The sequence below is a fragment of the Nonomuraea sp. LPB2021202275-12-8 genome (genome assembly GCF_037044575.1).
Classification (GTDB): Bacteria; Actinomycetota; Actinomycetes; order Streptosporangiales; family Streptosporangiaceae; genus Nonomuraea.
This window is the reverse complement of sequence record NZ_JBAHWD010000032.1, coordinates 1-56437: the sequence shown is the minus strand read 5'-3', so window position 1 is coordinate 56437 and position 56437 is coordinate 1. Positions and strand designations below refer to the sequence as shown.

64 protein-coding genes, 2 tRNA genes and 1 pseudogene (1 of these 67 cut by a window edge) are annotated in these 56437 nt (G+C 69.7%); 62 read left to right on the top strand and 5 right to left on the bottom strand.

Annotated elements, in window-relative coordinates; translation table 11 throughout:
• From V5E28_RS38225 to V5E28_RS38080, 30 genes are all read left to right on the top strand, one after another.
• Positions 1 to 147, top strand: the 3' end of a protein-coding gene (locus V5E28_RS38225; protein ID WP_336214399.1) for a phage portal protein. The gene continues 1425 nt to the left of window position 1, outside the view; the window shows 147 of its 1572 coding nt (coding positions 1426-1572); its start codon lies beyond the left edge, outside the window; its stop codon occupies positions 145 to 147.
• Between the two features lie 24 nt (positions 148 to 171).
• Positions 172 to 3309 carry a phage minor capsid protein gene (locus V5E28_RS38220; protein ID WP_336214397.1) on the top strand — a complete coding sequence of 1046 codons (3138 nt, stop codon included), beginning with the start codon at positions 172 to 174 and terminating at the stop codon, positions 3307 to 3309.
• 74 nt (positions 3310 to 3383) lie between these two features.
• Positions 3384 to 4211 carry a hypothetical protein gene (locus tag V5E28_RS38215; protein WP_336214395.1) on the top strand — a complete coding sequence of 276 codons (828 nt, stop codon included), beginning with the start codon at positions 3384 to 3386 and terminating at the stop codon, positions 4209 to 4211.
• 39 nt (positions 4212 to 4250) lie between these two features.
• Positions 4251 to 5192, top strand: a complete 942-nt coding sequence (locus V5E28_RS38210) for a P22 phage major capsid protein family protein (RefSeq protein ID WP_336214394.1) — start codon at positions 4251 to 4253, stop codon at positions 5190 to 5192.
• A gap of 79 nt (positions 5193 to 5271) precedes the next feature.
• Positions 5272 to 5655, top strand: a complete 384-nt coding sequence (locus V5E28_RS38205) for a hypothetical protein (protein WP_336214392.1) — start codon at positions 5272 to 5274, stop codon at positions 5653 to 5655.
• The gene (locus V5E28_RS38200; protein WP_336214391.1) at positions 5655 to 6038 is read left to right on the top strand and encodes a hypothetical protein; all 384 of its coding nucleotides are present in this window, start codon (positions 5655 to 5657) and stop codon (positions 6036 to 6038) included. The genes V5E28_RS38205 and V5E28_RS38200 overlap by 1 nt, the downstream gene beginning before the upstream one ends.
• Positions 6025 to 6366, top strand: coding sequence for a hypothetical protein (locus tag V5E28_RS38195; protein WP_336214389.1), 342 nt, complete (start codon positions 6025 to 6027; stop codon positions 6364 to 6366). The genes V5E28_RS38200 and V5E28_RS38195 overlap by 14 nt, the downstream gene beginning before the upstream one ends.
• Position 6367: 1 nt before the next feature.
• On the top strand, positions 6368 to 6766 hold the full coding sequence (locus V5E28_RS38190) for a hypothetical protein (protein ID WP_336214388.1): 399 nt from the start codon (positions 6368 to 6370) through the stop codon (positions 6764 to 6766).
• Positions 6767 to 6779: 13 nt separating this feature from the next.
• A complete protein-coding gene (locus V5E28_RS38185) occupies positions 6780 to 7088 on the top strand; it encodes a hypothetical protein (RefSeq protein WP_336214386.1) in 309 nt (102 codons plus the stop codon).
• Complete coding sequence (locus tag V5E28_RS38180) at positions 7085 to 7450, top strand: HK97 gp10 family phage protein (RefSeq protein ID WP_336214385.1); 366 nt, start codon at positions 7085 to 7087, stop codon at positions 7448 to 7450. The genes V5E28_RS38185 and V5E28_RS38180 overlap by 4 nt, the downstream gene beginning before the upstream one ends.
• A complete protein-coding gene (locus tag V5E28_RS38175; RefSeq protein WP_336214384.1) occupies positions 7447 to 7893 on the top strand; it encodes a minor capsid protein in 447 nt (148 codons plus the stop codon). Before V5E28_RS38180 ends, V5E28_RS38175 begins: the two co-directional genes overlap by 4 nt.
• Positions 7894 to 7963: 70 nt before the next feature.
• Positions 7964 to 8434, top strand: a complete 471-nt coding sequence (locus V5E28_RS38170) for a phage tail tube protein (protein WP_336214383.1) — start codon at positions 7964 to 7966, stop codon at positions 8432 to 8434.
• Positions 8434 to 8832: a DUF7426 family protein gene (locus V5E28_RS38165; RefSeq protein WP_336214381.1), complete on the top strand. Its 399-nt coding sequence runs from the start codon at positions 8434 to 8436 to the stop codon at positions 8830 to 8832. Before V5E28_RS38170 ends, V5E28_RS38165 begins: the two co-directional genes overlap by 1 nt.
• The gene (locus tag V5E28_RS38160) at positions 8721 to 9095 is read left to right on the top strand and encodes a hypothetical protein (protein WP_336214380.1); all 375 of its coding nucleotides are present in this window, start codon (positions 8721 to 8723) and stop codon (positions 9093 to 9095) included. The genes V5E28_RS38165 and V5E28_RS38160 overlap by 112 nt, the downstream gene beginning before the upstream one ends.
• Positions 9096 to 9102: 7 nt before the next feature.
• A complete protein-coding gene (locus V5E28_RS38155) occupies positions 9103 to 11157 on the top strand; it encodes a phage tail protein (RefSeq protein WP_336214379.1) in 2055 nt (684 codons plus the stop codon).
• Positions 11158 to 11209: 52 nt separating this feature from the next.
• The gene (locus tag V5E28_RS38150) at positions 11210 to 13636 is read left to right on the top strand and encodes a hypothetical protein (protein WP_336214377.1); all 2427 of its coding nucleotides are present in this window, start codon (positions 11210 to 11212) and stop codon (positions 13634 to 13636) included.
• Positions 13637 to 13639: 3 nt separating this feature from the next.
• Entirely contained in the window at positions 13640 to 14518 is an 879-nt protein-coding gene (locus V5E28_RS38145; RefSeq protein WP_336214376.1) for a hypothetical protein, read from the top strand.
• Positions 14519 to 14527: 9 nt separating this feature from the next.
• Positions 14528 to 15067 carry a hypothetical protein gene (locus V5E28_RS38140; RefSeq protein WP_336214375.1) on the top strand — a complete coding sequence of 180 codons (540 nt, stop codon included), beginning with the start codon at positions 14528 to 14530 and terminating at the stop codon, positions 15065 to 15067.
• Between the two features lie 9 nt (positions 15068 to 15076).
• A complete protein-coding gene (locus V5E28_RS38135; protein WP_336214374.1) occupies positions 15077 to 15346 on the top strand; it encodes a DUF2829 domain-containing protein in 270 nt (89 codons plus the stop codon).
• Positions 15347 to 16112: 766 nt separating this feature from the next.
• Entirely contained in the window at positions 16113 to 18827 is a 2715-nt protein-coding gene (locus V5E28_RS38130) for a fibronectin type III domain-containing protein (RefSeq protein WP_336214373.1), read from the top strand.
• Positions 18828 to 18846: 19 nt separating this feature from the next.
• A complete protein-coding gene (locus V5E28_RS38125; protein ID WP_336214372.1) occupies positions 18847 to 19335 on the top strand; it encodes a hypothetical protein in 489 nt (162 codons plus the stop codon).
• Positions 19332 to 19505 carry a hypothetical protein gene (locus V5E28_RS38120; RefSeq protein WP_336214371.1) on the top strand — a complete coding sequence of 58 codons (174 nt, stop codon included), beginning with the start codon at positions 19332 to 19334 and terminating at the stop codon, positions 19503 to 19505. Before V5E28_RS38125 ends, V5E28_RS38120 begins: the two co-directional genes overlap by 4 nt.
• A gap of 76 nt (positions 19506 to 19581) precedes the next feature.
• Positions 19582 to 22362, top strand: a complete 2781-nt coding sequence (locus V5E28_RS38115; RefSeq protein WP_336214369.1) for a hypothetical protein — start codon at positions 19582 to 19584, stop codon at positions 22360 to 22362.
• A gap of 66 nt (positions 22363 to 22428) precedes the next feature.
• The gene (locus V5E28_RS38110; RefSeq protein WP_336214367.1) at positions 22429 to 23100 is read left to right on the top strand and encodes a hypothetical protein; all 672 of its coding nucleotides are present in this window, start codon (positions 22429 to 22431) and stop codon (positions 23098 to 23100) included.
• Positions 23097 to 23435: a hypothetical protein gene (locus tag V5E28_RS38105; protein ID WP_336214365.1), complete on the top strand. Its 339-nt coding sequence runs from the start codon at positions 23097 to 23099 to the stop codon at positions 23433 to 23435. The genes V5E28_RS38110 and V5E28_RS38105 overlap by 4 nt, the downstream gene beginning before the upstream one ends.
• A complete protein-coding gene (locus V5E28_RS38100; RefSeq protein ID WP_336214364.1) occupies positions 23432 to 24160 on the top strand; it encodes a peptidoglycan recognition protein family protein in 729 nt (242 codons plus the stop codon). Before V5E28_RS38105 ends, V5E28_RS38100 begins: the two co-directional genes overlap by 4 nt.
• Positions 24161 to 24249: 89 nt before the next feature.
• Positions 24250 to 24495 (top strand): hypothetical protein, encoded by a 246-nt coding sequence (locus V5E28_RS38095; protein WP_336214362.1) that lies wholly within the window; start codon positions 24250 to 24252, stop codon positions 24493 to 24495.
• Positions 24496 to 24516: 21 nt separating this feature from the next.
• Positions 24517 to 24795: a hypothetical protein gene (locus V5E28_RS38090; RefSeq protein ID WP_336214360.1), complete on the top strand. Its 279-nt coding sequence runs from the start codon at positions 24517 to 24519 to the stop codon at positions 24793 to 24795.
• A 722-nt stretch (positions 24796 to 25517) separates the two neighbouring features.
• Positions 25518 to 26318 carry a hypothetical protein gene (locus V5E28_RS38085; protein ID WP_336214359.1) on the top strand — a complete coding sequence of 267 codons (801 nt, stop codon included), beginning with the start codon at positions 25518 to 25520 and terminating at the stop codon, positions 26316 to 26318.
• Between the two features lie 82 nt (positions 26319 to 26400).
• Positions 26401 to 27018, top strand: a complete 618-nt coding sequence (locus tag V5E28_RS38080) for a hypothetical protein (RefSeq protein WP_336214358.1) — start codon at positions 26401 to 26403, stop codon at positions 27016 to 27018.
• A 12-nt stretch (positions 27019 to 27030) separates the two neighbouring features.
• Here V5E28_RS38080 and V5E28_RS38075 read toward each other — a convergent pair whose 3' ends face one another.
• Positions 27031 to 27582: a hypothetical protein gene (locus V5E28_RS38075; protein ID WP_336214356.1), complete on the bottom strand. Its 552-nt coding sequence runs from the start codon at positions 27580 to 27582 to the stop codon at positions 27031 to 27033.
• 384 nt (positions 27583 to 27966) lie between these two features.
• On the opposite strand from V5E28_RS38075, the gene V5E28_RS38070 reads away from it, so the two are divergent.
• From V5E28_RS38070 to V5E28_RS38055, 4 genes are all read left to right on the top strand, one after another.
• Positions 27967 to 28038, top strand: a tRNA-OTHER gene (locus V5E28_RS38070).
• A gap of 161 nt (positions 28039 to 28199) precedes the next feature.
• Complete coding sequence (locus tag V5E28_RS38065; protein WP_336214355.1) at positions 28200 to 29876, top strand: TROVE domain-containing protein; 1677 nt, start codon at positions 28200 to 28202, stop codon at positions 29874 to 29876.
• A gap of 61 nt (positions 29877 to 29937) precedes the next feature.
• A tRNA-Met gene (locus V5E28_RS38060) sits at positions 29938 to 30012 on the top strand.
• A 141-nt stretch (positions 30013 to 30153) separates the two neighbouring features.
• Positions 30154 to 30345, top strand: coding sequence for a hypothetical protein (locus tag V5E28_RS38055; protein ID WP_336214354.1), 192 nt, complete (start codon positions 30154 to 30156; stop codon positions 30343 to 30345).
• A gap of 78 nt (positions 30346 to 30423) precedes the next feature.
• On the opposite strand, the gene V5E28_RS38050 is transcribed toward V5E28_RS38055, so the two are convergent.
• A complete protein-coding gene (locus V5E28_RS38050) occupies positions 30424 to 31059 on the bottom strand; it encodes a TRADD-N-associated membrane domain-containing protein (protein ID WP_336214353.1) in 636 nt (211 codons plus the stop codon).
• 192 nt (positions 31060 to 31251) lie between these two features.
• Positions 31252 to 31899 carry a UTRA domain-containing protein gene (locus V5E28_RS38045; protein ID WP_336214352.1) on the bottom strand — a complete coding sequence of 216 codons (648 nt, stop codon included), beginning with the start codon at positions 31897 to 31899 and terminating at the stop codon, positions 31252 to 31254.
• A 254-nt stretch (positions 31900 to 32153) separates the two neighbouring features.
• On the opposite strand from V5E28_RS38045, the gene V5E28_RS38040 reads away from it, so the two are divergent.
• The 28 genes from V5E28_RS38040 to V5E28_RS37905 all read left to right on the top strand — a co-directional run bounded on the left by V5E28_RS38040 (position 32154) and on the right by V5E28_RS37905 (position 55344).
• Positions 32154 to 32501, top strand: a complete 348-nt coding sequence (locus V5E28_RS38040) for a hypothetical protein (protein WP_336214350.1) — start codon at positions 32154 to 32156, stop codon at positions 32499 to 32501.
• Between the two features lie 17 nt (positions 32502 to 32518).
• On the top strand, positions 32519 to 32959 hold the full coding sequence (locus V5E28_RS38035; protein ID WP_336214349.1) for a hypothetical protein: 441 nt from the start codon (positions 32519 to 32521) through the stop codon (positions 32957 to 32959).
• A 4-nt stretch (positions 32960 to 32963) separates the two neighbouring features.
• Entirely contained in the window at positions 32964 to 33830 is an 867-nt protein-coding gene (locus V5E28_RS38030) for a hypothetical protein (RefSeq protein ID WP_336214348.1), read from the top strand.
• A gap of 5 nt (positions 33831 to 33835) precedes the next feature.
• The gene (locus tag V5E28_RS38025; RefSeq protein WP_336214347.1) at positions 33836 to 36028 is read left to right on the top strand and encodes a hypothetical protein; all 2193 of its coding nucleotides are present in this window, start codon (positions 33836 to 33838) and stop codon (positions 36026 to 36028) included.
• 199 nt (positions 36029 to 36227) lie between these two features.
• Positions 36228 to 37175, top strand: a complete 948-nt coding sequence (locus tag V5E28_RS38020; protein WP_336214345.1) for a hypothetical protein — start codon at positions 36228 to 36230, stop codon at positions 37173 to 37175.
• An 83-nt stretch (positions 37176 to 37258) separates the two neighbouring features.
• Positions 37259 to 37849 (top strand): hypothetical protein, encoded by a 591-nt coding sequence (locus tag V5E28_RS38015; RefSeq protein WP_336214344.1) that lies wholly within the window; start codon positions 37259 to 37261, stop codon positions 37847 to 37849.
• Positions 37850 to 37851: 2 nt separating this feature from the next.
• The gene (locus tag V5E28_RS38010; RefSeq protein ID WP_336214342.1) at positions 37852 to 38082 is read left to right on the top strand and encodes a hypothetical protein; all 231 of its coding nucleotides are present in this window, start codon (positions 37852 to 37854) and stop codon (positions 38080 to 38082) included.
• A gap of 632 nt (positions 38083 to 38714) precedes the next feature.
• Positions 38715 to 39257, top strand: coding sequence for a hypothetical protein (locus V5E28_RS38005; protein WP_336214340.1), 543 nt, complete (start codon positions 38715 to 38717; stop codon positions 39255 to 39257).
• 173 nt (positions 39258 to 39430) lie between these two features.
• Positions 39431 to 40714, top strand: coding sequence for a hypothetical protein (locus V5E28_RS38000; protein WP_336214336.1), 1284 nt, complete (start codon positions 39431 to 39433; stop codon positions 40712 to 40714).
• A gap of 442 nt (positions 40715 to 41156) precedes the next feature.
• Complete coding sequence (locus V5E28_RS37995; RefSeq protein ID WP_336214334.1) at positions 41157 to 42617, top strand: pentapeptide repeat-containing protein; 1461 nt, start codon at positions 41157 to 41159, stop codon at positions 42615 to 42617.
• Between the two features lie 76 nt (positions 42618 to 42693).
• Positions 42694 to 43932, top strand: a complete 1239-nt coding sequence (locus V5E28_RS37990) for a pentapeptide repeat-containing protein (protein WP_336214332.1) — start codon at positions 42694 to 42696, stop codon at positions 43930 to 43932.
• An 82-nt stretch (positions 43933 to 44014) separates the two neighbouring features.
• A complete protein-coding gene (locus tag V5E28_RS37985; RefSeq protein WP_336214330.1) occupies positions 44015 to 44263 on the top strand; it encodes a hypothetical protein in 249 nt (82 codons plus the stop codon).
• 166 nt (positions 44264 to 44429) lie between these two features.
• The gene (locus V5E28_RS37980) at positions 44430 to 44834 is read left to right on the top strand and encodes a hypothetical protein (protein ID WP_336214328.1); all 405 of its coding nucleotides are present in this window, start codon (positions 44430 to 44432) and stop codon (positions 44832 to 44834) included.
• Between the two features lie 75 nt (positions 44835 to 44909).
• Positions 44910 to 45176: a hypothetical protein gene (locus V5E28_RS37975; protein WP_336214326.1), complete on the top strand. Its 267-nt coding sequence runs from the start codon at positions 44910 to 44912 to the stop codon at positions 45174 to 45176.
• 11 nt (positions 45177 to 45187) lie between these two features.
• Positions 45188 to 45646, top strand: coding sequence for a hypothetical protein (locus tag V5E28_RS37970; protein WP_336214325.1), 459 nt, complete (start codon positions 45188 to 45190; stop codon positions 45644 to 45646).
• Positions 45646 to 46350 (top strand): hypothetical protein, encoded by a 705-nt coding sequence (locus V5E28_RS37965; RefSeq protein WP_336214324.1) that lies wholly within the window; start codon positions 45646 to 45648, stop codon positions 46348 to 46350. The genes V5E28_RS37970 and V5E28_RS37965 overlap by 1 nt, the downstream gene beginning before the upstream one ends.
• Entirely contained in the window at positions 46347 to 46577 is a 231-nt protein-coding gene (locus V5E28_RS37960; RefSeq protein WP_336214323.1) for a hypothetical protein, read from the top strand. The genes V5E28_RS37965 and V5E28_RS37960 overlap by 4 nt, the downstream gene beginning before the upstream one ends.
• Positions 46574 to 46915 (top strand): hypothetical protein, encoded by a 342-nt coding sequence (locus V5E28_RS37955; RefSeq protein ID WP_336214321.1) that lies wholly within the window; start codon positions 46574 to 46576, stop codon positions 46913 to 46915. Before V5E28_RS37960 ends, V5E28_RS37955 begins: the two co-directional genes overlap by 4 nt.
• Positions 46916 to 46985: 70 nt before the next feature.
• A complete protein-coding gene (locus tag V5E28_RS37950) occupies positions 46986 to 48143 on the top strand; it encodes an AAA family ATPase (protein WP_336214319.1) in 1158 nt (385 codons plus the stop codon).
• Positions 48143 to 49891, top strand: coding sequence for a vWA domain-containing protein (locus tag V5E28_RS37945; protein ID WP_336214317.1), 1749 nt, complete (start codon positions 48143 to 48145; stop codon positions 49889 to 49891). Before V5E28_RS37950 ends, V5E28_RS37945 begins: the two co-directional genes overlap by 1 nt.
• 2 nt (positions 49892 to 49893) lie before the next feature.
• Positions 49894 to 50667: a hypothetical protein gene (locus V5E28_RS37940; RefSeq protein ID WP_336214316.1), complete on the top strand. Its 774-nt coding sequence runs from the start codon at positions 49894 to 49896 to the stop codon at positions 50665 to 50667.
• A 58-nt stretch (positions 50668 to 50725) separates the two neighbouring features.
• A complete protein-coding gene (locus tag V5E28_RS37935) occupies positions 50726 to 51181 on the top strand; it encodes a hypothetical protein (RefSeq protein ID WP_336214315.1) in 456 nt (151 codons plus the stop codon).
• Between the two features lie 71 nt (positions 51182 to 51252).
• On the top strand, positions 51253 to 51873 hold the full coding sequence (locus V5E28_RS37930) for a vWA domain-containing protein (RefSeq protein ID WP_336214314.1): 621 nt from the start codon (positions 51253 to 51255) through the stop codon (positions 51871 to 51873).
• A 52-nt stretch (positions 51874 to 51925) separates the two neighbouring features.
• Positions 51926 to 52792 (top strand): RNA ligase family protein, encoded by an 867-nt coding sequence (locus tag V5E28_RS37925; protein WP_336214312.1) that lies wholly within the window; start codon positions 51926 to 51928, stop codon positions 52790 to 52792.
• A 91-nt stretch (positions 52793 to 52883) separates the two neighbouring features.
• Positions 52884 to 53129, top strand: a complete 246-nt coding sequence (locus tag V5E28_RS37920) for a hypothetical protein (protein ID WP_336214310.1) — start codon at positions 52884 to 52886, stop codon at positions 53127 to 53129.
• Entirely contained in the window at positions 53126 to 53560 is a 435-nt protein-coding gene (locus V5E28_RS37915) for a PIN domain-containing protein (protein ID WP_336214309.1), read from the top strand. The genes V5E28_RS37920 and V5E28_RS37915 overlap by 4 nt, the downstream gene beginning before the upstream one ends.
• Before the next feature lie 27 nt (positions 53561 to 53587).
• Positions 53588 to 54007 (top strand): hypothetical protein, encoded by a 420-nt coding sequence (locus V5E28_RS37910; RefSeq protein WP_336214308.1) that lies wholly within the window; start codon positions 53588 to 53590, stop codon positions 54005 to 54007.
• A 272-nt stretch (positions 54008 to 54279) separates the two neighbouring features.
• Complete coding sequence (locus V5E28_RS37905) at positions 54280 to 55344, top strand: hypothetical protein (protein ID WP_336214307.1); 1065 nt, start codon at positions 54280 to 54282, stop codon at positions 55342 to 55344.
• Positions 55345 to 55404: 60 nt separating this feature from the next.
• Here the strand turns inward: V5E28_RS37905 and V5E28_RS37900 are convergent, their stop codons facing one another.
• Positions 55405 to 56187 (bottom strand): hypothetical protein, encoded by a 783-nt coding sequence (locus V5E28_RS37900; protein ID WP_336214306.1) that lies wholly within the window; start codon positions 56185 to 56187, stop codon positions 55405 to 55407.
• Between the two features lie 68 nt (positions 56188 to 56255).
• Positions 56256 to 56437 (bottom strand): annotated as a pseudogene (locus V5E28_RS37895) (ParA family protein); the annotation flags it as partial.

The window sequence follows — 56437 nt, the reverse complement described above, 5'->3', positions numbered from 1 at the left end:
GTGCGGATGGTCCACCCCGAGTGGGACGACGAGCAGGTCGAGGCTGAGGTCGAGCGGATCCGGCGCGAGAAGGCGACGGAGTTCGGCGAGGACGCCGACCCGTATGTCGAGGCGTATCTCCCCCGCGACGACGACCTCAGCGGATAGCCCTTCACTTCCTAGGGGGTGGCCGTGGCCTCCCGCACCGTGGCCCCCACCACCGAGGACGCCCAGCACGCACTGAAGGTCGCCGAGGCGATCCAGCAGATGTACCTGGACGCCGAGGACAGCCTGTTCCAGTCGCTGGCCGACCACCTGTGGCGGGCGGCCCGCGGCGCGGCCGTGACCGAGGGCCGCAAGAAGCGGCTGGAGGCCATGCGAGAGCGCCTGGACCGCGGCGACCTCACGGCCAGGCAGCGGCGGGAGCTGGTCACCGACCTGCGCACGCTCGCCGCCGGCGGCGCCGACCCGCGCATGGTTCGCCAGTACCTCGAGCGGCGCTCGGTCGAGGTGAAGGAACTGCGCCGGGAGGCCGGGCGGATCATCCAACGCCTTGAACGACGCGCGTTCCCCACCCTGGTCGAGGCGGTCACTGCCGCGTGGCGGCGCGGCGTCAAGAGCGCCATCGATGACATCAACGACCTGGGCGGCAAGAAGGGCATCCCCGCCGGGCAGGGCGTGGTCGAGATGGCCCGCCAGATGATCACGAACCTGCGCAAGCGGCACATCAGCGCGCTACGCACGATCGACGACCAGTTCCAGGAGGTCAACAAGAACGCGATCGGCCGGGCACTGGCCGGCACGGAGTCGATCGACCAGGTCGTCGAGCGAGAGCTGAAGGACTACGCCAAGCGCGGCGTCACGAGGTTCGTCGACCGCGCCGGCAAGACGTGGGACCTGCCGACGTACGCCGAGATGACCGCGCGCACCTCGGTCATCCGTGCGGCCTCGGACGGGCACACCCGGACGCTGGCCGACAACGGGCACCGGTTCGTGATCGTGTCCCAGGACGCGATCACGTGCCCGCGCTGCGCGCCGTTCGAGGGTGAGATTCTCGCCATCTCCGACGACGGGCCGACCGGCGAGGTCAAGGTCACCCACTTCCTGAGCGACGAGCCCATGACGATCGAGGTCCGCGCCACGATCGAGGGAGCGCGTCGTCTCGGCCTGCAGCACCCCAACTGCGGCCACACCTTCGGCCTGTACACGCCGGGCGTCACCCAGCGTCCGCGGCGGCCGGAGTCCAAGGCGACGTACGAGGACGCCCAGCACCAGCGCCGCCTGGAGCGGGACCTGCGTGCGGCCAAGCGGATCGCCGCTGTGGCGCGCACTCCGACGGAGCAGAAGGACGCGCGGGCCAAGGCCAAGCGGCTGTCGGCGGAGCTCGACGAGCTGGCCGAGTCCAAGGGGCTGCCCCGCAGGCGGCGGCAGGAGCGGGTGCGCGACCTTGCACCAGAAGAGGTGGAGGCGGCTCGGCAGAGCCGCATCAAGGTCAGCCGGGAGACTCGTGGCGCACGGCGCGCGATCGAGCGCGCCTCGCAACGGACCGCGGCCGCGGGCACACGCGACCGGAGGCCGCCGCCGTCGACCGGCAGCGCTCCCATGGGCGGCGGCCCCGATGGCGGCGACGACAGCCCCGGCGGAGGCGGGAGCCCGGCGGGACCGCGCGACGGCGGCCAGGGCCCGACGCCGCTGCAGGAAGCCCGTCGCACGATTGATAGCGCCGAGCAGACCGCCGAGGACGCCGGGAACCGGCGCTCTCGGCCGGCCGGGCAACCAGAGCGCGACGCTGAACCCGAGCGGGAGCCAGAAGGCACGCCGCCTCCGCGGCAGGCAGCGCGAGACGACGCCACGCAGGCCCGCGCCCGGCGTGCGGCTCAGCAGGCCGAGCCGGAGCAGCCGGAGCCGTCCATATGGACGCGCGACCTGCCTGACCCGGCGCAACGGCCTTCCTGGTACGGGCAGGACGAACTGGACGATCGGCAGATCATCACCGAGCCGGACGGCTCCAAGGTGGTGGTCGTGTCGGGCGAGGTGATCGGCCGGGTGCGGCAGAGCCAGGCCCGCCCGGGTCAGTGGCTGGGGCAGCACATCGACCGCTCCCAGGTCAGCAGACGCATGGTGCCCTCGCAGGAGAAGGCCGTGGACGAGCTGATCCGGCAGGCCCAGGAGCGCTGGCGCAAGGCCCACCCGGACGCACCTGCCCCCGAGCCGCCTCGCGTACGGGGCGATGAGCAGGCGCAGCGGCGGGACGAGAAGGAGCGTCTCGACCGGCTGCAGAGCGACGTCAAGGCCGCTGGCCGCGCCCGAGTCGCGGCCGAGGCCCGCGCGAAGGAAGCGCAGGAGGCCGTCGACGTGAGCGGCTCCGGCCGCCGGCCGGAGGACGCCGCCGCCGATCGGCGGCGACTGGTCACGGCGCAGGCGGAGGCCAGGCGGGCGCAGCAGGCAAACGAGGAAGCCCAGGAGCGATTCCGCGAGCACCGCGACGCCACGTTCGCCCGCCGCAGGGACGAGGCCGCCAAGGGGCGCACCCAGCAGCCGGACACTCCGGCGTCCTCTCCGGAGGAGCTGGCCGACCAGATCAGCCAGGCGCAGGAGCGCCTGGCGCGCGCGACGGAGAAGGCCACCGAACGGTACGCCAAGCAAGAGGCCGAGCTGCGCGAGCGGCACGCCCGCGAGCGGGCGAAAGCCGAGGAGGCTGCCGCTCGGGCGACCCAGGAAGACGACGACCCGTTCAGCGGCGGCGGCTCGTGGGCGGCCGACAAGAAGCTGCGCGATCTGGATCGCAAGCTGGCCGACGACGTGCGACGGCTGCGGGCGGGACGCGATCGAGACATCGCCCGGCTGCCGGAGAAGAAGGCGCTGAACGCGGCGCAGGTCGCCAGGGGCCGGGCGTTGACCGCCCGTGCCCAGGAGGCCGAGGCGGCGCCGCCCCCGGAGGCACTCCGAGACCGTGAGGCGGCCGCGGCCACCTATCGGCAGGCGCAGGCGGACATGGTGGCCGCCAACACTGCCCGCCAGGAGGCGGAAGCGGAGGTTGACCGGCTGGAGCGCGAGGTCGCTCAGGCGCAGCGCGCCGCCCAGGACGCCCCGCGTGGCCAGCGCTCTCGGGCGCAGGCGGCGCTCCTGCAGGCCCGCAACGCCGCAGCCGCCGCCCGCGCGAAGGCGCGGGCGCTGGCCGAGCCCGCGCAGAAGACGGGCCAGGCCGCCCGTGCTGCGCGGGAGGCCCTGCTGAAGCTCGACCGATCGACCGTCGCCGATGACGTTGAGGCGCGGCTGGACCGCGCCGACGACCGGAACGACTACGGCTCGAAGTGGGAGCAGATGTAGGCCCCACCACTCATGTTTCGCGGGGGTTCGCCCAGGTGGCGAGCCCCTATCTCATGTCGCCTGAAGGGGCATCTATGCACGATTCGGCTGCGGACCTGCAGACGCCCGGCGCGCTGCTCGGTTACCGCAAGGACGGCAGGCCGATCTACCTCATCGCGGGCGGAGCCCCTGATGACGAGGACGGTACCGCCGAGGAGGAGACCGGGCAGGACCCGGCTGCTCAAAGCGATCCCGCTGGTGAGACCGGCACGGGCAGCGAGACTGCCAAGCCGGACCCCCGCACGATCGACGACCTGCCCGGCTGGGCGCAGAAGGAACTGCGCAGGGCCAGGACGGACGCCGTCAACTACAGGACCAAGCTCGCTGAGGCCCAGCAGACGGCGGATGCGGCGACCAAGGCGCAGGGCCCGCCCGCCGAGGAGCTGATGGCCAGCGCCCAGCAGGAGCTGGCAACGAAGATCGGCAAGGCGCTCGGCCTGGTCGCCGAGGAGGAGAAGCCGCCGGACCCGCAGGAGATCATCAACCGGCTCACCTCCGAGCGCGACACCACCGCGCAGGAGCGCGACGCCGAGAAGGACCTGCACCGCCGGGCGATGGTCGAGCTGGCCGTGCACAAGGCCAGCGGCAAGCTCGGCGCGGACGCCGAGGCCCTCCTCGATTCGCGCAGCTTCCTGCGCGCGATCAACGATTTCGACCCCACCACGGAGGGGTTCCAAACCTCGCTCGACGAGGCGATCACCTCCGCGATTGAAGCGAATCCCAAGTTCAAGGCCATGTCGGCGGCCGGTCCGCCCGCACGGTCTGGCGGCGACTTCACCGGCGGGTCCGGTGGGCGCTCCAGCGATCCGGAGCTCATGTCCATCGACGACTTCCGTAAGGCGCGCAAGAAGAAGAGCGCCTGATCAGTCGTCTTTCCCGTTTCCGTTAAGGAGTAGGCCGCCGTGCCTAATACTTTCCTCACGCCAAGCGTGATTGCCAAGCAGGCGCTCGCGACGCTGTACGAGACCTGCGTCATGGCGCAGCTCGTGCACCGCGACTACGATTCGGAGTTCGCCGCGCGGATCGGCGACACCGTGAATGTCCGCAAGCCCGCCGTGTTCACCGCTCAGGAGTACACGCGGCAGCAGGGCATCACGATCCAGAACGCGTCCGAGGGTTCTATCCCGGTGACGCTGAACCATTTCGCGGACGTTTCCTTCGCGGTGACGACCGAGGAGCTCACTCTCGAAATCGAGGATTTCGGGGCGCAGCTTCTCAATCCGGCGATGGAGGCCATCAGCCAGAAGATCGACCGCGATATTCTGTCGCTGCGCGACGACATTCTCCAGGAGGTCGGCCGGACCGGTCAGTGGCCGTCCAACCCGGCCGGCGCGAACGTCTTCACGCACAACAACCCGCGCACCGGTATCGACGCCCGCCGGGTGCTGAACCAGCGTAACGTGCCCGCCAGCGACCGTTACGCGGTCGTCGGTCCGGAGCTCGAGGCGCTGTGGCTGGGCGACGACCTGTTCAACCGGGCCGACGCTCGCGGCGACACCGATGGTCTCCGGGAGGCGTCTCTGGGTCGCCGGGTTTTCGGTTTCGACCCTTACCAGACGCAGAACATCCACATTCCGACGCAGGTTACCGGCGCGTCCACGACCGAGGTCGGCGTCGCTTTCCACCGCACGGCTTTCGCCCTCGTGACGCGCCCTCTGGTGCTTCCGCAGGGCGCGGCTAACGCCGCCGTCGAGTCGTACAAGGGTTTCGGCCTCCGGGTCGTCATGGACTACGACCTGGACAAGAAGCAGGACGTCGTTTCGATCGACTGCCTTTACGGCACGAAGACGCTCGACCCGAATCGCGCTGTCCTCATCAAGGGTAAGGACGTCGGCGACCCGTGATAGACGCGGGGAAATAAGCCGGAAGCCCGTCAAGAATGGCGGGCTTTTCTGATGCCCGGAGCCTTGAAGGAGGGCCCAAATGGGTTACAAGACCCACAGCATTGACGGGCAGATGGGCGAGGTCTCCCTCGCCCACGTCCGCTCCTACACCAAGCAGGCGGTAATCCCGGCTGGTACTGCCGGCACGTACGCGCTGGCGTACGTGCCGGTCGGCGCGGTCATCACCGCCGTGCGCGTCTATCGGGCGGGCGGCACCACCGCCACCGTGCAGATCGTCAACGGCGCGAGCAACGTGCTCGCCTCGCCGCTGGCCTCGACCACGGACGCGTGGGCGGCCACCACGACGCTCAACAACGCCACGGTGGCCGCCGGGACCGGCATCAACGCCGTGGTGGCCGGCGTGGCGGGTACGCCGACGTCGGTCACGGTGCAGGTCGACTTCATGACGAGCGTGCCTGCCTGATGTGGAGCTACCGCAATTCACGCACCGGGCAGGTGGTCGACCTGCCTGCCCGGTCCGCGCGGCTGGATGCGCTGCCCAACTGGGCGATGATCGGCGCTCCGCTCGACGACATCCCGGACGAGACCGGAGTGGGCCGGATGATTCCGGACACCGCCGGACACGACGGCGCCCCGGACGCAGACGCAGCCGACCAGGTCGTGATGGTTACCGTCGACGACCTCGTGGCCGCCGAGCAGGTCACGCTCCCCCGGCCGCCCGACAACGCTCCCAAGGCCGCGTGGGTCGCCTACGCGATTGCCCGGGGAGCCACGGAATCCGACGCGCGAGCCCTGCGTAAGGACGCGCTGATCGAGGAGTACGGAGGCCCCGATGGCGAGGACTGATCTGACCCCGGTGACCACTTCGCGCACTGGTCTGGCCTGGGCCGGGGCGGCGGCCAACGTGGACGGCCACGCCTTCGGCGACAACGGCAGGCGGCTGGTGCGGCTGAAGAACACCGACGCCGCGGCGCGCACCGTGACCGTCCCGACCGCCGTGCAGGTCGACGGACTGGACGTGGAGGACCTGGAGGTGACCATCCCGGCCACCACCGGGGACGTCACGATCGGGCCCTTCACCTCCGTGTACCGGCAGCCCAACGGCAAGGTCCACCTGGACTACTCCGCCGTGGCGGGCCTGTCGGTGCAGCTGATCGAGTACCCGGCGGCCTGACATGCAGCCCGTGTACGCCACCGCCGACGACTACCAGGAGTACACCTCGCAGGAGCCGCCAGCCGACATCGACCGGCGGCTGGCGCGGGCCTCGGAGCGGGTGGACGAGCTGCTGCGCTCGGCCTGGTATCCGATCGACGAAACCACGCAGCTCCCGACCGAGCCCGGCCACCTGGAGGCCATCGCCCGCGCCACCTGCTCGCAGGCCGCGTGGATGAAGGCGGTGGGCGACGAGTACGGCGTGGCCGCCGCGTTCAGCGACGTCAAGATCGGCTCGGTCAGCCTGAAGCGGGCCGGCGGCGACAACTCCGGGCCCGCCCGGCACGCGCCCGACGCCGTCAGCATCCTCCAGCTCGCCGGACTCCTGCCGGGCTACGTGTTCGACGCCGCGACCTGGTGACGGGAGGCCGCCTGTGCTTCCCGAGTGGCTGCTACAGCACGAGGCCACCATCGAGCCCTACCTGGGCGACGGCGCGTACGGCCCGGTCTGGGGGCCGCCGGTCACGGTGCGATGCCTGGTCGACGACGAACGCCGTCTGGTCCGCGACGAGCAGGGCCTGGAGGTCGTCTCCGACACGACCCTCTACCTGCCACCCGGCACCGTCTGCCCGGCCGGATCCAAGGTGACCACGGGCGGCCGGACCATCACGGTCATCACCGCGTTCAACCGCGACGCAGGGCTGCTCCCCACGCCGAACCATGTGGAGGTGGTGTGCCGATGACGACCACGAGGGTCAGCGGCGCTGACCTCGACCTGAAGATCAACCCCGCCGAGCTCACCGCCCGTCAGCGGCAGGCCGTCATCAAGGGCCTGCGGCACGCGGCCGAGGAAACCCGCACCTACGCGGTGGAGCTCACGCCCAAGGATCGAGGACACCTCCGCGCGAGCGCCGAGGTGTCGGTGGACCCCGCCGCGCTCGAGGCGGCGATCTCCTACAACGTCCCGTACGCCGTCTACGTCCACGAACGCCTAGAACTCCGGCACAAGGTCGGCGAGGCCAAGTTCCTGGAGAAGGCGGTCGCCGTCAAGGCAGAGGACATGCAGGCGATCTTGGCCAAGTACCTGCGCGAGGTGTTCGAGTGACCTGGACCCGCGCGCTGCTGTCCGGGCTCGCCGAGCACCTGGCGGCCTCCGGCGCCGGGGTGTGGCACCCGAACGGCATCTACGCCAGCAACGAGATCGCCATCACGATCGGCGGCCTGCCGGCCGCCCCCGACACCGCGCTCACGCTGGCCGTATACGGCGTCGGCCCCGGCGGCGACGACCCGACCGAACCCGACTCGCAGGTCCTCGTCCAGGCGCGCATCCGCGCCGGGCAGGACCCGCGCATCGTGGACGACCTGGCCGACAGCGTGTTCGGCGCACTCCATGGCCTATCCGACATGGTGCTCGACGGCGGCGTGCTGCTGCTGCAGGCGCTGCGCACCGTGGTCGCGCCGCTCGGCGTCGACGGCTCCGGCCGCTGGGAGCGGGCCGACTCCTACTCCATCCGGGTCCACAGGCCGAGCACGCACCGCCCCGGCTAACCCGCGATCTTCCCCGAACCACCACGCGGTAAGTGCTTTCACTCACCGCGCCTACGCCCAAGGAGGGGCCGTGGCACTGCGATCGCTGCTGGCCAAGGACTGGACCCTGGAGGTCAACACCGGCACCCTTGCCGTGCCGGTGTGGACCACGGTCCGGGGCCTGACCAGCATGGAATTCACCCTGGACGCCGAGACCGAGGACGACTCGGATTTCGATTCGGACGGCTGGGGCAGCGAGGTCGTCACCCAGCGCACCTGGGCGCTGGAGATCGAGGGCCGCCGCAAGCGCGACGACTCTTCGGCGACGTTCATCCCGGACCCGGGCCAGGAGTACCTGCGCCAGGCTGGTCTGGTCGTCGGCCTGACCGCGAACGTGCACGTCCGCTGGTACCGGCGCGACGGCAGCCCCGATGCTTACGAGGGCACGGCCGCCGTCCAGTACGGCGGTGGTGGCGGCGAGGTGACTGACCTCGAGCCGTTCGAGGTCGAGCTGACCGGCCAGGGCAAGCCCATTCAGGTCGAGAACCCGGCGGCCGACTGATGGCTTTCAAGGATCTCGACGACTTCTTCAGCGACGGCCTGGAGCTGCCGGTCGGCGGCAAGACCTATCGCATCCCGGCGCCGAGCGCCGAGACCGGCCTGTTCTGCCAGCGGCTAGCCGAGGCGGGCGTGGCCGCGGCCCAGGGCAAGGACGTGCCCGAGGTGGAGCTGGACGACGTGCGCGAGCTGGAGCTGTACCAGCGGGTGCTCGGCCCCGTCTACGCCGAGCTGATCGCGGATGGCGTGTCCTGGCCCAAGCTCAAGCACGTCGCCATCACGGCGTTCATGTGGGTGGCCGGCAACGAGCAGGCGGCCGAGGCGTACTGGGAGCAGGGCCCGAGCCCGGAAGCTCAGGCCCCGACGAAGACGGGTCGCGCGGCGGCCCGATCGACGAAGTAACGGGGCTTCGCGACTGGTATGAGCCGGGCGATGGCCTGTCGGTCGACTCTCCCGCGGTCACCTGGACGGCACTGCTGGAGCGGTGGGCGCTCATCGAGGCCGACCTGCACGAGTGCTACGGCCTCGACCTTGACGCTCCCGGCCTGCTCACCTCCCGCACCTGGCGCTGGCTGCGGATCCGGATCTTCGGCCTGTTGAAGGCCGAAACCCGCATCGCGCGGGCGCTCGCCCCCGACGACGACAAACCCCGCCATCGGAGGTGAGTGAGCGTTGGCGCTCAAGATCGGCGAGTTGTATGCCTCGCTCTCCTTCAGAGACGAGATGTCCGGGCCGTTCGGCCGGGCGGTGGCCGGCATCAAGGTCCACGCGACCGGCGTCCAGGCGGCGATGATCGCGGCCGGGATGGCGGCCACGCGAATGGGCTCCACCGTCGCCTCGTCCGCTTCCCGGCTGGCGTCGACCTCGATCAAGAGCGGCGCCGCGCTGGCGGGAGTCGGCGCGGCCGGTGTCGCGGCCGGCGGCGTGCTGGCGGCGGCGTTCGTGGGCGGCGCGGTGGCGATCGCGAAGATCGGCATCACGGCGGCGGCGCAGGCGCCCGCGGTGAAGGCCGCCTTCGCCGGGCTGAGCACTTCCGTGAAGGGGGAGCTGGCCTCCGCGGCGACGGTCTTCCAGGGGCCGCTGATCGCCGCTGCCGGGTCGCTGAAGACGATCTTCTCAGGGCAGGTCGCCCCTGCCCTGCAGGGCATGTTCACCCAGCTAGCGCCCCTGATAGGGCAGGCCACGGCCGGGCTGAGCGCCTTCCTGCAGCCGATTCTGCCTGCCGTCCAGGGCATCGTCGGAGCGGCGGCGCCCATGCTGGGCCAGCTCGCGGGCAGTCTTGGCCAGTTCGGTGGGCAGCTCGCGGGGTTTCTTGCCCCGGTTTCGGCTGCTTTGTCCGAAAACTCCGGTTTGCTTGCGACCCTGGTGACGGGGCTTGGCGGTGTTCTCCAGGCCCTGGGCCCCCTGCTCGGCGCGTTGGTCCAGCTCGCAGGCTCGCTGGCCGGGCCGCTCATGGGCGGGCTGACCACGATCGCGTCGACCTTGTCGGCGCAGCTCGCGCCCGTGCTCGTGAAGCTCGGACCACTCATCGGACAACTGCTGACAAACTTCGCAGGCATCGCGTCGGCGCTGCTTCCACTGCTCCCGCCGATCTTGCAACTCGCGGGCACCTTGGCCAGCGCCTTCCTGCCCGTCCTGGTCCAGGTGGCCCAAACGATCACCGCTGCTCTACAGCCGGTGCTAGTTCAGCTACAGCCCGTGATCGGCCAGCTAGCAGGCGTTTTCGGTCAGTTGATCAGCGCCGTGATGCCACTCCTGCCGCCGGTCGCGCAGCTCGTCGGCACCCTGGCGACCGCCCTGCTGCCCGCACTCCTCCCCCTGGTTCCGCTGGTCGGAGAGATCGTCGGCGCACTAGGCGGCGCCCTAGTTCAGGCTATTTCAACTGTTCTGACCGCTTTTACGCCGATCCTGCCCGTTTTCACTCAACTGGGTCAATCGCTCCTGCCTCCGATCCTGGAGCTGATCAAGGCCCTCAACCCCATCCTGCAACTCGCCGCAACGATCTTCGCCAAGGTCGTCGGCGCCGTGACCCCCTTCCTGCCACCCCTGATCCAACTCGGAACGTCCATCCTCCCGCTGGTCATCTCCATCGTCACCGCCCTGGCCAAGCTCCTGACCGGCGATTTCCAAGGCGCGTTCGACACGATCAAGCAGGGCGTGATCAATTTCGGAAACACGATCACCGGAGCCTTCAAGAAGCTCTGGTCACTCGGCTCCGACCTGGTCACAGGCATCAAGGACGGCTTCGTCCGAGCCTGGAACGCCTTCGTCGACACGATCACGAATCTGGCCTCCGGCGTCGTCGACAAGGTCAAGGGGATCTTCGGCATCAGCAGCCCGTCCAAGGTGTTCGCCGAGATCGGCCGGTACAACGTGCTCGGCCTGATCCAGGGCATGACCTCCGAGGAGAAGACGCTGACCGGCACCGCGCAGCGGCTCGCCGGCCTCGCCGTGGACACCGTGCGCAACGCCATGAACGGCAAGTCGGCGAAGACGTCACTGCTGCACTCGGCGCTCGCCAAGGCGAACCGCCTGGCCGGCAAGGCGGCCCCCGCCGCCCACGTCCTCGGCGCGGACCAGATCGCCACGCTCCCCGGCGTGGACTACCCGGGCAAGGCTGGCGCTCAGACGGTCATCAACCAGACCGTCTACTACCCAGTGTCCGAGCCCAGCAGCAAGGCCATGAACCGCGGCCTGCAGTACGCCGCGGCGCTCGGCCTCGCCTGACCTCGTCGCCGCGCGCCACCTCCATTCCGAACCCCACGGGAGGTGGCGCGCGGTGGCGATCAACGTCGGCACGCTGTTCGCCACGATCGGGCTACGCGACACCCTGTCGCGCGACCTGATCCGCGCTGTCGGCAACCTACGCGCCGCCGCCCGCGCGGCCGGGCTCCACACCGACAGCATCTCCTCGGCCGCCGCCCGCATGGCCGACCGAGTCGGCGGATCCTTCGCCGCGCTCGGCGTCGGCGTGACCGCTTCGGTCGTCCGGCTCGGCACGCAGATCACGCTCGCCGCCGGCAAGCTGGCACTGCTCGGCGCCACCGCCGCGGCGGCAGCGCACGGCGTCGTCGTGCTCGGCAGCGCCCTGGCCCCCGCCGTGGGCGCGCTGGCCGCGCTGCCCGGCGCTGCCGCGCTCGGCGCCGCCGCGCTGGCCACCCTGGCAGTCGGCCTGTACGGCGTGCAGGACGCGTTCAAGGCCGCGCTCGGCGACGACCGGGCCAAGTTCGAGGAGTCGCTCGCCCAGCTCGCCCCCGCGGCGCAGGCCGCCGCTCGTGAGCTTCGAGCGCTCAAGCCCACCCTGGACGCGCTGCGCCGCAGCGTGCAGGAGGCCCTGTTCGCCCCGCTGGCCGGCCAGCTCTCCGCCGTCGCGCAGGTCCTGCTCGGCCCCCTGTGGACAGGCATGTCGTCGGTCGCGGCCGAGATCGGCCGCGCTGGCGCGCGTGTGGCAGAGTTCGCCCGCTCCGGGCTCGCCGTCAACGCGGTCATCGTCGTGTTCGAGCGGCTGCGCTCCATCGTCTCCGACCTGCAAGTCGCCGTGGAGCCGCTACTCACGGGCTTCACCAAGCTCGCGATCGTCGGCGCCGACTTCACCGCCTCGCTCGCCCCCGGCATCGCCCAGCTCGCCGTGCGGGTTGGTGAGTTCCTGTCGTCCGCCGCCGACTCCGGCCGCGCCTTCGCCTGGATGCAGGGCGCGGTCGAGGTGTTCCGGCAGCTCGGCCAGATCGCGCTGGACGTGTGGCGGATCATCTCCGGCGTCTTCGACGCGATGCGCGCCGCCGGCGGCGACGCGCTCGGCGTGCTCGGCACGCTCGTGGGCAGCATCGCGGACTTCGTCAGCTCGGGCCAGGGCCAGCAGACCCTGGTGTCGATCTTCGTGGCGCTGCGCACCGCCGCACTCGCCCTGGCCCCCGTGCTCGCCGCCATGGCGGTCGGGGTGGGGCAACTCGCCCCGATCCTCGGGCAGCTCGCGCTGCTCGCCGGGCCGATCTTGACCGGCGCGGTTCAGGCGCTGGTGCCCGCCCTGGCCGCGCTGCAGCCCGGCCTCCTCGCCGTGTTCAACGCGCTCGGCCAAGGGGTGGCCGCCGTAGGGCCCGCGCTCCTGGTCGCCGGTCAGGCGCTCTCGGTCCTGATGGTCGCGGCCTCTCCCCTGCTCCCGGTGATCGGGCAGCTCGCGGCACTGATCGTCGGCAGCCTGGCCGCCGGGATCGCCACCACCCTGCCGTCCATCCACCTGCTCGTCGCGGCCCTCGGCCAGACCCTGATCGCGGCGGCCCCGCTCGTACCGCTGCTCGTCGGCCTGGCCGCCTCCTTGATCAACAACCTCCTCCCCGCGATCCTGCCGCTTCTCCCCCAGGTCGCGCTCCTGATCAGCCACCTGGCGACTGGGCTGCTGCCCGCCCTCCAGCCGCTCATCGCCCTCGCGGCGCAGGCCGCCGAGATCGTCGGCACTTTCCTGGTTGCCGCGTTTTCCCAGCTCACGGCCGCCGTGGTGCCGCTGCTGCCCGATCTGACCACCCTGACGGTGATCGCCGGGACCGCGCTGCTGACCGCGCTGCGTGATCTGGGACCGCACCTGCTGTCGATCATTCGCAGCTTCACCGACCTGCTACCGGTGATCCTTCCCCTGCTGCCGCCCCTGCTGCAGCTCACCATGCAGCTTCTCCCCCCGCTGGTCAGCCTGGTCGACGCCGTGGCGCGGCTGCTGCGTGGTGACCTGACCGGCGCCCTCGGCACCGCCGGGCGCGCGATCGTCGACTTCCTCGGGGTGGTTGGCCAGCTCGGCTGGGCGCTGCTCGAGGGCCTGTGGCACGGCATCCAGGCGGCCGGAGCCTGGTTCCGGGACGTGATCTTCAATTTCTTTCGGACTTTGATGCCGGACTGGGTCCGCCAGGCCCTCGGCATCCACTCCCCCAGCCGGGTCTTCGCGGGTATCGGCGAGCAGACCATGCTCGGCATGCGCGCCGGCATGCTCGCCACCAGCCGCCAGGTGCTCACCGCGGCCGCGGATATCGCCGAGGACCTGGCCAGCTCGTTCCGGCCGGAGCTGACCGCCGACATGCGCGCGACCGGGCAGAGCGTCACCGGCTCCGGCCGCGCTGGGACAACGGTCATCCACGTGACCGCGTACAACCCGCAGGCCGAGGCCACATCCGACACGATCAACCGCGGGCTGGCGCTCGCGGGCATGCTGGGGGTGGTCTGACCCGTGCCGACCTACAACCTGGACGGGATCCCGCTCGACCATCCAGCACGCTGCTGGCACCTCACCCCCGACACCCGCCGCCGCCCCCTGCCCGGGGTGCGAGCGGTCGAGGTGACCGTGCCCGGCCGCGCTGGAGAGCTTCCGATCGTCGGCCTCGACCACGAGACGACCACGGTCCCTCTGGGCCTGGTCGTCACCGGGCGCACGCCCGCCGGCGAGGACGGCGGTTACGAGCAGCTGGAACACAACCTGGAAGCTCTCGCCGCGCTACTCGGCGTGCGGCATCGGCTCATGACGCTGCGGTACGAGGCCGGGACCATCGTGCGCGAGGCGCAAGTGACCATCACCGCTGTGTCCGAGCCAGACGTGCGCATCGGCGCCGCCCGCGCCCGGGTCACCGCCGTGGTGCGCGTGCCCGGCGTGTACTGGCGCGACGAGATCACCAGCACGTGGACAGGCTCAGCCAACACCGCTTCCCAGCCGGTGACCACGCTGGCGGGCTCGACCGGCCCGATCACAGACGCGCTGATCCGCATTACCGGGCCGGCCGTGAATCCCACCGTCGTCGACGTGGCGACCGGCGGCACCGTCATGCGGCCATCCGGGCTGCTCGCGGGCGAGCGGCTGCTCATCGACTGCGCGGCGATGCGCGCCTCCAAGGCCACGATCGACACCTGGGACCTGACGCCCGGCCCGGACGTCACCGACGTCACCGGCACCATCCAGGCCACCGGCCCTGGCTCGGCGTTCAGATGGCTCCACCTCGTCCCCGCCGTGGGCGTGCTCGACCCGTTCTCGCGCGTGGTGCTCGTCACCACCACGGCGACCTCCACCACGGTGGCATCCAAGATCGAGATCCGCGCTCGCCGCTCCTATCTGTAGGGAGATTGAATGCATCAGCATCTGGAGTATCGGTCGCCGGGCCAGTACGGCTTCACCCAGACAGTTCCGACGTGGCTAACCAACGCCGAGGTCCCCGTGCCGCCTGGTGACGTTCCCCTCGCCTATGCGATGACGCTGTACATCCCGCCTGGCCAGGAATGCACCAGCGTAGCGATCGCAATGCGAGGCTTCACTGATTCCGCCGGCACCATCCAAGCCGGGGTCTACCAGAACCTCGCTGGCGTAATGCTGCCCATCGGGATCACCGATCCGACCACCGTGATGTGGGACAGCGCCTGGCATTCCGCCCACTTCCCGGCACCGATCGCAGCGTCCGACGACCTGCGGAAGGTCAAGGTGGTCGTCTCGGTGGCGAACGCGACCGACGCCGTGGTCATGACATTCGCGCCGAACGGCTTCGCAGGCCCCTTCATGCACCTGCTCGCCAGCGATGTCAGCACCCAGGTCACAGAGCTGCCTGCCGTGCTGAACATGTCCGCACCTGCATGGCGGCCGTTCGATCAGTTCCCGATCATCGCTCTAGCCTGAAAGGCACCCATGGACTTCTCCGAGGCGCTTCGCCACTGTAAGGCGGGCAAGAAGATCTCCCGCACGGGATGGAACGGCCAGGGCATGTTCGTCGTCCTACAGCAGGGCTACCCGGACGGCATCCCCATCAACTCCAACACGGCGCTGGCCACCGGCATCGCCGAGGGAACTGTCCGCCGGTTCCGGCCGTACCTGATGCTGCACGCAGCCGACGGCTCGTTCGTGCCGTGGCTGGCCTCGATGAGCGACCTGCTCGAGGACGACTGGACGGTTTCCTGACTTCAGGCCGTTAGCAACTCGCCGAACGGACGGCCAGGATGACCTCTTGCGCGTAGTCCTCGGTTCGGAGGAGCCCGGGCATGCCGCGACGACCATATGTGTCCCAAAGGATAGCTCGCCGTTACTATAGGGCACGGCCTAATGGCTATATAACCATGTAGCCCCCGCGCCATCCAGGCGTAAGGGTGTCCTATCGTTGTCGCTGGAGCTCAAGAGAATTTAAGCGAGACCGCTTGAAGTTGAAAGCGTAGTGAAGTGCATAGAAGGAGGTCCTGGCCCGTTTTTCATCCCGAACCAGGACCCCGCCTTTCACCCGAGGGCTCGGCTAGGCAGCCACCTAGCTGAGCCCTCCACCTTTGAGGAGCCAATCCAACAGGATCAGCAGCAGCTGCAGCATCACCAGCTTCTCCTCGTCGTTCTGCTCCTCATTGATATGCAACGACACTTTGTCCTCCTGGGCCGGATGACCTTGGGGGCGACCCCGGCCTTTCCGATCAACCCCTAGGGTGTGGACCGGAGCGGAAGAGTAAGCGTCCTTGGATATGACGTGAATCGTAATCTATGCACGCGCTGCTCACGAGTCGCGCACGTGTGTTAGCGGATGTGCTTTGCGTGCTTTCTGCCGCCATGTTGCGAGCGGGGCTGAAGTGACCTTCTTTTTTTTGAACCGATTTCACTGCTCTATGCAGTCGGCAAACCGTTGCGGTCTAAGGCCGCCATAACCCAGGTCTGACGAAACCCAGGTCTGACGAACGGCGGAGGTGTTGTGGACCTCCGACTCGTCGCCCACGCCCCCAACGGCGACCGCCTCGGTTCAATTCCGCAGCCACTTAGCCTCGAGGCGGCCTGGCCGCTCAACGACGTCGGCGGACTCCGGCTGGCCTACGCCGCCGGCGCGGTCGGTGCGGAGCTGCTGGAGCAGCCGTGCGAAGTCGCGATCGAGTGGTCGGCGGACGGCGTCACCTGGACGGAGCCGCCGGACGGCAGGTTCCTGCGGATCCTGCGCCGTGGCGACAGCACTGATCAGGCCGAGGTGGTGCGGTACGAGCTGCCCGCCTTCGTCTGGATGCTCAGGAAACTGATCCTCTACTCAGGCAGCGCCCCGCTGGTCGACGGGAAACGCGCCTTCCTGTCCGCGACGCCCGGCGCGATCCTGCGGACCTGGCTCACTGAAGGGCAGACACGTGGCGCGCTTCCGGGCGTGACCTGGGATTTCACGCTCACGCACGACAGTGCCGGAGTCGAGTGGGCGAAGGTCCTCACGATTTACTACGAGCCCGGCCTGGACCTGCTGACCACGCTCATCAACCTGGCCGAACAGGGCGTGATCGACTTCCAGATGCAGGGCCGGGAGCTGCGGGTCTTCAACGCCGACACCCTGCACAACGACCTGGCCGCCGGAGACGCCCCGGTGGACCTGCGCTACGGCCGCGACATCACCCAGGCGCCCGAGGTCGGGACGCTGGAGGATGCGGCCAGCGCGGTGCTCGTCGTCGGTGACGCAGGCTTCCAGCAGTCGTACGTCTCCTCGGCTGGGCACGGGCCCTGGGGCCGGTGGGAGATGTTCATCGGCCAGGGTGGCGTGTCCGACCCGGGCACGGCAACGCTGCTGGCTGACACCGCGATCAAGCGGGCGTCCGGCGAGCGGGTGCAGCGCACCCGCAGCATCGCTCTGGAGACCGCGCGCTGGTTGCCGTTCCGCGACTACGCGCCCGGCGACCTGGTGCTCGCCCCCGGCGAGGCCGCCGCCATGCAGAGCCTGCGCGTCCGCCAGATCACCCTGACCCGCGACCACAAGCGGGCGCTGGCCGGGCACCTGGTGCTCAACGACAGGCTGCTCGAGCGGGACTTGCGGCTGGCCCGGCGCACGGCCGGCATCGTCGGCGGCTCGACCTCCTCGGGCGGCTCCGGAGCCAAGCCCGCGCCGGAGGCCCCGGCGCCGCGCACCCCAACCGCTCCGCCCGGCCTGATCGTGGACTCAGCCGCCTTCATCGATACCAGTGGCTACGCACGCGGGCAGATCACGGCTACGTGGGGCGCGGTCACCCAGGACGTCGTTGGCGTCGCGCTCGACATCTCGGGCTACGAGCTGTACGGCCGGAAGAACGAGGTCGGCCTGCCGTGGCTGCTGCTGGCGGTGACGCCGGCCGACGACACCACGGCGACGTACTCGCCGCTTCCGGTCGGCGAGACGTGGGCCTTCAAGGTCCGCGCCGTCAACAACGGCCGCCGAGGCGGCTTCTCCGCGCCCCCGGTGGTTGAGGCGATCGCCGATGACCCGGACGCGCCGCCCGTGCCCACCACTCCCCTGCTGGCCACCCGACTCGGCGTGGTCCACGTCAGTTGGGACGGCCTCGGTGCCGGGGCCGAGCCGATGCCGACCGACCTGGCCCGGGTCAGGGTCTGGATGCAGGACCCGCTAGCTCCCGGCTGGGAAGAGATCGGCTACCTGGACGCGGCTGGCAGCATCGTCGTGCCCGGCCTGCCGTACGGGGCCGACCGGGACTTCCGTTTCACGGCGGTCGACCACTCCGGCAACGAGTCCGCGGCCTCGCCCAGCGCGACGATCGCCACGGTGCCGCTCGTCGACGGCGACGCGGCCGAAGGCAGCATCACCACCGGGGCCCTGGCCGCCAACGCCGTCACCGCGGCGAAGGTCGCGGCCGGGGCGATCGAGGCGTCGCACATCGCCGCCGAGGCTGTGACCGCTGACAAGCTCCAGGCGGTGCTGGCGCTGGCCACCCGGATCGTCGCCGGTGACCCGGGCGCCGCCCGGGTCGAGCTCAACGAGGACGGGCTGGAAGCGTACGACAGCGGCGGTGCGCAAACCGTCACCGTGTCGGCGGCTTCGGGCGCGGTCTCCATCGTCGGGCAGCTCTCCACTGGCGTGGTCGGCCGCCGGATCATCGTCAACCCGGCGGGCAGCGCCGACCCGGAGATCCGTTGGTACCCGAGCACGGGCACCAACTACGCGCGCATCTTCGTCGACAACGACGGCTCAATCATCCACATCAGCGGGTTGAACAGCGGCGGCGACCGCCGCTCCCAGGTGATCCAGCGCGGCGACGAGTGGCGCATGCACATCTACAACCCGAGCACCGCGCTGGCCAGCGGCGGCTACATGTTCGCCCAGCCCACCCAGCTCGAGGTCGGCTACAACGACCCCACGCCGGCGCTGAACCGGTGGCGGTTCACCTCGACGGTCGCCGAGTACAAGGGCCGCCTCGACTACTTCGGCGGCGACGCAGGCCTGCTGATGTTCTCGCTGAGCATCAACCTCAACTCCGGCCTGTCCACCATCGCGTGGGGGTCGGCCACGATGCTGACGACGCCGTTCTGCGCGATCGGTCTCACCTACAGCGGCACCGGGGTCGTCACCTCCTACATGACCGCCCGGTCGACCAGCGGGTTCAACCTGCGCTGCGACTCCTCCGGAGCAGTCGGATCGGCGACGGCGATGATCTGGGCCTGGCGCAAATGACCATCAACAAGGGGGCACGTTGGCGCAGGAGTGGACGGTCGTCGCGGTCGAGGAGGCCAGCGCCGACGACGGCGCGGTTCCGTACTGGGCGATCGTCTACCAGGTGCCCGAGGACGTGTCGCCGACCGGCGAGTGGCGCTACTACCTGCCCAAGGCCGCCGTCGCCTACCGCGCGGCCGAGTTCGGCATGGACCTGGAGGAGGCGCTGCAGCTCATCGTGCACGAGCCGCTGCTGATCGGCCTGCACGAGGCCGGCACGCTGCAGCCGCTCGCGCCCGCGCTGGTCGACGCGGTCACCGCGCGCAGTCAAGCGCTCGAGCAGATCGACGCCTGCCGGGCCGAGCATGGCGCGGTCGTCACAGCACCGCCCGGAGCCCGGTCGGCCCGAGCTGCCGCTGATCCGCTGCAGGCGATCCGGGAGCAGACCCGGCTGGACCCGATCGCCGCCGCGGCGATCCGCATGGAAATCGACCGGCGCCGTCTGGCGCACGACAGGGAGACGACGTGACCGACCTGCAGGTGGAGCGCGACGACATCATTGAGGCGCTCCGGGCGCGGATCACGGAGCTGGTCTACGAGAATGCGCTGCTGGCCGCCGCCGTCGCCAAGCTGCAGCGGGCCTCGGCCGCTCAGCCCTCCGCACCCTCGCCGGCCGCGATGCCGCCCGGCCTCATGTAGATCGGCAACTCCGCCGCCGTGATGCCTCCGCGTTGCTCTCTTCCACCACCTCAACTCAGCACATCGGGGGCCACCAGTGCAGGTGATCATTCCTGGGGATCGGCAACGTCTGGCGGCTCGGCTGGTCGTCTACGCGCCGAACGGCAACCGGCAGGGCGTCCTGCCCGCGCATCTCGGCTGGGAGGCCGCGTTGCCGCTCAACGACGTGTCCAGCCTCCGGCTGGCCTACAGCGCCTCGGCGACCGGCGCTGAGCTGCTCGACGAGCCGTGCGAGATCGCCATGGAGTACTCCGTGGACGGCGAGCCCTGGCTGGAGCCGGCCAGCGGCCGGTTCCTGCGGGTGAAGCGCTCTGGAGACGGTACTGACCGGACCGGGGCGCGCTCGTACGACTGCCCCGGTTGGGCCTGGCAGCTCCGCAAGATCGTCCTGTATCCGGACCTCAGCCTGGTCGACGGCAAGAGGCCGTTCACCGCAACGACGCCCGGCAACATCCTGGCCACCCTCATCTCCGAGGGCAAGAACCGGGGCACCCTGCCGGGCCTGACGTACAACTTCACCGCCACGCACGACTCGGCCGGCCAGGCGTGGGGCACGACCATGTCGCTCGGGCTGGAGCCGGGCGTGGATCTCCTCGCGCTGCTGATCAATCTGTCGGAGCAGGGCCAGATCGACTGGTGCATGCAGGACCGCGAGCTGATGGTCTACCGCGAGGGCACCCTCCTGGCCACCAACCGCGCGAGCGGGGCCGCCCCGATGGAGCTCCGCCTCGGCCGCGACATCGACTCCGCGCCCGACGACGCCACGCTGGAGGACGCCGCCTCGGCGATCCTCGTCGTCGGCGAGGACGGGCTGCGGGTCGAGGTCACCAACCCGGCCGCCGCCATGCCGTGGGGCCGGTGGGAGACCTACCAGTCGCAGGGCGGGGTGAGCGACACCGGGACCGCGCAGCTGCTGGGGCAGAATGCGCTGGAGCGCGCGTCGCGGGAGCGGGTGCAGCTCACGCGCAGCATCACGCCGTACGTGGCGCGCTGGCTGCCGCTGGCCGACTACGCCAGCGGCGACTACGTGCGTGCCCCCGGCGACCAGGGCGCGATGCAGCCGCTGCGGATCCGCCAGATCACACTGGCCTGCGACGTGTCGGGCCTGATCAGCGGCAACCTGACGCTGAACGATCGGTTCCTGGAGAGGGACATCCGCCTTGCCCGCCAGGCCGCGGGCATCCTGAACGGCGGCATCTCCTCCGGCGGCTCCGGCTCGGATCCGGCGCCGGAGGGCGGCGACCGGCAACCTGCGGCGCCGACCGGCCTGCTCGTCTCCCCCGCCGCCTACCTGGACGAGGAGGGGTACGCGCACGGCCAGATCACCGTGTCGTGGACCTCCGTCACAGCGGACACCAACGGAACCGCGCTGAGCGTGGACGGCTACGAGCTGATCGGCATCGCCCCGCCCACCACGGGCGCGACCCGGGTTCTGGCGCGCACCACCGGCACGACCGTCACATACAGTCCGCTCGAGCCGAAGTCGCGCTGGCAGTTCGGCGTGATCGCGGTCGCAGGGTCGGCACGCAGCCTGCCCGCGGTCTCGGCCGAGATCGTCATCCCGGACGACGAGACGCCGCCGCCGGAGCCGTCTACGCCGGTCGCGGACTCCCGGCTCGGTATCTTCCGCGTCGCCTGGGACGGCCTCACCGCCGGCGGGACGGGCATGCCGCTCGACTTCGCGCGGGTCCTGGTAATAATGCGCGACCCGCTCGACAGCGACGACGAGGGCCAGGCGGTCGAGTGGCTGGAGCGGGCGGGCACCGCCGTGGTGCCGGGCCAGCCGTACAACACCGATCGAGAACTGTGGCTGGTCGCGATCGACCGGTCCGGCAACATCTCGGGCGAGTCGGCGCGGGTGACCGCCCAGACCCAGCCGCTGGTGGACACCGACGTGATCGGCGCGATTATCGACGGGGCCGAGCACATCATCGAGGGTTCGATCCCCGCCGACGCCAAGATCACGGCCGGGACGATCACGGGCGGGCTGATCCAGGCGCTGGCGATCCAGGCCGGACACATCTCGGCGAACGCGATCACCGCCGACAAGATCGAGGCCGGGGCGATCACCGCTGGACACATCGCCGCTGCCGCAATCACTGCTGACAAGATCGAGGCCGGGGCGATCACGGCCGAGAAGATCAGCGCCGACGCCATCAACGGCAAGACGATCACCGGCAGCATCGTGCGGTCCAGCGCGACCGGCCGCCGCTTCGTCCTCGACTCCAGCACGCTCGACCTGCGGTTCTACCCCGGCGGCACGAGCACCAACTTCGCCCGCCTGTACGCGGTCGACGGGCTCTACCCGGGCGAAACGACGACGTTCATCACCAGCGGCACCAACGCCGGCGCCACGGCCCGCGCCGAGCTCCAGGTGGCCGCCGGGCTCGTCCGGCTGGGCATCCGCAACGCGGCGAACTCCAACCGCCGCGGCGGCGGCCTCGACATCGCCGAGGGCTACGCGATGTTCGGCTACAGCATCGCGTCCGCCAGCACGGAGACGTACATCTACACCAACAGCAGCGGCAGGTTCTACCTGCGCGGACGGGTGTGGGACACCAACACCGCCGACCCCTACGACGCCGTGCACGCCGGCAGCGGCACCGTGGCGCCGGACTTCACTGGCGTGACCATCCATTACGGGCCAAGCATGGCCTCCAACATGGGGCCCGTCGCGGTGGTCAGAGACGGCGCCGCGAACCCGAACTTCTACTGGTGCGAGGACCTGTCCAACCAGACCGACTTCAGCATCGGCTGGTCGGCGGGCGGCGGCGTGTGGTCCGGCAAAGCCTTCTACTGGTGGTCGCACCGCCATTAACGATCATCGCTTGGCCGGTAAGTGCTCGCGCTTACCGGCCTTCTTCATGCCCGAGGGGGTGCCTACGTGGCCGAAATCTGGACGCTCTGGGATGCCGAGCTTGGCTACTCGACGACCAGTCTGCTGCAGGGCGGAGGCGAGCAGCCTGAGCAGCGTCCCAGCCACGACGGCGCTGAGCCGATGTGGGGAATCAGCCGGGTGCGGCCGGACGGAGCCCCGCACATCCACATCATCCCGCACTCGACGTTCGAGTGGCGGTGCGCCGAGTACGGCGTCCCCGTCGACGACATGGACACGCTGCTGGACATCGTCCTGCACGAGCCGTGGATTCCGAACCCCCACGACGCCCTGGCCACGCTGCGGCCGGGCGCGGCCGAGGTCCTGCAGGAGACGCATAGCCTGCCGACCTGCTGGACGCCGGGCGTCCCCGACGCCGACCGGCTCGCCGCACACCTGGCCCGGATCGAGTCCGTCAAGACGCACCGCGTCGCCATGGTGCCGGAGAACCGGATGTTCCGACAGGGCGTGGTCGACTTCGTGGGCCTGAACGTGACGGTGCCGGCGGACCCGCTGGAGCCGGTCAAGACGCTGACCCGGCTCGATCCTGCTCGTGTGGCGGCCCGCCGCCAGACCGTGGACTACTACCGAGCCGGTCGCGCGGGGCCGGTCGTGCCCGATTTCGAGATCAAGCCGCCGAACACGTTCATGGGCCGCAAGCCCTGGGGAGCCGCGGCGTGACCGGAATCTTCTGGGTCGACGTCTTCGTGGTGATCGGCATCGTCGGCGCCGGGGTCGCGCTGGTGTGGAAGGCGCTCTCGCTGCTGATCCGCAAGCTGCGCCGCCTCTCCCACTTCCTCGACGACTGGCTCGGCGAGGAGGCCCGGCCGGGCGTGCCGTATCGGCCGGGCTTCCCGGAGCGCGTCGCGGCGATCGAGGCCGAGCTGCGGCCCAACCACGGCACCAGCCTGCGGGACGCGATCACCCGCGTCGAAAACGGCGTGCGCCGGGTCGAGGACGGCCTGGCGACGCATCTGGAGCAGCACCGCACCGAGCAGACCAGAGGGAACCCATGAACCTGATCACCCGGCGGCAGTGGGGCGCGAAGACGCCGGCCGCCACCTACACCCGCATCTCGCACACCGAGGGCGTCAAGATCCACTACACGGGCGGCGAAGTCCCGTCCGGGATCGTCAAGGACCACGAGATCTGCGGCGAGCTCGTCCGGCAGATCCAGGCCATGCACATGCGCGGCGCCCGCGAGCAGCCGTACAACGACATCGGCTACAGCCTGGCCGTCTGTCCGCACCGCCGCGTCTTCATGGGCCGCGGCCCGCACGCTCTTCCGGCCGCCAACGGCGCCGGGCTGAACACCGGCCACTATGCCGTGCTCGCCCTCGTCGGCTCGCAGGGCCACACCCAGCCGACCACCGGCATGCTCGCCGGCATCTGGGACGCCATCGACTACCTGCGGGCCGAGGGCGACGCCGGCCGGGAGATCAAGGGCCACCGCGACGGCTTCTCCACGAGCTGCCCCGGCGAGCCGCTGTACGCCTGGATCAGGCGGGGCGCCCCGCGGCCGGGCACCTCTGAGGACGACCTGCCCGAGCTGCGGCCCGGCGACAAGAACGAGCACGTGGTCGAGCTGCGCAAGCTGCTCAAGGCCGCCAACCGCACGAGCGACTACTTCGACCCGACCGACGCGGACCTGGTCGCGCTGCTCACCGCGTGGAAGGCCGCGCGCAAGCTCGGCGGCGGCCTCGTCTGGACGTCGGCGTGCTGGAAGGCCGCGGGCCTGTAGTGGACGCCCTGCCCGAGGAGCAGCCCGAGACCTACCAGCCCGGCAACCGCGTGCCCGGCTGGATCGACGAGACCAACTGAGGAGTTCCCATGGAGAAGCCCCTGCTCGTGGCCGCTGTAGCCGGTCTGATGCTGGCGTCCGCTGGCGCGGGCGCGGCGGCCACCACGGCGTTCGCCGAGCCCGCGGCCGCGTACGGCGGCTGCGTCAGCAAAACCTCCGGATACGTCCGGATCCTGGAGCGCGGCAACCTGCCGAAGTCCGTGCTCGGCAAGTGCAAGTCGACCGAGGTGAAGATCACCTGGTACAGCCGGTCCGGCGGCGCCCCGAAGGGCTGACCGGCCAGAGAAGGAGAGATCATGTTCCACCAGTGGCTGCTGTCGCTGTGGCGCACCGTCGTGCCGTCCGTCGTCGGCGGCGTGCTCGGCTGGCTCGCCCTGCACGGCATCACCATCGAGGGCCTGACCGCGGCCCAGATCAGCGCGGGCGCCGTCGTGCTCGGCACGGGCGTCTACTACGGGCTGTTCCGCGCCCTCGAGCAGCGCTTCCCCGCGCTGGGCCTGCTGCTCGGCTCGACCAAGGCTCCGACCTACCAAGAGGGCTCGCACCCCGGCGTCCACGCCGGCCGCGAGCTGTAAACCCCAGCACTGCGCCCCGCCGTCCTTCGGGACGGCGGGGCGCTCTTCTGCGTTCTGCTATGTCTTGGCGGCACCCCCGTTCTTGTCGGGGGTGTCGGCGGGGGAGTCAGCTCCCTGGGCTGGCGGAGGGTCTATGCCCTTGTCAGCCTGCGATGTGTTCTTGCTCCAACGGACGTGGAGACCGAGGATTCGTACCCTGATCTCGAACTCGCTGATCTTGCTCTCCAGTGCCTGGGTGTTAAGTGCATGCACTCCGAGGAGGAGAACTCCGATCCCGATTACCGTGATCACGGTTCCTGCGCCAGCCGCCTGGAGCACGCTCCAGAGGCCAGCCATTCGCGGTCTACGCCGTGAACTGGATGACTGCGGCGCTAGACGTCATCCTGTTCCCCTTTCCTAGTGAGATCCAGCAGAACACCTATGTAACCCTCTATCGGGGCAGTGATAGTTCCTCCGTGCGCGCACTCTCGGAAGCGGCGGACGGGGTGTGTAGCGCTCTGAGAGACAACAGCCCGTGCTGCACCCTAAACAGTCCAGTACGGATTCACTTCTCTCGGAGCCGTCCTTCAGGGGGCGGAGACTCAAGAAAACGTCTGCGGCCCTCGACGGGACTGCCCCAGCCTGTTGAGGACTGGGACGCTACAGCAGCTCCCATTGTGCCTTGTTTTACGGGCCTTCCGAACACGGTCGCGTAATTAACATGAGCATGTTAAGACTGTCGCGTGACTGAAACCCTCGAGCTCGGCAGCCGCGTCATCACCGCCCTCGAAGCGGCATGGGCGGCCATCCGCACTCACCACCCCGACGTCCCGCGAGTTGTGGTGATCACTGGGCAGGGGGACCGCGGCTACGAGGTGACCTGGGGCCACTTCGCCGCCGGCACCTGGAACGTCGATGACGGCCACGTCTCCGAACTGTTCGCCAGCGGCGAGATGATCGCCCTCGGGGGCCGCCGGGTGATGGAGACGCTTTTGCACGAGGCCGCCCACGGCCTCGCAGACGTACGGCGCATCAAGGACACCAGCAACAAGCACCGCTACCACAACAAGGAGTTCGTCAAGCTCGCCAAGCATCTGGGCCTGGAGCCGCCCGCCGTGGCGGACAAGGTGATGGGCTGGAGCCGCTGCCGTATCACCGACGCGACCGCCGAGCGTTACCGCGAGACGATCTCCGCTCTGGACGCCGAGCGACTGCCATACCGGAGCAGCGCGTATGTGACCTACCTGCGTAAATGGGGAGACGACGACGAACTTGGCGACGATCCTGGGGCGACGACGATCACGGTGGGTGAAGACGACGACCAGGACGGCGTCGGGGAGACCCCACTGGCGCCGCCAGGGCCCACGCCTGTCGGACGCGACGGTGTCCGCATCACGATCGCGTGCGCGTGCGTCCCGGCGCGCAAGATGCAGTCCAGCCCAGGGAGCTTCGAGCGCGGCCCGGTCACGTGCGGCGCGTGCAACACGGACTTCGTCCAGGCCGAACCGCAGCGTCGGTCCCGCCGGAGGCCGCGAGCGCTGTAACCGGGCGCTTTCGCTGCTCAGGCGGACACCTGGACAGCACCACGATACTCAGATCAACTGCCGTCCCCACTACCGTGGGTCCGTGACCGTCCTTGCCCCCACGACACCCGAGTTCCTTGGCCTCGATGCTGACAACTTGATCGCCATCGCTAGCGCTCTCATCGCCGTCATTGGCGTAGGGGTCGCCGCGGTCATCGCGCAGCGATCCGCGATCGCGGCCAAGAAGTCAGCCGCCGCTGCCGAAGCCTCCGCAGCCGAGGCTGCGACGATCTCCCACATTGAGCGTGAGCGCCGTCACGACGACCTGGCACCGCAGCACCCCATAGAGATTGTGGCCAAGCGGGAGAAGCGTTCCGGAGTACGACCTGACCTGTACGGATCGATCACCATTGGCCGCAACTACCGGGTCCAGGGGGTCGCTTGGGACGGCAAGAGCTTCACGTCGCTGAACTTGCCGCTTCTGCTACTCGCTAACCAGCCGCAGCGCTTCTTCATCGAGCCAGCACCTGTAGGGTCCAACGGCCTGGTCACCCAAGAGGTGCATCTCCGATTCTGGCCGCCCGTAGCCGAACTGGACGGCGTTGACGGGTGGACGTGCCCGTGTGACCGGCCGACTGCGTCGGGCGTCCAGGAGCCCCCGCATTGGGAACTACGCATCCCGGTGAGCTACCAACGGCCGCCTCAAATTCGGGGGTTCTAACCTCGGTCACCGTCACCGTGTCGGCGCGACAGAGCGGGCGTACACGGCAGTCAACTCGTCTAGCCGTTCGAGGAAGCGGTCGATCTCGGCGCGGGACGGAGCCATCAGCCACACCGTACGGACCAGCTCGCTGAAGGCGTGCCCGCGGTCCTGGCCCAGGGCGGCGAGACCGAGCCGCCGCCACCGGTCGGCCTGGCCGTGGATGCTGCGCTCGTACGCCTTCTTGGTGGCGTCGTCGGCGTCGGCCGTCGGCAGCGGCGGGTATAGCCGGGCGTCAACCTCCTCCACGGAGATCTGCAACCGCTCGGCGTGAGCTTGTCGTGCGGTCTCGGTGCGGTTGGCGAGGGCCTCGTTGACGATGTGGAACATGGCCTGGAGCTGGCCGGCGAGCTGCTGGCGCCGCTCGCCTGCGGCCTTGTCGGCGAGTGCGGCGATCTCGTGGATGGCGTCGGCGTAGCGGCGGTAGTTGTGCAGGAGCGGCCGGAAGGTTTCTCCGGCAGCGACGAGGGCGCAGGCCGCCAGGCGTGATTCGGTCACGATCTTCCGGCAGTGCGTTTCGTCCATGTGTTCGATCGTAGGGCTGCTGCGACCGTGATCACCAGTGCCCGTTTTGGGTGTTTTGCCTGTTTCGCGAAACGGCTTGGTAAGTGCTCACACTTACCTCTATGCTGATCGCGCGGCGCGGGCCGAACGAGGTCGGTTACCTCTTTTTTCACAAAGAAGATCCGAATCCGGTCTCACCTCCACATCCGCGCCGCGCTGACCCCCTCGCCAGGTGCGACGGGGACACGAGCCGAAGCTTGATCGGTTATCTCTCTGAAAAGAGGAGGTCCGGGTTCGAATCCCGGCACCGGATTCTCGCGGGTCCGGTGTGGTGTAGAGGCTGCACGTCAAACGGCCGGTCTGCACTGCCACGTTCGTGTCCCTCTCACACCTGACGAGAGCTAGGGGAGATCGAGTCGAAGATCGTCGGTTATCTGCTAAACCGCTGGACGCGGGTTCAAATCCCGCCGCGACCCAGGTCGTGTAGCTCAGCCCGGTAGAGCAGCGGTATAACCCGGCATCGCCCACAAATTCGATCTCCCCTTTGTCATGCCCACCTCCGCCACGGCGGGGCGAACTGGAAAGGGATCCTTTCCCGTTGCCGTCCGATGGCTGGCGAACCACGGAAGGAACCCCTCATGAGTCAGCTCGATCCGCTCGCTCGCATCTCCCTCAGCGCCACCCCGCAGTCCCAGCCGATCCCCGGCCGCGCCGCCGACATGGTGCGCAACTCCGCCGGGGGCTACGTCTTCGCCAAGGACACCTGGACCAGGGTCGAGGACTTCCTGATCCTCGGCACCACGGGTGGCACCTACTACATGGGCGAGCACCAGCTCACCACCGATAACGTCCAGGTCCTGGCCCAGGCCATCGCCGAGGACGGGACGCGCGTCGTCGAGCTGCTGACAGACATCTCGACCGCTCGGCCGCCGCGCGCCCCGAAGCCGAGCCCGGCGCTGTTCGCGCTGGCCGCCTGCTACGTGCTCGGCAACGCCGACACCAAGCAGGCCGCCAAGCAGGCGCTGGCCGAGGTGGCGCGCACCACCGACCACCTGGCCAAGTTCATCGGCTACTACAAGAGCCTGACCGGCAGCTCCAACGTGCGGACCGGCCGGAGCCTGCGCACCGCACTCGGCTCCTGGTTCCTGTCGGATACCCCAGACAACGTGGCCTTCAAGGCGTGCAAGGCCCGCCAGCGCAAGACCCCGTCCGGGGAGGCGCTCGACCTGCGCGACGTGCTGCGTATCGCCCACCCCAAGGCCGACAGCGAGCAGCGCAAGGTGCTGTTCGGCTGGCTGGCCGGCAACGTCCCTGACGACGAGGCCCGCGACGAGCTGCCCGCCGTCGACCGGTTCCTCACCGCCAAGGCCGTCGCCACCCCGGCCCAGGCGGTGCGCGTCATCACCGAGGCGAAGGTGCCGTGGGAGTTTCTGCCGGACGCGATGCTGAAGGAGCCCGCCGTGTGGGACGCGCTAGTGGACACGGTCGGCATGACCGCGCTGATCCGTAACCTGGCCCGGATGACGTCGATCGGGACGCTCACCCCGTTCTCCGACGCCACCCATCGCGCGGTCGCCCGGCTGACGGACAGGGAGGCCATCGTCAAGGCGCGCATCCATCCGATGGACGCCTGGCTGGCCCTGCGGGTGTACGGCTCCGGCCGCGCCCAGCCGACCCCGCAGGCGCCGGCCCGCCTATGGAACGCGGTCGCGCCGATCCTGGACGCGCTCGAGGAGACGTACGAGCTGGCGTTCGGCCACGTCGAGCCGTCCGGCAAGCGGCTCCTGGTCGCCGTGGACTCCTCGGGCTCCATGCGTGGCGGCTACTACGGCAACAGCTACAGGATCGAGGTGGGCGGGTCCCCGATCGGCAGCCCGTACGAGGTGGCGTGCGCCATGGCGGTCATGTTCGCCCGCATTGAGAAGGGCAACGTCCACGTCATCGACGTCGACACGCGCGTGCACGCTTCGAAGGTGACCGCGCGCACCAACATGCGCGAGATCGCCTCGTGGCGGCCGAGCGGCGGCGGGACCGACCTCAGCCTGCCGTTTCAGTGGGCGCTCCAGCGGCACATGGAGGTTGACGGGGTGGTGGTGCTCACCGACAACGAAACGTGGGCGGGCTCCTATGAGCACCCCGCGCAGGCCCTGGCCTCCTACCGGCGGGCGATCAACCCGCAGGCACGCGCCGTGGTGGTTTCACTGGCCGCGACGGGGCGCTCGATCGGCGATCCGAAGGACCCGGGCGTCCTGCAGATGGCCGGCCTGGACGCGTCGCTGCCGATGGTCGCCTGCGGCTTCGTGCGCAAGGAGTAAGTGCTAGCACTTATTATTGGGGTGGCCACCCGGCCTACTGCACGCCCCGGGTGGCCCTCGCAGGGCGGTGGAGCAGTCTGGTCAGCTCGGCGGCCCCATAAGCCGTAGGTCGCGGGTTCGAATCCCGCCCGCCCCACCTTCAAGGCCCTCCTCCCTGTCCGGGGAGGAGGGCCTTTTCTGCTGTCGGAGAGATCCCAACTTGGCGGTTAACACCGGCCGGACCGGCCTTGGAATGATCGTTGAGACGACCTCAAGCAGCGGAAAGGAGGTGAACCCCATGACGATGACGTTCTGGCACGTGACCGAGCAGGACCAGGTGGAGTATGTCCCGGGTGCCGACAAGATCCAGCACTCCGACACCGAGATGCACTTCATGCGTGGTGACGAGATCGTCGCCACGGTGCCGAAGGGCACCCGTATCGGCGGTACCGAGGTGACGGAGGACCTGAACCCGGCGCGCACCTGGTGATCGAATCCATCCGTTCTGGTGTGCGCCCCTCCAGACGTCCACCACGTTAAGCGCCCCGCCCCGACTCGGGCGAGGCGCTTACTGCTTTTTATCCACTTCTGGTCCGGCTGCCGAGTCAGACGCTGCAGGAGCGGGCAGAATCCCGCGCACCACATCGGCGGCCAGCTTTACGCGATCCTCTTCGCCGAGGCCCCTCAAATCGGCGATCATGCGCTCAGCGGCAAGATAGCGAGAGAATTCCAGCGGCTGATCGAAGTAGGCGCGCAGATGATTGGCGGAGCTCTCCTGGGACCGGACGAAGGTCCTGCTGATGAAGGCGGCAAAGGCAGCGGATGCGGCGCCAAGCGTACCGGTGACGATGCTGGCGATTGCCGTGGTCGCTGTCATCGCGAGGGCGGCGGAAGCTATGAGAAGTACAACGCCGACCCACATAGCACGCTGCGCGCTGCGGAAGCTCTGCTTGGCTTGGCTGGTCGCGATCTGGTGGTAATAGTCCAGACGCTTATGGGTGACAGACCACAGCGCGTTAAGCGATAGCTGGTCTTCTCCGGTCGTCAGGGCTTCTTCAGCCCTGTCGAGCTCCTCCCGCCGTTCCTTCGAAAGCTCACGATCTGCCTTGTTGCGATGCGTTTCGAGGATAAAAGCGGGAACGAGAATCATAAGGGACACAGCCGCGATCACTCGCGCAAATTCCTCCGTCACGAGCGCCAACATACCGCCGTGGTGCTTCGCGCATAAGCAAAAGTGCGGTCTCCGGTTTGATGTGCGCCCACCCAGACGCCCGGAGACCGCACCCCGAAAGAGACCACACCAGCCACGCGACCCGAGATGCCCTCGAATGCAACATGCCGTGGTTGTCTGTGCCCGAGTATCCCAGCGCGGCGGCGTGAGCTGCAACCGGCGTGATCAGCGCGCGGGCAGACGAGTGCGCCGGCCGACGCGGACGCGCAGCGGGTTCGCCGCCAGGCGCCGCAGCTCCAGTGGCAGGCCGCCGTCGTCGTAGGTGATCCGCTCGACGGTTAGCACGCTGCCGCCAGGGCGTAGGCCGAGGACCTCGGCCTCCTCCTTCGTGGCGACCCGGGCGCCGATCTCCTCGGCCGCCTCGGCGGCGAGGCCGCCCTCGAGGGCGAGGGGCCGGATGGAGACCTCCACCATGGTGCGGGCCTTGCCGACGACGGCGTGCCGTACTCGGTGCTCGGTCATGGTCCCGCAGGGGATGCCCAGCGCCGCGGCGGTCACATCGTCGGCGCGGATCTCGTCGACGCCGATCTGGCGCATCTCGCCGGCGACGTCGGCCCGCGCGCAGGCGGCCTCCCAGGCGTCGTCGCCGTCGTCCAGGTCGAGGTGCAGCGGTGCCGGGCGATCGGTGACCTTCAGGCGACCGCGCTCGGCGGCACGGGAGAGCAGACCCTCGTCGCGTAGTACGCCGGTCGCCCTGGCCAGAGTGGGGACGGTGGTGCGGAAGCGTTCGAGGAGGGCGGCGCTGACGGGCAGGAGGGAGCCGGGCGGCCACTCACCCAAGGCGATGAGCTCGCGCATTTCGTCCGCGATCACACGGTAGCGCTGCACCCCCAAGGCTTTCCCCTTCTGCGCAGGTCATCTGCTTGTTGATGAGCGATGGTCTCATAACGCGGCTTGACAGATCATCTTTGCGCGAGCCATCATGCCCAACATACGACCAGTTCTTTTAAGAACTGACGTCCACGCGATAAAAGGGCGGGCCCTGCCGGATGACGACCAGCAAGGCCCTGAGCCCCATCCAGATCCCTCTCGCGAAAGATCCGATCCAGATGAGAAGCACCGCCAGTATGGCAGCCCCACCCATCCCCGAGGACGTCCGTGACATGGACACCGCGGACCTGCAGGACCTCGTCCGCCGGCACCGCATGTGTATGGGCAAGAACGGTGACCGCTGGGCGGCCGAGCGCATGACCGACCGGCAGGCCCGTCGCCTGTGCGTCGGCTGCCCCATCAACGGCATCGGCGGGGCCTGCTTCGAGCTGGCCGTCCGCGACGACATGGCGCGCGTGCAGCAGAGCCGCAGAGAGCCCGTGAACGAGCGCAGCCAGCTCCGCCTGCACGTCGTGTACGGCGGCCAGACCCCCGGCGTGCGCGCCCGGGTCGTCCTCGCCCGCCTGCTCGCCTCGGCCGCCTGACCTCGAAGGAATCCCTCATGAACTGGTTCTTCTGGAGCACCCTGACGTGCCTGGGAGTCGGCGTCGTCGTTGGCGGCTTCCGCCGCAAGCAGGACAAGGCCCCGCGAGGCAAGATGGGCATCTTCGCTGCCACGCTGCTCGCCTACGGCAGTCTCGCCCTGGGCGCGTGGCTGCCCGGCCAGTGGGCTGCGGGCCTGGGCGCGTGGGTGAAGGACGGCCTCGACAGCGGCGACACCTTCACTGCCTGGGTCTCCGGCATCACCGGCGTCGTGCTGGTCATCGGAGTGGCGTCCTGGGCTACCGCCGCCGGCAAGGACGTGCTCAAGGACAAGATCCCCGACGAGCCGGCGCTGACCTTCTGCATCTTCTGGACGGTGCTGTTCATCGGTTCGATCGCGTGCGTCATGGGCGACGCGGCCTATACCGAGACCTTCGGCAAGCTCGCGCAGGGCTGGTGACCTCGTGCTCGAGCGACTCGCCCTGCTGGCCGCCGTGGTGCTCTTCTGCGGTTGGGCGGTCAGCCTGCTCATCGGCGGGGAGCGCACCAAGGCCACGCCCGAGTCGGCCGACGAAGAGACCGACGCCGAGCCCGAGGGCAAGGCCACGCCCGAGTCGAAGGACAAGCCCGAGGACGAGCAGGTCCGCACCGGGTGGCGGTGGCTGCGGACCGCACAGCAGGTCCGCCCCCCGATCGTCACCGTCGAGCGCTTTGAAGTGCCCCAGCCTGTGCCGCAGCCAGCCGCTCCCAAGCGGCCCGCCCTTCACTCCGTCCCCGATCCCGACCCTGCTGAACCCGAAGGGCTGGACCCCATGAGCATCGCCAACCGCGCCTACCGGCTCGCCCGCCAGCGCCAGGCGGTCAAGCCCGCCGCCGCAACGGCGGACGCCAAGGTGATCGCGCTGCCCGCCAAGCAGCGCCCGTCGACCACCGTGGCCGCGCCCCCCGTGGTCGAGGCGTACGCGCCGGTGGCCGCGCTCGGAGCTCCAGGTGCCGGACAGATGAACGCCCTGGTGACCACCATCGACGAGGCGGCGGCCATCATGGCGCGCATCCCGCCCGCCGGCGACATCCGTAACCCGATCGCGCAGATCGCGAGCTTCGCCCGCGCGGTCGCCGCTCTGTGGCGCCGGATGAGGGAGCTGCGTCAACGCCTGAGCGATGACCAGCACGATCTGTACGTGCTCGCTGCCGCCGACCAGGCCGAGGCCGCCATCCGCGTGGCCGCCGCAGCAACGGCGGAGGCCGCCATGGTCGCGGCGATGCGTTACCGGGGAGCCGCCGCCGACCAGGCCGAAGGCACCCGCCTGCCCCACGTCAACCGGCACTGAAAGGCATGAACGTGGAGACCTCCATCGTCCCCGACGAGGCCGAGGAGAAGACCGCTCCCGAGTCCGAGTCGGAGTGGGAGTGGCAGGCCCCAGCGTTCCTGCGCATACCGTTGCGGATCGCCGCCTGGCTGGTGGTGCGCGGCGTCCGCTACTGGCAGGAGCTGTCCCCGGCGTACGCCGGGGTGCTGCTCGCCGTGGTGGCCGGGCAGCGCTGGGCCTGGTGGGCGCTGCTGATGGTCGGCATCGCGCTCATCGCCATCACGGTGCTGGTGGCCCGGGTCGCCGACACCCGGCCCGCGTGGCTGGCCTACCTGATTGCGGCCGAGGTGCCCGCCGTGCTGTGGACCACCACGGCGTCAGCGAACACCTTCGTCCCGGCCGCAACATGGATCTCGTGGCTGGTGCTGACCGGCGCGGCCACGGGCGGCCGGTGGCTGCTGGTGCGCTGGCTCGCCAAGCAGCAGCCGGAGCTTCCGGCCGCTGAGGAGCGGCCCGCGCTGCTGCCCGCACCGGAGCGGCACCCCCTGCAGGAGACGATCGACGACATCGCCTCCCGGCTGACGCAAGCCCGCGACCGGATCGGCCTGCCCGAGCTCGACGTGGTCGACAGCGAGATCGTCACCGACAACCGGTTCACCCTCACCGTGCTGACCCGCCGTCCCGCCGTCGAGGTCGACCAGCTCCGCGCCACGATCTCGGCCAAGATCGGGCTGCGCGTGGGCATGCTGCGCCAGGTCACGCCGGTCCTGGATAACGCGGGCGTATCGGTGTGGCACTTCCAGGTGGGCGAGCTGCACGGCGGCCAGAACTTCTGGTGGAAGGCCCCGATCATGCCGCGCAGCATCCTCGAGCCGATCGGCGTCGGCCTGCAGGAGGACGAGGAGCCCGCCAGCATGGTCCTGGCCACCCAGGACGGCGGGTCCCGGCACGGCGCGACCTCCGGCAAGACCGGCTACGGCAAGACGGTGCACAACATCGTGCTCGGCGCCGGGGTGGGCAACACCTTCGACGCGATCCCGCTGGTGTGCGACCTGAAGGGTTTGTTCGACTTCGCGCCGCTCGCGCCGCTGACGCCGATCTACGCCTGGACTCCAGAGCAGGCCACCCGGCTGCTGGTGGCGCTCGCGTCGCTGTGCACGGAGGGGCCCGCCAACCGCGCCTTCCTCAAGCAGCGCGGTGAGCGCGTCATCGTTCCTGGCGCTGACCGCAAGGCGATCGTGCTGTTCATCGACGAGCACCGGATGGTGTTCAACCCGGCCATGAACCCGCACTACAAGGAGGCGTCCGCCGCCGCGCACACCATCGCGCTCCTTGGCCGCGCCTACGGCGTCGGCCTATACATCAGCGGCCAGGACATGTCCGAGACCGCGATGCCGCAGTCGAACACCGACTCCGGGACCGCGTTCCGGCGGCAGCTCCACCACCGCCGGGTGTTCCACGACGACACCAAGGCGTCGGGCCAGTTCCTGCTGGACGACTATGCCCGGCTGGACGTGACCCAGCTCAAGCGGCCGGGCCGCTTCTTCCACGCCGATGGCGACGCGCCGACCCTGCCCATCCTGGGGCCCGACGCCGACCCCGAGACGGTGGGGGCGTGGGCGGCCGAGCGGTCGCGGGACGCGGACGGCTTCGACGAGCGCACGTGGGCGCTGCTGGCCGACCAGCTTGGCGACCTGCTGCTACCCAAGATGCGCGGCATCCCGGCCGAGCTGGCCGAGTACCTGCCGAGCCGTACCCCGGCCCGGTTCTCGGTCCGGCCCGACCTCGTCGCGCCTGCAGGGCCGGTCCCGCCGAGCCCGGAGGTGGCCAGGATGGACGAGCTGGCCCGGCTGGAGCAGGACCTGGCCGAGCTGCTCGGCGGGGAGCCCGCGGCCGCGGTCCCGCCCGAGGCGGGCATGCCGGCCACACACGTCGCCGTGCCGCTGGCCGACCCGGCGCTCGAGGGCTTGGCCGCCGGACTGGAGGCGGGTGGGAGCGCGGGTTCCAGCCGCGCTGATCTGGACCGCGCGTCCGGGATGCGCCGCTCCTGGGTCGGCGCGCGGCTGACCGCGCTGGCCGAAGCTCAGGCCGTGTACTCGACCGGGCAGGGGCGCGGCGTCCGCTGGCACCTCGCCGAGGGCCTCGACGGCGCCCGGCTGCGCTCCATGATTGCGGCCGTCGAGCAGCTGCTGCGTCCGGGTGGCGGTGACGCCTCGTGACCGCCACCGACTCGCGCACCGAGGCCCGTGGTAGCTGCGGTAGGAGCGCGTCCCGCCCCCCGCCTGGGGGGCCCGCTCCTACCGCCGCGGTAGGAAACGCTACCGCCACGGTCGCTGGCGGTAGATCGGCGGTAGATGGCCGCCTTCCTACCACGGTAGGAAACTCCCCCTCTTTGACTACTGAAAGTGACGGTTTGCTGTGAACAGCGTTCGGGCCTGGGGCTGGTTCATCCTGCTCATCTCGGGAGGCGCGAGCATCGCGTTGGCGGTCCATCATGCGCTGACCGTGGAGGGCATGGAGCCGTGGGTGGCATGGCTGTACGGCGGAGTGCCGGGCCTGCTGGCCGCGCTGCTGTCGCACCTGGTCGCCCTGCAGGCCAAGCAGCGTGGCGTGGGCTGGTTCGTGCGCACGGTGACGATCCTGGTGATGGTCGGCGCGATGGCGATCAACTGGGTGGGGGTGACAGAGGCCATCTCGGCGGCGGCCGGCAAGCTCGACTGGCTGTTCAGTCTGGTGCTCGATGTCACCGCGCTGCTCGCATTGAACGCCGTCCTGTCACCCCCGGCCGAGGGTGACAGGAAGGGTGACAAGAAGGGCGACAGCAAGCCCACCGAGACGGCCGCGCCGCGACAGCCGCGCCGCCCGGCGCGGACTCGGCGAGACCCTGTCACCCCTCCCCCGCCGCCCGTGTCACCCCCTCATGTCGTCCCCCCGGCTGTCACCCCTCCCGTGTCACCCCCCGCGACAAACCCCGACGCCGCTGTCACCCCCAACCCCAAGAGGGACGACACGGACGGCCAGGGCGAGCAGCCGCCGGTCAAGCTCAGCGAGGACGAGCGAGTCTCTCGCCTGCGCGAACTCCTGATCGACAACCCGGCCGCCACCAACCGGGAGCTCGCCGACGCGCTCGGCGTGGCTCCTCGGACCGTGCAGCGCGACATCGGCAAGCACGACGATCTCACCGAGCTGCGCACGTCGATCTCGGGCGACAGCGACGCCGGCGGCGAGGAGCCCGCGGCCGAGGTGTCCGGTGACCTGTCGCCAGGCACTGGCACGTCGCTGCGCCTCGTCACCCATGACGCCGCGCTCAATGTCGCCTCGGTCGAGGAGCGACACGACGAGCTGGATGTCGCGGCTCGGGGGTGACATCACGCGCCCTGTCACCCCCTCGTGTCACCCCTGTCGCCCCTCCGATGTCACCCCCCTGTCACCCCCTGAGAGGACACGCCATGATCACCGTGCAGGGCTACCGGTACGACGTCACCCGCTATCGACAGCTCGGCTGGCTGCTCGCTCTGCTCGGCGCGGCCGTCGCCTTTCGCGCGCTGCCGTGGGCCTCGTGCATGATCCCGGTCGCCGCCGTGGTGCTCGCACCGGCCGCCATCATCGCCGCCCGGGTCGGCCGAGGGCAGGAGCCGCCGTTCCTGGCGATGACGGCCGCGCTCGCCTGGTACGTCCTGGCGTGCCTGTGGCTGGGCCCGATCACCATCCTCTTGCTCCTCGCCGGCGGGCTCGCCTTCGCGTGGCCGACGCTGAGCGCACCGGGATGGCGGGAGCCGGTGCCGTTCCCGGCGCCGATCTCCTACCCGCTGGCCTTCGGCGCGGCCGTGCTCCTGCAGCCGCCACGCCCCGGCGTACGGCGCGACCGGTGGTGGTGGCGCTGCACCGGCTGCCTGGCCTCGGCCGTGGCCGCCACTGCCGAGGAGGACCTGCGCCCGGCCGCCAACGAGCACGCCGAGGGCTGCGGCGCGGCTCCGTACCCCGATCTCCCGCTGGGCCACTCCGCCCAGCGGGTCACCCCCACCCTCGAGAAGGAGTGACGATGCACATCGACGAGACCACGAACGAGATCCGCCAGACGGGCGAGGCGCTGAAGGAGGTGGCCGCGAACATCCGGACGACGACCGCCGACAACGACCCGGAAGAGTTGGCGGCCGGGCAGGCGCTGGCCGTCCTGCTGGAGCAGATCGCCGAGCATGGAGGGTTTGTGCCGGTCCGGGTACGGGCTGCCGCGCAGGAGGTCGCGAAGACGCTCCCGCTGATCATGGCGTGAAATAGGGCCGTTGCGCGCAAATCCGGGACCGTGCGCACCCTCCTCGCGATCCAATAGGCGAGGAGGGTTTCCAGAATCTCCTGCCTGGTCTCGGGTTCTCGCTGGTCACCTAGCTGATACACCCTGCGCTCCAGCTTCTTTGTGTGACGCACATCACATGACGCATGCTCGCAGTTGCGCACCATCAGTGATTGAATCTTGGACGCCGGGACGACGCGCCCGACACGCTAAACCCTCTGGAAACACGGGTGCCCACGATGATCAACGTGTATCGTTCCGGGCAGGCAAAAAAAGTGGTGGTGGCGACGTCGCCACCGGGATTAGGGCCCCGGTGTCGGCGACAGCACCACCACCTTGTCAGCCGGAGCGACGTTAGCGGCGTCGAACCGACCTGGCCCCGTTAGAAACCAGGCGAGGCATTCAGAAGCCTCAAGCCCGGTGTGTCAGACAACTGCAACCTTGGACGAAACAGTGCCTGATCCAACGTGGGTTGGCTGTAGCCTACCCGATTCGCGTCCGCGCGTCACACGAACGCGTACGTCATTTACCCGTGTCCCGAGCGGTTTTGACGTACCCGACCTCGCGCGAGGCCGGGACTTTGCCATGCCCGCGCGCGGGCTGGGCGCAGCCTCGTGACCGGAACCGACGACCGCCTCCTGAGAGTCCGGCGCTGGCAGCGCGACGCCTACGGAGTGGCCGCGCGCACCCTCGCGGACGCGGTCAAGTGCGCGCTCGGCGCGATCGAGCAGCACCAGGCGGACCAGGAACCCCACTGGGACGCGATCAGGGCGCGGCTGCGGGCCTACCTGGCTCATGCTGACCACGCGCACGCCTTCGCCGCGAAGATCGCCCACAATCACGGCGTGGAGCCTGAGACGCCCTCGGCCCGCCGCGAGCAGGCCGACAAAGTCATGGCCGCACTGCTGGAGGGCATCCACACCCTGATCGTCATCGACACGCTCATCACCGAGCGCCCCGGCGACGACCGCTTCACCGACCTGCGCCACGCCCTCGGCCCCTGGGCCGACAACGTGCAGCGCTCCGTTGCTGCCATCGAGCCCCTGCGCCCGCTCCTGGTCGAGCTGGTGTACGGCGGCGCTGGCCTCCTCGACTCGCCGGCCGCGACCAGCGGCCCGGCGTCCAGCCGCGAGACCACGGAGCCGCCCCTGACATGAGTAGAGCCCCGCCGTAGCGGGGCCCCCTCCTAACGACATATCGGCACTGACCTGCTGTTTCGCCCCCGGTTTCGCACGCCATGGCGACCAGCTCTGTTCAGTGCGCCCTATTTGCGCTTGGAGTCACGATAAGCACTCGCCAGGCGTTCTGTGAAGCATTGCCTGAAACCGGCGTGTCAGAACAGGACGCACCGCTGCCCCTGGTGCCCGTCATCCCGGAGGGGCACATCCTCGCGCCTTCGGCCGTGGTGTGGCTGGAGGCCGATGCCTACCTGGCCGGCAGCGGATGGCACCGCCGGGACTGGCGCCGCAGCCATGCCCGCGTGGGCGAGGCCCTCGCGCTGAACACCACGGCCGGGATGCAGACACGGCCGGGCATGACGTGGGAGACGCTCGCGGCCGACGCCAACGTCGGCCGGACCGCGCTGTGGAAGCAGCTGCGCTGGCGGCGCGAGCAGGGCCTGCTGGTCACGGTCACCACCGGGTCGACGCCGCGAACCCGGCGGGGTTGCCGGTGGGGCCGCGACGACGACGGCCTGGGCAACCTGGCGGCGGAGTACGCGCTGATCATCCCGGAGTGGGTGCTGGAGACGCTGTACGGGCCGGAGTGGGCCGAGGACTTGGGGGTGACCAGCGGTGCCGCCTACGGCTTCGACGAGCCCGCCAGCATCGGTCGTGAGATCGTCGCGGGCCCCTGGGACGACGTGCCGTGGCCGTGCCCGACCAGGCTCACCCGTGCTGCGTTTCCGCAGGTCGGCCCGCCTGTGGATGAAAAGCGGACTCCCAGGTTTTCAGATCTTGACCTTAGTGATGAGACTCCTACCGCGCACGAGCGCGAGCGCGGGCCCGCGCGAGAGTACACACACCCGTCGTATCCCCTGCACGCCATTCCGACGACCAGGAGGGATCGCATCACGGCCGGGGAAAGGATCAGGACCGAGCACATGACGCTGCGCGGCCTGTCGGCGCGCGACCTGGCCCGCATCGGGCGGCCAGTCTTCGAGGCGGGCGGCACGCTGGCCGACCTGGTGCACGTGCTCAACGTCCACCCGCTACTGGGCCAGTGGACAAGCACCGCGGCAGTGCTCGGCGAGCGGTCACGGTCGATGTGGGAGCTGGTGCGACTGCGCCGCCTGCTCGAGGCGCGGGTCGCCGCGTGGCTCGGCCAGGACGGGTTGCTGGTCGCGCCGCTGCCGTCGCAGGTGCGGTCGCGGGCGCGGGAGGCATTGGCGGAGGATGGCGGCTGGCGGGAGCGGCTGGCGGAGGTGGTGGCAGCCCCGGATCCGGTGCGAGCCGAGCGGGAGCATGTGCCCTCGGCGCCGCCGGCGGAGGCGCGGGCCTGGCTGCGTGAGCGGCTGGCGGAGGCGCGGACGCGATGGGCGGCGTCGGAGGAGCGCGGGCTGCCCGGGGCGCTGCTGCTGGCGCGGCGTCGAGCGGAGCGTGAGCGTCGTGACTGAGCGGATGAATCATGCGCGCCGGATGAACCAAGTGAATCTACAAAGTACAGGGGCGCGGATCGCACAGCCTTTCCTGGGGAGCCCCTGGGCGGGCTGCTCCCCCTCCCCCTATACCGGACACTCGTGCCGTTCCTCGGACATCGATGCAAGAAACGCCCGCCGTCACGGTGCTGCAGTCTAGGCAGGTGGGAATGCGATGTGCGATGGGCTCGCCTGTACTTTGTAGATTCACAGGTTTCGTGGGGAGCACACGATTCGGGTATCGGTAGAAGCGCTGTCCTTTCTGGGGTTCACGCCTAGATCACGGCTCATATATTCGCCTCGCCGAGAGCGACACAGCACGGGGTACCGGTAACGCGGCTGTCGCCAGCCGCCATTTCATGGCTGATCACGGTTTGAGTGTTCGCCTCGGCAAGCGTGGTCCGGCGGGGTGGAATGGGTTATGGGCCTTCTCTCACGCTCACCAAAGCCGTCAACCCGCCCGCCAGAGCTGCGGCTGCCGCGCTCGATGTGGTGGTGGGCTCTTCCCGCCGCGCTGCTGGTCGGCGCGGCGGTCTGGGGCGTCAGTGCCTGGCTGCTACAGGACGTGGGCGGACTGGACATCGACAAGCAGGTGTCCGCCCGGATCGAGGCCGTCCGGACCGCGCTGGCGGCCGGTGCCGGCGTCGGCGCCGCGGTGACGCTGCTGCTGGCCGTGCGCCGCCAGCAGCACCAGGAGCTGGCAGCCGCGCACACCACACACGACGCCGCCGAGCGCCGGGTGACCGAGTTGTACACCAAGGCCGTCGAGCAGCTCGGCAATGACCAGGCCCCGGTTCGCCTCGGCGGACTGTACGCGCTGGAGCGCCTGGCTCAGGACACCCCGGCGCTGCGGCAGACGATCGTGGACGTGATCTGCGCGTACCTGAGGATGCCCTACACGCCGCCGCGCGAGGACCGCAGCGAGAAGATCCGCGCCGCGCAGCGAGCCGCCCGCGGCCCGGCCCGCTCGGACACCAGCGGCGGGCGCGATCCCCAGGAGGAGCGCCAGGTCCGCCTGACGGCTCAGCGCATCCTCACCGCCCATCTCCGCTACGACAACTCCAAGCCTCCAGGCCGCTGGTGGCCGTCCCGTCGCCTCGACCCCAACTCGCGCCACTGGCAGGACACCCGTCTCTACCTCGTCGGTGCCGTCCTCATCGACTTCGACCTCCGCACCTGCCACGTGGGCAATGCCGACTTCAGCCGCGCGACCTTCACTGGCACCACCGCGTTCGCGGGGGCGACCTTCTCCGGCTACGCCCGGTTCGTCGGGGCGATCTTCTCCGGCGACGCCTGGTTCAGCCGCGCGACCTTCTCCGGCACCACCGCGTTCGACGGGGCGACCTTCTCCGGCACCACCGCGTTCGACGGGGCGACCTTCTCCGGCGACGCGGCGTTCGGCGGGGCGACGTTCACCGCCTACGCGGCGTTCGGCGGGGCGACCTTCTCCGGCGACGCGGCGTTCGGCGGGGCGACCTTCTCCGGCGACGCGGCGTTCGGCGGGGCGACCTTCTCCGGCGACGCGGCGTTCGGCGAGGCGACCTTCTCCGGCTACGCGGCGTTCGTCGGGGCGATCTTCACCGGCACCGCCCTGTTCGTCGGGGCGACCTTCCACGACAACGCCTCGTTCAGCGGGGCGACCTTCACCGGCGACGCCTGGTTCGGCGGGGCGACCTTCACCAGCGATGCCTTGTTCGACGGGGCGACGGGGTTGGAGGATGCGGACGTGGGCGGTGCGCGGGTGGCGCCGGCGACCGCAGGCGTGCGGCGGGAGTGGCCGAGCGCCTGGCAGGTGGAGACGGGTGCAGACGGGTGGCAGACGCTGCGCTCGCTGAGGGGACATAAGGCCCTTACCGCGCACCTTGACCTGGGAAAACACTAGTTTGATCGTTTTCGCGGACCGCAGGTTGTCCCGCTGGCTCTAGCTCCGGACCCCGTTTCGGGTCACGGTGGAGGACGTGAAGCCGGTCTCGATAGTGGTCGCTGCGGTCGGTGTGGCGTTGGTGGCGGGGATCGTCTGGGTGCTGGGTCCGGGGGCGCGCTGGGTCCTGGAGCACGTGGACGGGGTGGCGATCGGGGGGCCGTCAGGTCTGGTCGGTAAGGACCTGGCGGCGGCCCTGGATGCGGTCCGCGGCCGGGTGCTGGCCGTGGCCACCGGGCTGGCTGCGCTGGTCGCGGTCTACTACACCGCGCGCAACGCCGATACCGCCCGGCGCACGTTTCAGCTCGGCGAGCGCGGCCATGTGACCGACCGCTATGGCAAGGCCGTTGAGCAGCTCGGCAGCGCCCAGGCCCCGGTCCGGCTGGGCGGCCTGTACGCGCTGGAACAGCTTGCCCAAGGCAACCCTGATCCGGAGCTGCGGCAGACGATCGTGGACGTGATCTGCGCGTACCTGAGGATGCCGTACACCCTGCCCCCGGACGAGACCGGCCCGGCCGAGCCCGCCGTACCGCGCGCCACCATCGCCGGCGCCGCCGCACCCACCGGCCGCGACCCGCGCGAGGAGCGGCAGGTTCGCCTCACCGCCCAGCGCATCCTGACCGACCACCTGCGCTACTGGAACCCGCTGGCCCGCCGCTGGTGGCGACCGCGCAGCACCGATTTCAACGCCCGCCACTGGGCCGACATCCGCCTCGATCTCACCGGCGCCACTCTGATCGACTTCAACCTGCGCAACTGCCGCGTCAACGACGCCAAGTTCGACAGGGCGACCTTCACCGGCCACTACACCAACTTCGAGCAGGCGACCTTCACCAACTCCGTCGGGTTCTTCTTAACCACCTTCACCAGCGCCACTAACTTCTCCAGGGCGACCTTCGCCGACTACACCGAGTTCAGCGGGACGAAGTTCACCGGCGACGCCAAGTTCGAGGGGGCGACCTTCCCCGACATCACTCACTTCATGATGACGACCTTCACCGGCGCCGCGGCGTTCGGCGGGGCGACGTTCACCGGCCCCGTGGCGTTCGGCGGGGCGACGTTCACCGGCCCCGTGGCGTTCGGCGGGGCGACGGGGCTGGAGCGGGCGGGGCTAGACCGCGCGCGGGTGGCGCCGGCGGCCGCGGGCGTGCGGCAGGTGTGGCCGCCGTGCTGGCGGGTGGAGGCGGGCGCGAACGGGTGGCGGATGCTGCGCCTGGCCGCCGATCCGGGGGGCGAGGATGGCGGTGACGTTGAGTCGGCGGAGCCGGGCGGTTGACATAGCGCCAGCTATCGAGCCCGCCCTCCGATTTCATGGCTTCCGCCTTGACATGAGCAGGAGCCGGGCGTGCGCTGGCGGTATGGCTCCGTCCGGCTTCACCAGCTCGCAGGTGTACGACATGGTGACCCACCTGCGGGCCTGTTCGGTGTGCGGGCTGGATGAGGAGCTGCTGGCGGAGCTGGAGGACGAGAGCTTGCCAGCCGAGGAGCTGGCCGACGCGATCGCCACGGCGCACGACCCGCGGTGGCTGGCACTCCTGGAGACGGCGAGGCGGGCTGACGATAGCCGGGGTGGTCGGCGAGAAGCTCGCGAACGGGGCAGTCTTTAAGGCGCTGACCTGCAAAAACATCTTAAATGATCTTGATAAAAGGGTTGTTGTTGATCTTGATGTCGAGTCATGATCGGGTTTGATATTTGATAGGCGTTTCCAAGATCAACCCGGCTTCGGGGGGCAGAAACGCCGCCATCCCCTCACGAACGGAGACCCCTCCAGCATGCCCGCCACCGACACCAGACCAGCCCTCGACCAGCTCGACTTCACCACCAAGGCCCTCGCCGACGCCGCATGGCAGGCCACCCGCGACACGGCCGAGGTCGCCGACGCCGCCGCCTGGGCGGCCACCGTTAATGTCCGCCACCACCTCGACACCAACGGCTTTTACGCGGTGCGCGAGGCCATCGCCGAGGCCACCCTCGGCAACGTCGAGGACCTGCAGCAGGTAGACCGCGTGAGCGTCTGCGCGATTCTCGCCGGGCAGGCCGCGACCACCGTCGCCAGCGCCCACGCCCGCCTCGACCACAGCACCGAGGTGTGCGCCGATTGCGGCTTCCACGCCACCGAGCGCATCATCCGCGACGGTGAGCAGTGGGTGTGGGTCTGCGCCCAGCACCTGCACTAAAAGTAAGTGTCTTCACTCATCGCCTGCGCCGCTGACAGCGGCGCAGGCTCGACTCGTCGAGGGAGAACGACGCTCATGACCGCCACCATGCCCATCACGCCGAACGTCGAGATCGGCCCCTGGAAAGCCACCCCCGACGCTCGTCGCCCCGAGGTCCGGGCCACCGCGACCATCACGGTCGAGCTGGTCTCCCCCGCCGGGCAGCCCGTATCGGACAGCGCCGTGCGCACGGCGCTCCTGAAGCACCTGGACGGCGACGTGTTCGAGGCGTGGGCCGACCCCGCCGACGACCCCAACGCCACGCTCCAGATCGAGATCATCGCCTGCCGCAACAACCGCTGAGAGGGGATCACATGACCATATCCACGCCCGAGAAGCCCGCCCAGCACCTGTTCGATCTGATCGACAAGGTCGAGACCGCCACCACCGGGACGGCGCAGGCCGCTGCCATGCAGGCCCTGCGCGCGGCGGTCGACCGCGTCGCCGAGTCCTTCGGCACGCCCGCCACCCCGGCCGTGCCGAACCCGACGCCGGGCGTTCCCGCCCGGTTCGACCTGGAGGGTTCCAACTCCTACCAGGCCGCCATCGCCTACCTGACCTGGTGCATCGGCAACGAGACGCCGCTGCTGATGGGGCTCGTCGAGTACGGCCGCTCGTTCATTACCTGGCGCGGTGTGCCGACCGGGGTGCAGGTGTGGCGCAACCCGTCCGACCGGCACTGGCAGCTCACCGTCTTCCGCGCCGGGGACAGCCCGGCCGCCATATGGCGGCACGTCATCGAGATCGTTCCCCAGATCGGGGCGGAGGACTGATGACCGTCACCACCGTCAACGCGGACGCCGCCTGGTGGCGCGGCTACGACAACGCCTGCTACCGCGCGGCGCTCGACCAGGGCCTCGCGCCGATCGCGCTGCGGCTGGCCGCCGCGAAGATCGCCTTCACGGTCGACCAGACCGGCGGCTTCTGCATGACCATCGGCGTCTACCTCACCGAGGACGGCAGGCACTACATCTGGGTCACGAACGTGCACGAGGGCACCGAGCCAGGCGCCGCCGTCGACGACCTTCACTGGGTCGTCTATCGCTACTACGACCCCAGCACTGACGACGACTACAGGTACACCGAACTCGCCGCCTCCGGCACCTGCCGGGAGGCCGCCACCCTCATCGCCGCAGAGCTGGCGAAGGAGGGCGCGGCCGTCAGCCCGGACGTCGAGGGCAGCGAGGTGCTGTACCGCGACGCCTACGCACAGGGCCTGTCCCCGATGGCGCTGCACCTGGCCGTCGACCGCATCCCCTTCACCGTCGAACGGCCGGACGGCGAGGCCACAGTCCTACAGATCCCCCTCACGCCCACGACCCACCTGTGGGTGACCGCAGCGGAGAACGCCCACGACCCCGAGGACCTGCGGTGGCGGATCAATCTGCTGGGCCCCATCACCACCGACGAGGCCGTCGCCATCATCACCGCCGCACGGACCAAGGCGGAGGCCGAGCAGCCGACGAGCACGCCGTGATCGACCCGCTGGTGTACGGCGACCCGGCCGCCTACGTCCCCGACGACGAGCTGCCGGCCGACGACGAGCTGTCCATCCCGTGTCGGCCTGGCTGCGGCGCCGCCCAGGGCGAGCCCTGCAGGCAGCCCTGCCCAACCCTCGCCCGTGAGGCGGCCGACCCCCAAGCTTCTGCTCCCGTCAAGGAGCAGGGGAACCACCCAACAACCCCTGAAAGGGAAACACCATGACGATCCTCGCCAACCACCACCTCGCCGACGACGTCCGCGCCCTGGCCGACCAGCTCGGCGAGGCCCGCTACTACGTGTCCGTCAGCAAGGTCCGCACCGGTCTCGTCCACGCGAAGCTTCGGGCGGTGCAGGGCACCACCACGGCGGCCGAGGTGTACATCGACACTGACGACGGCCAGCTCCTGGGCACCGTCCTGCCCAAGGACAAGACGGAGGCGTGGGGCGCGTCTGACGCCCTGACCCTGCTCGGCACCCTCGTGCCGGACACGGCCGCCCCGAACAAGGCCAAGGCCGCGCCGAAGGGCAAGGCTCGCCGCGCGACCAGCCGCACTGCCTGATCCCCACCCCTTTGCCGTTTGGGTAAGTGCCTACACTTACCCAGGCGGCACCCCCCCGAAAGGACACCGCATGACGACCACGTCAGGCAGACTCCGCAGCGGCGAGCTGCGCAGTCAGGTGGCGCGAGTGCTCGCCGACAAGGAACCCACCGACCTCACCCCAAGTGCCATCGCGAAGGAACTGGGCCGATCCTCTGGCGCTGTCGCGAATGCCCTGCAGGTGCTGGCCGGCCGAGGCGAGGCCGAGAAAAGCTCGACCTCCCCCATCCGCTACCGGGCGACCGCAACCACTACCGCCGCCGCTTCCAGCGCCCCGCCGCCGCCAGTAGCTGCACCACCCCGCCCTCCTCGGCCCAGGCCGACTCCATCTCCCGACCCCTCACCTGCGGCCCCGCCTGTGGGTGCGGTGTCCGGTCCGGTGCTCCGCCCCAACGGGCAGGAGTATCACCCGCGCTCGTTGTCAGGGATGTCGGATGTGACCGCCCTGCGCAAGCTGCGCGAGGCTGGTGTCGCAGCTCTGTTTCACGGCCCTCCAGGCACCGGCAAGACCAGCCTTGGCGAAGCCGCCTTCGGCAGCGATCTGATCACCGTCCAAGGCGACGGCGACACCACCGTGGCCGACCTGGTGGGCGAATACACCCTGAGTGCTGACGGCAACCCGGTGTTCATCCACGGCCCGCTGCCCATCGCGATGCGCGAGGGCAAGGTGCTGTTCCTCGACGACGCCACCCTCATCCCTCCGACCGTGCTGGCGGCGGTCTATCCGGCCATGGACGGTCGACGCCAGATCACCATCAAGGCCAACGCTGGCGAGATCGTCCATGCAGCTCCAGGCTTCTATGTCCTCGCCGGACACAACCCCGGCGTGCACGGTGCCGTCCTGTCCGACGCGCTCGCCTCGAGGTTCTCCATCCAGATCAAGGTGACTAGCGACTATGACCTGGCCGTCCAGCTCAAGGTCGACGGCCGTGCCGTGCGAGTCGCCAAAAATCTCGCCACCCGCGTGGAGAAAGGCGAGGTCGGATGGGCACCCCAACTGCGCGAGCTGCTCGCCTTCCAGAAGATCGCTGATGTGCTCGGGCTGGACGCCGCCGCCGCCAACCTGGTCGGCACTGCCCCCGAGGATGAGCGCGCCACCGTCGAGACCGCTGTGCGCAACGTCTTCGGCAAGCCGGTCACACCCCTCGCCCTCGGCTCTCGCGTCTCACCGTCCAGAAGGGCCACGTGATGAGCGCGCATCTGATCGCCGATCCCGCGAAGTCGGCCACCGCGGTGTTTCCCATGGCTCCCGGATGGCTTGCGCTCTCGGCCGCGATGACCGGCGAGGTGCCGGTCATCGCGGACCGGGACGACCTGATGGTCGCCATCGCTCCTGGAGCCGGGCACGGGGCCCCTGCGTGCTTCTTGCCCGCACGCGCCACCATCGAGGTCGACGGCACTCACCTGGGCGGTGTTGATCCCGCTACGGCAGCCCCTCACAAGATCAGCGACCGGGCACGGTACGCCACTGTCTGGGGGCTACTCGTCCACGAATGCGCGCACGCTCACCACACCATGTGGGACCCTCCGCCTGGTGCGCCGCCCGGTGCGGTGCAGGCCGCGCTGCTGCTGGAAGAACCTCGGATCGAGGCAGCGCAGATCCGCCGCCGCTCTGACGACCGGCACTGGCTGCGCGCCTCGGCCACGGGCCTGATCCTGGACGAGACCCGCGCCGACGATCCCGAGCACGGCCCCAAGATGACCGCCCGCGACGCCGCGCAGATCGCCGCGCTGCTGCTGGGCCGTACTGACGGCGGACTCCTCACCCGAGCCGAAACCGCCCCCGTCGCCGCCGCTGTGACGGCTGTCCTCGGAGCCGACAAGCTGCGCGAGCTGCGCGCGGTGTGGCGTGAAGCGCTCGCCGTTGCTGATGACGACGCCGAAGCCATGATCAAGCTCGGCCACAGGTGGTGCGAGATCGTCGGCACCGACCCCGACGCTTCCGGCAGGGAGCCATCTGGATCGGCCGCGCCCTCGGATCCCTCGGCCGCTCCTCCGGAGCGGTCGCCGCTGGCCGAGTCGATCACCGCCGCGCTGGGCAAGGTTGCGGCAGGGGTCGCGTCGGAGAAGGTTCCTCTTGACCCGGCCGAGGCTGCGGAACTGGCCAAGGCGGCTGCTGAGAAGGCCGCCGAAGACGCCGCCAAGGCAGCCCGCAGGGTATTTGGGAGCCGCCATTCCCGAGAGGGGCGGACCGCGACCGCTGGTACGCGGCAGCCCACGGACGCCGAGCGCGTGGCCGCCCGTACCCTCGCGCGGGCGCTCAGCACCGCCGGGGTGCGCGAGCGAGTGGCGACCAAGACGGCTTCGGTGCTGCCACCTGGGCGGCTGCGGATGCGCGGGCTCCTGACCGCCAGGGCCCAGAAGGCGGCCGGGGCCCTGCCCACCGCCGAGCCGTTCACCCGCATCACCCGAACCGAGGTGCCGGCCCCGCCACTGCGGTTGGGCATTGCCTGCGACGTGTCCGGCTCGATGGCCAGCGTCGCCAGGCCCGTCGCCTCGGCGGCCTGGATCCTCGCGCACGCCGCCACGCACACGACCGTGCCTGCCGACACTGCCACCGTGATCTTCGGCCACCACGTCCGGCCGATCACCCGCCCCGGCACCGTCCCCCGGGAGGTCACCGAGTTCGAAGCACGGGACAACTGGGAGGCCATCGATCTCGCCATCGACGCCCTGGACGGCGCGCTGGGCCTGTCACGCCCCGGGGCTGCACGCCTGCTGGTGATCATCTCGGACGGACACTTCGCAGGCCCGCCCCGCCACGACGCGCAACAGGCCGTCGACCGGCTCCGCGCCTCCGGCTGCGCGGTGCTGTGGCTGACCACCAGCGAGTACGACTTGCCGCTGAACGGGGTGCAGGTGCACCAACTGGACGATCCCGCCGCCACCGCGCAGGCCATCGGACGCGCCGCCACGGCCGCGCTGCGGAAGAGGTGACCGTGGCCGACGACAAGCACGTGATCCAGATGTCCGGCGGCATCGGATCCTTCTGGGCGGCGAAGCGAGTCATCGCCCAGCACGGCACCGCCAACGTGCTGCTGCTGTTCGCCGACACTCGGGTCGAGGACCCGACTTTGTACGACTTCCTGACCGCCGCCCGCGTCCACCTCGACGTGGAGCTGGTCGTCGTGAAGGACGGTCGGACGCCCTTCGAGGTGTTCTTTGACGAACACTTCCTGGGCAACAGCAGGCTCGCGCCATGCAGCAAACGGCTCAAGCAGATCCCCTGCAGGAGCTGGTTGGAGGCCAACTGCGACCCGGCTACCACCACGGTGTACGTCGGGATCGATGCCGAGGAACAGCGGCGCCTGCCCGGCGTCGTGCACGGCTGGGACGGCTGGCAAGTCGAGTTCCCGATGTGCGACGAGCCGTACTGGACCAAGGACGACATGTTGGACGAGTGCCGGAAGCTGGGCATCACCGTGCCCCTCCTGTACGAGATCGGCTACCCGCATAACAACTGCTCGGGCCTCTGTGTCCGCGCCGGGCAGAGGCAGTGGCTCCTCACCCTCCAGGCGTTTCCCGACCGGTACGCCTACGCCGAGGCCGAGGAGCAGCGGTTCCGCGAAGAGTTCGGCAAGGACGTGTCGATCCTCCGCGAGACCGTGAAGGGCGAGAGACGGCCCCTGACGCTGGCCGAGCTGCGCCGTCGCTTCGAGGCCGGGACCGTGCGCGTGCCGGTGCCTGTGCCGGCCTTCATCCCGGCCGCCTGACCCATTCACCACGGCGGCGGCCGACCGGCCGCCGCCGTCCTCCTCGAAAGGACTGCTCATGGATCCGAAAGCGATCTTCGCCTTCGGCTACGACCTCGGCGCCCACGGCACGGAGAAGCTCAAGGAGGCCAGCAAGTTCGGTGACCTGCCCGGCGTCGCCTGGTACGACCCGGACAACGATGACGACGGCCCCATCGAACAGGCCGAGCTCCACCTCCTGGCCGCCGCGGGTGTGAAGGTCTCGGAGGGGCCGGACCACGAGACGCTGCTGAAAGAGCACCTTGGAGTGTGGTTCGAGCGGTACGGCTGGGACGGCGAGCCGGACTACCTGCTCACCGCATACGTCCTCAAGGTCGACTGGGACGACGACGCCAGGCCCCTCGACTTCGCCGAGCTGGCCAAGCAGGTGGTCCAGCACGACTTGGACACCAAGCTCGCGGACGCGCTCGCCAAGCTCGGCGTCACCCCCACCCAGGAGCGGCCCGTGTGGCTGCACTGCGCCTACGGCGACTAGCCACAGCCGCCGACCCCCCAACCACGGCGGCGGTCGACCGGCCGCCGCATCCCTCACAGAAAGCACACATCATGAGCGACAACACGCTGCGCCTGATCGAGGTCGTCCTCGACCGCTCCGGCTCCATGAACAAGATCAAGGCCGACACCGAAGGCGGCCTGCGCGCCTTCCTCGACCAGCAGCGCGCCAACCCTGGCCGCACCCTGGTGAGCCTGCACACGTTCGACGACCGCTACGAGACCGTTTACGCCGACACGCCCCTGGCCGACGTGCCGGACTTCACGCTCCAGCCGCGCGGTGCCACCGCGCTGCTTGACGCTGTCGGACGCACCATCGCCACCGCCCACGCCAAGCTCGCTGCGATGCCCGCCGTTTACCGGCCGAGCGAGGTGATCGTGGTCATCCTCACGGATGGGCATGAGAACGTCTCCCGCGAATACAGCGGCGCGGACATCAAGAGGCTCGTCACCGAGCAGGAGAAGGTCGGCTGGATCTTCCTCTACCTCAGCGCTCACCTCGACGCCTTCGACGTCGCCGGAGGCATGGGCATCCGCGCCGACACGGTCGTCGTCTACGACCATGACCGCAGCGAGGAGGCGCTCGGCGCTGCCGGCGCGATGGTCTCGCGCGGTACCCGCTCAGGCAAGTACGCCTTCAGCGACGAGGAGCGCACGGCCACCCGCCACAACTGACCCCCTCGGCGGCGGTCGACCGGCCGCCGCCGTCCCTCATGAAAGGCACGACGTGACCCCTGAAGATCTGCGCATTCCCGAGCTGCTGCGCAAGCTGAACTCGGCTACGAAGTATCCGAGCATCCCCACGTACCACGCCGAGGCCGGCCGGGGCCGCCTGTTCGACGAGGTGCGCACCCCGTTCCCGCCCGGCACCCCGGTTCGGCTGGAGGAGAAGGTCAACGGCTGGAACGCCCGCCTCATCCTCGGGCCTGGCTGGTACCTCATCGGCAGCCGGGAAGACGTCCTCCACGCGTCCGGCGACGTCGTCTTCAACCCGGAAGGCGGAGTCGTGGAGAAGCTGGGTGCTGTTGCCGACCTGATCAGCTATGACCGGGTCGTCGACGCCATCAGCCTCGATCGACCGGCCTGGCCGCCGGTCATCACCCTGCACATGGAGGTGTACGGCCGTGCCCACTCGGTGAAGGGCTGGGAGTCCTACGGCGACGGCAGCGAAGCCAGCTATCGGCTGTTCGACGTTGCTGTGCTCGACCCTGTCCACCTGGACTGGGACATCGAGCGGATCGCGTCATGGCGGGACCAAGGCGGTCAGAACTTCATGCCCTCCGACGTGGTCGACGAGGTCTCGCAGGCGACGCTGATCCCTCGGGTGCCGCACCTGACCACAATCGACTCCAGCAAGCTGCCGGTCACGGTGGAGTACATGACGGACATGCTGGTCTGGCACAGCACGACCCGGGTGGCTGTGAACGGCGCCCCAGGCGAGGCGGAGGGGGTCATCCTGCGGACCCCGAGCCGGTCCGTCATCGCCAAGACGCACCTGGCTCGCTACCGGCGGTCGTTGGAGGCCCGCGCCGAGGAGGAGCGGCTCCAGGACAAGGCGGTGGCGAAGGCCGCCCGAAGGGTCGCCGCCACCTGACGGTCGAGGCTGGGCGCGGCCTGCGGGAGCCGGTTCGCGCCCAGCACATCGCCCACTCTAAATGATCTTGGTTGGGCATTACCATGAGGCCATGAGCAGCCAGCCGCCCCAGGAACAGGCCGGAGTCGCAGTCGACCCGGAAGTCGTCACGTCCGTACGCCGCCGCCTCGGAGCCAACGTCGACGACGCCACGGTGGCCGCCTACGTCACCGAGGCCGTACGCGAACGTCTCGCCAGGGAACGCCACCGCATGGCCCTCCTGATGGCCAAGGCCGCTCACGCGGACGAGGCCCGCGTAGAGCGCATGATGGCTTCGGTGGAGCGCCAGGGCCAGTGACCTCCCGCACCCCCCGAACCCCCTACCTGTTCGACGTCTCCGTGCTGATCGAGATCGCCCGCGGTGACGCCGACCTGATCCGACTCGTCCAGCGCTGGGACTCCGAGGGGCAGCCCATGGTCATGCCGGTCCTGGCCCTGACCGCCGCGTCCCTCGACGCGAGCAGTGCCGAGGCCGACGACTTGCTCGGCGGCCTGGAGCTGTTCGACCGAGTCGAGATCGCGCCGATCGCCGGCGCGGACCAGGCCCTCGCCCTCGCCGGCGTGATGGCCAAGACCGGCCTCGACGTCCACGATGCGCAGGTCGCGGCGATCGCTGACGTGGGCGTCCTCCCGATTCTCACCTTCGATCCGGCCAAGTGGGAGACCGCCTCCCACCAGTTCGACGAGCCGCTGCATATCCGGCAGATCGACGACTCTCCCGACGAGTAGCGCAGCCGCCGAGAAGGGCAACCCAGCATGAGCGACCGGCCGGATGGTGACCGACCAAACCTGTTCGATACTCGCCGATTCGCGGGCCTGGCCGGAGGCGAGCAGGTTCTCAACGTCGGCTTCTCGAGCGACCTGCCTCTCTGCGACTTCTGCGCGGGAACGGGCGCTTCGATGTACTTCCCCGTCAGGGAGTTCGAGATCCTCCACCCGCAGATGCGCGCCAGCCACGGCGTCGTATCGGGCGACCGCTTTTACGCAGATCCTGAGTGCGGCGAGCTATTCGACGCAGGCCAGCTCGGCGCGCTGCGCAAACGGTATGTCGCCGTCAACGGCGAGCCGCCGAGCGACATGGCGATCGCTCTGTGGAGAGGAGCCAGGGAGCACCGGCAGGGAGATCCCGCCCACTTCCCTGCGGGTACCAACCCGGAGAAGGACCGCAAGGCCTGACGCGACAGGAGCCGCGGCCCCGCCGGACTTCGGCGGGGCCGCTGCTTTTTACCGCCGCCCGGTGTATCGTCGCACTGCTGACGCTCCAGCCCCCGCACGGCGGGGATCCCGAGTCGTCCCGCCCACGCAGGGACGGCATCTACCGGGGTAGCGACGAAGAAGACGAGCGGTGTGGTTCCCCCTCATTCTGGCGATCGACGCGGACGCGTGCGTGTATCTCGACCAGGCGGGGCCAGCGCGTGGGCAGAGCCGCCGCCGGACCGGACGAGAACATGACCAGGAACGATCGCGACGAGCAGAAGGCCGCCCGCCGCCGCCAGCAGCAGACGGGCGAGCCATACCAGGACGCCCTCTCTTACATCCGCAGCGCGTGGCAGCGCCTCGACCATGACCTCCGCTACGTCCTATCCGACGACGTCCAGGCGTACATGCGCGGCGAGGGCTGGCGCGGACTCCCCCTGGACCAGGTGGAGGACATGCGGGCGTGGCTGGCCAACCGCACGCCCACCTACGAGTGCGAGTGGTGCGGCGAGGACGGCGACGCCCGCACCGAGGACACCAGCATGCAGCTCGTCGTCGCCGCCTACGACCCGGACCTCAGCCCGGTCACTGGCCAGATCGCCTCCAAACGGCACCATGCCCGCTGCCAGCCGTCCAAGCTCGTCCAGGCCCAGCCGGTGGACATTCCCCGCGGGCCACGGGCCGTCGCGCTGCCCGCGAGCGCCCGGCCGGAGGTCGAAGCTGAGATCGCCATCAGCGTCCAGCCGGTCTGGGTGCCCGAGGTGCTGGACTTCGAGCCGAAGGACCCCGACGACCCCCACTCGGGCACCGAACCCGCCCTGCTGGTCACCGTCGCAGTGACCGACGACCGCGGACAAGGCGAGGGATCGTGGCTGACCGAGCTAGAACTGTCTGTGTGGCGGCCGGCCAGGTTCAACGACCTGATGGCGAACGCCCAAGCCGGGCCGGGTTGGTCAGTGCGCGTCGTCGAGGGCTACCCGTCGTCGCTCGCGCCGCAGTGGGTGGCAGTCCGGATGACCCCTCCGGAGGAGGGGCGCGAGCCGCATCATCTGTATGTGGGGGCGCTCGACGCCCCCGAGGCGTGGAGCCAGGCCCTGCGCGGTCGGGAGCGGCTCCTGCTACTGGCCGGGCCGCTTCAGATGGGCGGGGCGGCGCCGGAGATTCCGGAGAAGGTCGACCCGGACCAGCTCGCGGAGCTACTCGAGGAAGACGCGGTGCTCGCGGCGTACGTGCCGCTCGAGCTGGATGTTCAGGACCACACGCCCGCCCCCGAGCAACGGACGTTCTGGTCGACGGCGAATGGCCTCATGGGCTGACCCCCGCCTGACATGCCGAGGGCGCGTGCCGTGCAGCACGCGCCCTTCGTGTTGGCCGAGTTAGAGGTCGAGCTTCTCCGGCAGTTTCCCGTCCAGGACGGCCTGCTGCAGGAGCTTCCGGCCCTCCTCGCCTAGGTCGGTGCCGATCTCGTTGGCCGCCTTCATGAGGTAGTAAGCGGCCTCGAACCCCTTTGCCGGGGCGTCTTTCACGAGGTCCTTCCATGGCGCCAGGTCCTGGACCACCTGCAGTGCAGGCGCGATCCGCTGCCACGCCGGCGAAGGCGCAGGCGGCAGCGCGGGAGGCTCCGGCTCAGAGGCGGATTCTAGGTAGCCTTCGCGGACCGCGACGCGCTCCAGCGCTGCGGCGGATGGCCGGCCAGTCTGCTTGGCGGCGGTCTGCCACACCGTCTTGCACGCAGCCTCGGCGGCGGCCTCGTCGGGCAGCATGTCGGTCTTCCCGACCGCCTCGTAGATCCTCTCGAGCACACGCGTGTGCCCTTCCTTGATCTCGCACTTGGCGACCGGCGCCACCGCCAGCGCGGACCGGCGGGCCTTCATAAGCTGGTGGGCCCGCTGCGGGGTCATGTCGAGACGGTGCCGCAGATAGCCCTTCCATGAGTCGTAGATGACGCCCTTGGCCTTCCTCCACAGCTCGTTGGCATGGATGTAGGTGAGCGCCTCGCTGGTGCCGATCAGCCACTGGTTGGTGACGTGCGCGATCTGCCGCTCACAGTCCTCCAGCGACGGCTCTCTGCCCTCTCCCAGGACCCGCGCGATCGGCAGGGCGTCCGGGGAGGCTTCAACAAATTTGTTGATGCCGGGTGGGGAAGGTTGGGCGGGCACGTCGCTGATTAGCTCATCCAGAACACTGGAGCCTGATTGAGGTAGAGAGCTGCCGATAGTGAACCTGCTCATGCCGCCTCGCGCCTTCCGGTGAACATCTTGGCCAGGTATTGGAAGTCCAGTCGGACGGTGGCTTCCGGCGCGTACTCGTGGAGCGGCAGCCGAATCGACTCCAGGGGAGCTTCGCGAGCTTTGACGCTCTGCCGGATGCCCATAACGATCGCGTCGGGGTAGTCGGCGCACATGCCGT

What these genes read in the sequence shown, in the direction of transcription:
- V5E28_RS38180 (WP_336214385.1), top strand. Translation starts at nt 7,085, where the DNA reads ATGACGACCACGAGGGTCAGCGGCGCTGACCTCGACCTGAAGATCAAC.
- V5E28_RS37995 (WP_336214334.1), top strand. Translation starts at nt 41,157, where the DNA reads ATGGGCCTTCTCTCACGCTCACCAAAGCCGTCAACCCGCCCGCCAGAG.
- V5E28_RS37985 (WP_336214330.1), top strand. Translation starts at nt 44,015, where the DNA reads ATGGCTCCGTCCGGCTTCACCAGCTCGCAGGTGTACGACATGGTGACC.
- V5E28_RS38035 (WP_336214349.1), top strand. Translation starts at nt 32,519, where the DNA reads ATGAACTGGTTCTTCTGGAGCACCCTGACGTGCCTGGGAGTCGGCGTC.
- V5E28_RS38095 (WP_336214362.1), top strand. Translation starts at nt 24,250, where the DNA reads ATGGAGAAGCCCCTGCTCGTGGCCGCTGTAGCCGGTCTGATGCTGGCG.
- V5E28_RS37910 (WP_336214308.1), top strand. Translation starts at nt 53,588, where the DNA reads ATGAGCGACCGGCCGGATGGTGACCGACCAAACCTGTTCGATACTCGC.
- V5E28_RS38040 (WP_336214350.1), top strand. Translation starts at nt 32,154, where the DNA reads ATGGCAGCCCCACCCATCCCCGAGGACGTCCGTGACATGGACACCGCG.
- V5E28_RS38050 (WP_336214353.1), bottom strand. Translation starts at nt 31,059, where the DNA reads ATGTTGGCGCTCGTGACGGAGGAATTTGCGCGAGTGATCGCGGCTGTG.
- V5E28_RS38010 (WP_336214342.1), top strand. Translation starts at nt 37,852, where the DNA reads ATGCACATCGACGAGACCACGAACGAGATCCGCCAGACGGGCGAGGCG.
- V5E28_RS38065 (WP_336214355.1), top strand. Translation starts at nt 28,200, where the DNA reads ATGAGTCAGCTCGATCCGCTCGCTCGCATCTCCCTCAGCGCCACCCCG.
- V5E28_RS37920 (WP_336214310.1), top strand. Translation starts at nt 52,884, where the DNA reads ATGAGCAGCCAGCCGCCCCAGGAACAGGCCGGAGTCGCAGTCGACCCG.
- V5E28_RS37955 (WP_336214321.1), top strand. Translation starts at nt 46,574, where the DNA reads ATGACGATCCTCGCCAACCACCACCTCGCCGACGACGTCCGCGCCCTG.
- V5E28_RS37950 (WP_336214319.1), top strand. Translation starts at nt 46,986, where the DNA reads ATGACGACCACGTCAGGCAGACTCCGCAGCGGCGAGCTGCGCAGTCAG.
- V5E28_RS37975 (WP_336214326.1), top strand. Translation starts at nt 44,910, where the DNA reads ATGACCGCCACCATGCCCATCACGCCGAACGTCGAGATCGGCCCCTGG.
- V5E28_RS38075 (WP_336214356.1), bottom strand. Translation starts at nt 27,582, where the DNA reads ATGGACGAAACGCACTGCCGGAAGATCGTGACCGAATCACGCCTGGCG.
- V5E28_RS37965 (WP_336214324.1), top strand. Translation starts at nt 45,646, where the DNA reads ATGACCGTCACCACCGTCAACGCGGACGCCGCCTGGTGGCGCGGCTAC.
- V5E28_RS38140 (WP_336214375.1), top strand. Translation starts at nt 14,528, where the DNA reads ATGCATCAGCATCTGGAGTATCGGTCGCCGGGCCAGTACGGCTTCACC.
- V5E28_RS38055 (WP_336214354.1), top strand. Translation starts at nt 30,154, where the DNA reads ATGACGATGACGTTCTGGCACGTGACCGAGCAGGACCAGGTGGAGTAT.
- V5E28_RS37930 (WP_336214314.1), top strand. Translation starts at nt 51,253, where the DNA reads ATGAGCGACAACACGCTGCGCCTGATCGAGGTCGTCCTCGACCGCTCC.
- V5E28_RS38200 (WP_336214391.1), top strand. Translation starts at nt 5,655, where the DNA reads ATGTGGAGCTACCGCAATTCACGCACCGGGCAGGTGGTCGACCTGCCT.
- V5E28_RS38090 (WP_336214360.1), top strand. Translation starts at nt 24,517, where the DNA reads ATGTTCCACCAGTGGCTGCTGTCGCTGTGGCGCACCGTCGTGCCGTCC.
- V5E28_RS38215 (WP_336214395.1), top strand. Translation starts at nt 3,384, where the DNA reads ATGCACGATTCGGCTGCGGACCTGCAGACGCCCGGCGCGCTGCTCGGT.
- V5E28_RS37970 (WP_336214325.1), top strand. Translation starts at nt 45,188, where the DNA reads ATGACCATATCCACGCCCGAGAAGCCCGCCCAGCACCTGTTCGATCTG.
- V5E28_RS38015 (WP_336214344.1), top strand. Translation starts at nt 37,259, where the DNA reads ATGATCACCGTGCAGGGCTACCGGTACGACGTCACCCGCTATCGACAG.
- V5E28_RS38190 (WP_336214388.1), top strand. Translation starts at nt 6,368, where the DNA reads ATGCAGCCCGTGTACGCCACCGCCGACGACTACCAGGAGTACACCTCG.
- V5E28_RS37935 (WP_336214315.1), top strand. Translation starts at nt 50,726, where the DNA reads ATGGATCCGAAAGCGATCTTCGCCTTCGGCTACGACCTCGGCGCCCAC.
- V5E28_RS37980 (WP_336214328.1), top strand. Translation starts at nt 44,430, where the DNA reads ATGCCCGCCACCGACACCAGACCAGCCCTCGACCAGCTCGACTTCACC.
- V5E28_RS37945 (WP_336214317.1), top strand. Translation starts at nt 48,143, where the DNA reads ATGAGCGCGCATCTGATCGCCGATCCCGCGAAGTCGGCCACCGCGGTG.
- V5E28_RS38165 (WP_336214381.1), top strand. Translation starts at nt 8,434, where the DNA reads ATGGCTTTCAAGGATCTCGACGACTTCTTCAGCGACGGCCTGGAGCTG.
- V5E28_RS38195 (WP_336214389.1), top strand. Translation starts at nt 6,025, where the DNA reads ATGGCGAGGACTGATCTGACCCCGGTGACCACTTCGCGCACTGGTCTG.
- V5E28_RS37905 (WP_336214307.1), top strand. Translation starts at nt 54,280, where the DNA reads ATGACCAGGAACGATCGCGACGAGCAGAAGGCCGCCCGCCGCCGCCAG.
- V5E28_RS38100 (WP_336214364.1), top strand. Translation starts at nt 23,432, where the DNA reads ATGAACCTGATCACCCGGCGGCAGTGGGGCGCGAAGACGCCGGCCGCC.
- V5E28_RS38025 (WP_336214347.1), top strand. Translation starts at nt 33,836, where the DNA reads ATGAACGTGGAGACCTCCATCGTCCCCGACGAGGCCGAGGAGAAGACC.
- V5E28_RS38135 (WP_336214374.1), top strand. Translation starts at nt 15,077, where the DNA reads ATGGACTTCTCCGAGGCGCTTCGCCACTGTAAGGCGGGCAAGAAGATC.
- V5E28_RS38205 (WP_336214392.1), top strand. Translation starts at nt 5,272, where the DNA reads ATGGGTTACAAGACCCACAGCATTGACGGGCAGATGGGCGAGGTCTCC.